Genomic DNA, 56137 nt, shown 5'->3' on the forward strand with positions numbered 1-56137 from the left:
GGCGGACACAATCGAGACAGAAAATGGCCGCCAGCGCCCTACTGGAAAGCCCTACAAGCTATTAAACAAGTAGCAAACAATGACCACCGAACGCACACACGGCCTGCGTGCGCAGTGGCTCGGTTTCACTCGGGACTGAACTCCAGGCCCCGCTCCTCGGCCAGCCATTGCAGCACCGGGTAGGCGCCGGGCAGCACGGGGGTAACCGTCAACGGCATCTGCTGCCAGACCATTTGCTGGCCCTCGCGCATCTCGAACTCGCCCGTCCAGGCCCCCACCTTGCACCAGTGCAGGCGCACCAGGGCATGGGGATAGTCGTGCTCCGTGACCTTCCAGACGCTGGCAGCCCCAATGGTCACGCCCAGCTCTTCGATCAGCTCCCGGCGCAGCGCCTCTTCCACGGTCTCGCCCGCCTCCAGCTTGCCGCCCGGAAACTCCCAGTAGCCCGCATAGGGCTTGCCGGGCGGGCGGGTGGACAGCAGCATCGCGCCATCGCCGCGCAGCAGAATGCCCACGGCCACCTCGGTGTGTTTGCGCGTTGTTTCAGCCACTGTGGCGCCCCGCATAGTCGCGCGCAAACTGGTAGGCCACGCGGCCGCTGCGCGAGCCACGCTCCAGCGCCCAGACCAGCGCTTCGGGCCGGGCCGCCGCAATGGCAGCGGCCGGCACGCCCAGCGACGACAGCCACTGTGCCGTGATGGTCAGGTACTCCTCCTGGCTGAACGGATAGAAGCTCACCCACAGGCCAAAGCGTTCCGACAGGGAGATCTTTTCTTCCACCACCTCACCCGGATGGACCTCGCCATCCTCGGTGTGGGTGTAGCTCAGGTTTTCCTTCATGTACTCCGGCAGCAGGTGGCGCCGGTTGCTGGTGGCGTAGATCAGCACATTGGGCGTGGCAGCGGCCACCGAACCGTCCAGAATGGACTTGAGCGCCTTGTAGCCAGGCTCGCCGTCTTCAAAGCTCAGGTCGTCGCAAAAGACGATGAATTTCTCGGGGCGCGCAGACACCACGTCCACGATGTCGGGCAGATCGGTCAGGTCCGCCTTGTCCACCTCGATCAGGCGCAGGCCCTGCGCCGCGTAGGCGTTCAGGCAGGCCTTGATGAGCGAGGACTTGCCGGTGCCGCGCGCGCCGGTCAACAGCACGTTGTTGGCGGGCAAGCCCCGCACGAATTGCTGCGTGTTGCGCTCGATCTTTTCCTTTTGGGGATCGATTTCCTTGAGGTCGGCCAGTGCCATCGCGGCCACATGGCGCACCGGCTCCAGGGTGCCGTGGCCGCTGCTGCGCTTGCGGTAGCGCCAGGCAATGGAGGCCGACCAATCCGGCGCGCCCAGGGGCTGCGGCAGCACGGATTCGATGCGGGCGATGAGCTGCTCGGCGCGCTCGATCAGGTGTTCGAATTTTTGGTTCATTTTGGCACCTGGCGCACGTCCATCAAGCGCCAGCAGCTATCAAATCAGGAGTTTTCAATCAATCAAGAGCGGTAGTCCGCGTTGATCGTCACGTATTCGTGGCTGAAGTCGCAGGTCCACACCGTGTCCACGGCATTGCCACGGCCCAGCAGCACGCGCACGGTGATCTCGGCCTGTTTCATCACGCGCTGGCCGTCTTCCTCGCGGTAGGCGGGGTTGCGGCCGCCTTGCACGGCCACATGCACGTCGTCCAGGTACAGATCGATGCCGGTCTGGTCCAGGTCGTCGATGCCCGCATAGCCCACGGCTGCCAGGATGCGGCCCAGGTTGGGGTCACTGGCAAAAAAGGCCGTTTTGACCAGGGGTGAATGCGCGATGGCATAGGCCACCTTGCGGCACTCCTCGCCCGTTTTGCCGCCTTCCACCCGCACCGTGATGAACTTGGTGGCGCCTTCGCCGTCGCGCACGATGGCCTGGGCGAGCTTCTGCGACACCGCCAGCATCGCTGCCTTCAGCTGCTGGCCCTCGCTGCTCTCCAGCGAGGTGATGGACGCGTGCGCGGCCTTGTTGGTGGCAACCACCACAAAGGAGTCGTTGGTCGAGGTGTCGCCGTCGATGGTCACGCGGTTGAAGGAGCCATCGGCCAGCTCACGCGCCAGCTGCTGCATCACGGCGGGCGCCACGCAGGCGTCGGTGGCCAGAAAGCCCAGCATGGTGGCCATGTTGGGGCGGATCATGCCCGCGCCCTTGCTGATGCCGGTGATGGACACCGTGGCGCCGCCGATCTGCGCCCGCGCCGAGAAGGCCTTGGGCAGGGTGTCGGTGGTCATGATGCCTTCGGCGGCGCGGGCCCAGTGGCCAGGCTGCGCATCGGCAATCGCAGCAGGCAGGCCGGCCTCGATGCGGTCATGGGGCAGCGGCTCCATGATCACGCCGGTGGAGAACGGCAGAATCTGCTCGGGCGCCACGCCCAGCTGGCGTGCGAGCGCAACGCAGGTGGACCGCGCACGCGCCAGGCCATCGGCGCCCGTGCCCGCATTGGCGTTGCCGGTGTTGATGACCATGGCGCGGATCGGCCGGCCCCCTGCCTGCTGGGCCAGGTGTTCGCGGCTGATCTGCACCGGTGCGGCGCAGAAACGGTTCTGGGTGAACACACCGGCCACGCTGGCGCCTTCGTCCAGCAGGAACACGGTGAGGTCCTTGCGGTGGGCCTTGCGGACACCGGCTTCGGCAACACCAATCCGAACGCCGGCAATCGGGTGCAGATCGGCAGCAACAGGGGCGACTAGATTGACGGGCATGGGGGTCTTTCTCAAAAAACTGGGGCGATTATCCGGAAAACCGTGGCGCGCCAATGAAAACACGGGCCGAAGCCCGTGTTGTGTGCATCAGAAGATCAGGCCAGCTTGCCGTGGCACTGCTTGTACTTCTTGCCACTGCCGCAGGGGCAGGGGTCATTGCGGCCCACGCGGATGCCTTCGGGCAGGGCCTGGCCCACCGTCTGTGCATCGACCGTGGTCTCCACCTCGCCCGTTTCGGTGGGGGCGGTGTAGGTCACGTTGGCAATGCTCTCGGCACGGCTTTCCATGTCCTGCGCGGCCTGGTCCAGCTGGGCCTGCGACTGGATCTGCACGGTCATGAGGATCTTGGTGACCTCGTTCTTGACCTGGTCGATCAGCTGGCGGAACAGCTCGAAGGCTTCGCGCTTGTACTCCTGCTTGGGCTGCTTTTGCGCATAGCCACGCAGGTGGATGCCCTGGCGCAGGTAGTCCAGCGCGGAGAGGTGGTCGCGCCAGTTGGAGTCAAAGTTTTGCAGCAGCACCACACGCTCGAACTGCGTGAAGTTGTCGCGGCCCACCTGCTCCACCTTCGCGTCAAAAGAGGCGTTCACTGCCTGCAGCACCTTGTCCAGGATCTCGTCGTCGGTGACGCTGCTCGCGCCTTGCACTTCCTGCTGCAGCGCCAGGGAGATTTGCCATTCTTCGGCCAGCGCCTTTTCCAGCGCGGGCAGGTCCCACTGCTCTTCCACTGATTCGGCAGGCACGTACTGGCGCACCAGGTCGGTCATGCAGTCCTCGCGCATCGCGGCGATCACATCCGACAGGTCGGAGGCGTCCAGGATGTCGTTGCGCTGCTGGTAGATCACCTTGCGCTGGTCATTGGCCACATCGTCGTACTCCAGCAATTGCTTGCGGATGTCGAAGTTGCGGGCCTCCACCTTGCGCTGGGCCGACTCGATGCTGCGGGTCACGATGCCCGCTTCGATGGCCTCGCCATCGGGCATCTTCAGGCGGTCCATGATGGCCTTGACGCGGTCGCCCGCGAAGATGCGCATCAACGAATCGTCCAGGCTCAGGTAAAAGCGCGAGGAGCCGGGGTCGCCCTGGCGGCCCGAACGGCCACGCAGCTGGTTGTCGATGCGGCGCGACTCATGGCGTTCGGTGGCGATGATGCGCAGGCCGCCCAGGGCCTTGACCTTCTCGTGGTCCACCTTCCACTGCTCGCGCAGTGCAGCCACCTTGGCGGCGCGCTCGGATTCGGACAGGGACTCATCGGTCTCGATGGCCGCCACATCCTTCTCGATGTTGCCGCCCAGCACGATGTCGGTGCCGCGGCCCGCCATGTTGGTGGCGATGGTGATCATGCCGGCACGGCCGGCCTGGGCCACGATGTCCGCTTCGCGGGCGTGCTGCTTGGCGTTCAGCACCTGGTGCGCCAGGCCTTCCTTGTTCAGCAGCTGGTCAATGATTTCGGAGTTCTCGATCGACGTGGTGCCCACCAGCACGGGCTGGCCGCGCTCGTGGCATTCGCGGATGTCCTTGATGGCGGCTTCGTACTTCTCGCGCGTGGTCTTGTACACGCGGTCGAGCTGGTCGTCGCGCTTGCTGGGGCGGTTGGGCGGAATGACGGTGGTTTCCAGGCCGTAGATTTCCTGGAACTCGTAGGCCTCGGTATCGGCCGTGCCGGTCATGCCCGCGAGCTTGTTGTACAGGCGGAAATAGTTCTGGAAGGTGATCGAGGCCAGCGTCTGGTTCTCGGCCTGGATGTTCACGCCTTCCTTGGCTTCCACGGCCTGGTGCAGGCCTTCGCTCCAGCGGCGGCCCGACATCAGGCGGCCGGTGAACTCGTCCACGATGACGATCTCGCCGTTTTGCACCACGTAGTGCTGGTCGCGGTGGTACAGGTGGTTGGCCCGCAGTGCCGCATACAGGTGGTGCATCAGCGTGATGTTGGCCGGGTCGTAGACCGAGGCGCCTTCGGCGATCAGGCCATGGCTGGCCAGCACACGCTCGGCGGTCTCGTGGCCTTGCTCGGTCAGGAACACCTGGTGGCTCTTTTCGTCCACGGTGAAGTCACCGGGCTTGGTCACGCCCTCGCCCGTGCGCGGGTCGGCTTCGCCTTCCTGGCGCACCAGCAGGGGCACCACCTTGTTCATGGCGATATAGGTAGCGGTGTGGTCTTCGGCCTGGCCGCTGATGATCAGGGGCGTGCGCGCCTCGTCAATCAGGATGGAGTCCACCTCGTCCACGATGGCGAAGTTCAGGCCTTGCTGCACGCGGTCGGCGGCCTCATAGACCATGTTGTCGCGCAGGTAGTCAAAACCGTACTCGTTGTTCGTGCCGTAGGTGATGTCGGCGCGGTAGGCCTCCTGCTTTTGCTCGCGCGGCATGTTGGGCAGGTTGATGCCCACCGTGAGGCCCAGGAAGTTGTACAGGCGCCCCATCCACTGCGCATCGCGGTTGGCGAGGTAATCGTTCACCGTCACCACGTGCACGCCCTTGCCCGACAAGGCATTGAGGTACACCGGCAGCGTGGCCGTGAGGGTCTTGCCCTCGCCCGTGCGCATTTCGGAAATCTTGCCGTAATGCAGCGCCATGCCGCCCAGCATCTGCACATCGAAATGGCGCATCTTCATGATGCGCTTGGAGCCTTCGCGGACCACCGCAAAGGCTTCGGGGAGGATGTCGTCCAGCGACGCCCCCTTGGCCACGCGCTCCTTGAACTCCTGCGTCTTGGCCTTGAGCTGCTCGTCCGACAGCTTCTCGTACTCAGGCTCCATCGCATTGATGCGGGACACCGTCTTGCGGTACTGCTTGAGGAGCCGGTCATTGCGGCTGCCGAATATTTTGGTGAGGAAGTTGGTGGCCATGCGAACAGGACCGCTTGCCCGCTGCAATCAGCGCGCCAAGCGACCGAAATCCCTAAGATGAATTGAGTTCAGGTGGGTCCTTTGGCCAGGTTTGCAAGCGTTGCAGCCCCAGGCAATGAACACCGGACCCGCGATTTTACCTGCCCGGTGCGGGTGCAGCCCCCCGCGCGACTGCCACCTGTGCATTGGCGGGCGCCCCCCCCGCGCTCAGGAACTTCTGGGGGTCTTGAAAAACCCCCTGCACCAGCACTTCAAAGTGCAGGTGCGGCCCGGTAGACCGCCCCGTGGTGCCGATCTCGGCGATCTTCTGCCCCCGGCGCACGATGTCCCCTTGCTTCACAAGGGTACGCGAAGCATGCGCATAGCGGGTTACCAACTGGTTGCCATGGTCCACCTCGATCATGTTGCCGTAGGCCGGGTGGTACTCCTGCGTCACCACCACCCCCCCTGCTGCCGCCAGGATGGGCGTCCCCGTATCGGCCTGAAAGTCCAGACCGGTGTGCAAGGCCGACTGGCCGGTGATCGGGTCCAGGCGCCAGCCAAATCCCGACCCCGCAGCCCGCCCGGTCACGGGTGCATGGGTCGGCACCATCTTCTTGCGGATGTGCTGGTCAAACAGCCGGGATTCGAGCACCGTCATCAGGTCCACCCGCTGGTTGGTCAGGCGCTCCAGCTCGTCGAGGGTGGCTTGCAGCTCCTCCATGGACAGGTTGTGCGCACTCACCAGCGCTCCGCCGCGCCCGTCGGTCTTCTGGATGTCCCCCGGCGCCATGCCAGCCAGTCCAAGAACGCGGTCCCCCAAAGATTCCAATTGCACCATGCGGGCCTGCATCTCGCCCACACGGCGCGCCATGGCATCGAGGTTGGCGCGCATGAAGCGGTCGCGCTCCGCAAACTCGTCCTTGACCACCAGCCGCACCAGAGAGCCGACAATGGGCCAGCCTTCGCGCGCGCCCTTTAGGAACACCCAGTGGTACAAAGTCGCCGCCACCAGCATGAGGCACAGCGACACCGCCAGCCCCGCCAAGAACAGACGCGTGCCAGACAGATGGATGGCCCGGCTGCGCGCCAACCGGGCGTCCGTGATAATCAAATGCACTACGAATTCCCCACGCCCGAAGACGCCACACCATGAATCGCCGCCACCACGCTGTCACCGTGCAGCAAGCCAGCGCGGAATCTCCCACGCTGGCCAGGCTCACAGCGCTGACACGCGACTCTCGTGATCGGCTCAAGGCCATTGAGTTGCTGATTCCCGCCACCCTGCGTCCAGCGATCCAGGCGGGCCCCATCGACGGGGACAGCTGGTGCCTGCTGGTCAAGAGCAATGCTGCGGCGGCAAAAATACGCCAGCTGCTGCCTGCGTTGCAGGCGCATTTGCGCAGCCGGGGGTGGGAGGTTAACGCGATTCGCCTGAAAGTTCAAACCTGACGGTCAACGCCAGAACCAGGGAATGCAGAAGAAAGCAAGAAGAATGGATGGTGCCGGTTGTCGGAATCGAACTGACGACCTACCGCTTACAAGGCGGGTGCTCTACCAACTGAGCTAAACCGGCGAAGGCAGCATTTTATCCTGTAAATGCCGCCCCAATTTTGAAACAGCGCTATTTGACGCGCTTGAGCGAAGGCCGCGCCCCGCCCGATGCGGGAGGCGGCCGGGGCGCATCACCGCCGTCTTCCTTGCCCCCCTCTTCGCTTCCTACCAACTGAACCACCCGGTCGTCCGAGGGCGCAGGAACTGCTGCCACAGGTGCGGGCGCCTGTGCCAGCACGGGGGAGACATCGCCACCCGTCAGCATATCCACCGGAGGGGGAAACGCCATGCCCTGGCCATTTTCACGGGCATAGATCGCGATCACCCGGCCCACGGGCACCAGGATCTCACGGGGCTTGCCACCGAAGCGGGCCTTGAACTCGATGAAGTCATTGCCCAGCTGCAGCGCGCTCGTGGCATCAAAGCTGATGTTCAGCACGATCTCGCCGTCCTTCACATACTCACGCGGTACCTGCACGGAATCGTCCACGCGCACCGCGACATAGGGTGTGAACCCGTTGTCGGTGCACCACTCGTACAAGGCACGAATGAGGTAGGGGCGCGTGGAGGTCGATTCCTGTGCGGTCATGTCAATGGATGGCAGCTGCGTGGGTAAAAAAATAAAGGAGGCGGGCCGCAGATTACTTGCGCATGACCTTTTCGGACGGCGTCAGCGCCTCGATGTAGGCCGGGCGCGAGAAGATGCGCTCGGCGTACTTGAGCAGCGGCGCTGCGTTCTTGGAAAGGTCGATGCCGTAGTAGTCCAGGCGCCACAGCAGCGGAGCAATGGCCACGTCCAGCATGGAGAAGTTGTCGCCCAGCATGTACTTGTTCTTGAGGAACACCGGGGCCAGTTGCGTGAGACGGTCGCGGATATGGGCGCGGGCCTTCTCCAGCGCCTTCTCGTTGCCCTTGGTCGCACGCGATTCGAGCGTGTTCACATGCACGAACAGCTCCTTCTCGAAGTTGAGCAGGAACAGGCGCACGCGGGCACGGTCCACCGGGTCGCCAGGCATCAGCTGGGGGTGAGGGAAGCGCTCGTCGATGTACTCGTTGATGATGTTCGATTCGTACAGGATCAGGTCGCGCTCGACCAGGATGGGCACCTGGCCGTACGGGTTCATCACGCTGATGTCTTCGGGCTTGTTGTACAGGTCCACATCGCGGATTTCAAAGTCCATGCCCTTTTCGAACAGGACAAAGCGGCAGCGGTGGGAGAAGGGACAGGTCGTACCCGAGTAAAGCACCATCATGGTGGGAGGCTCCTAAAAATCAAAAGAGTGGGAGCCCAAAGCGCCCACTCTGCAAACAATCCAGCAGCACCCCGAAGGGCGCCTTGTCAAGGATTTGCGGCTCGTGCTGTTACTTCACGTCCTTCCAGAAGGCTGCGTTCAACCTCCAGGCGATGACGGTGAAAACACCGAGGAAGATCAGCACCCACACGCCAACTCGGACGCGGGTATTCTGGGCCGGCTCGCCCATCCACTGCAGGTAGTTCACCAGGTCACCCACGGTCTGGTCGAACTGCAGCGGGGTCATCGTGCCGGGCTTGACCTGCTCCCAACCCTTGAAGACCTGGGTCTTGTGGCCGTGGCTCTCATGCTCTTCGAACACGGGGCGGCGGTCGCCCTGCATCTCCCACAGCACATGGGGCATGCCCACACTCGGGAAAGCCAGGTTGTTCCAGCCGGTGGCCTTGGTGTCGTCGCGGTAGAAGGTACGCAGGAAGGTGTAGAGGTAATCTGCACCCGTGCCGCCGTGGCCGGCGCGCGAACGTGCGATCACGGTCAGGTCGGGCGGGTTGGCGCCGAACCATTCCTTGGCCTGCTTGGGATCGATGGACGCCTTCATGGTCTCACCGACCTTGTCGGTGGTGAACAGCAGGTTGTCCTTGATCTGCTGCTCGGTCAGGCCGATGTCGCGCAGGCGGTTGAAGCGCATGAACGCAGCCGAATGGCAGCTCAGGCAGTAGTTGACGAACACCTTGGCGCCGTTTTGCAGCGAGGCCAGGTCGTTGGTCTTGTTGGGCGCCTTGTCCCAGGCGATGGTGTCACCACCCGAAGCATGGGCCGCACCAGCAGCCAAGCCCACAGCGGCGATCAACGTGAGGATGATTTTCTTCATTGTTGTTGTCTCCAGGCTCAGTGCGCCACAAAGGTCACGCGGTCAGGCACGGGCTTGGTTTCACCAATGCGGCTCCACCAGGGCATCAGCAGGAAGAAGCCGAAGTAGAACAGGGTTCCCACCTGCGACACGCGCTCGCCGATGGGCGACGGAGGCTGCACACCCAGGTAGCCCAGGATCAGGAAGTTGATCACGAAGATGCCGTAGAGGTACTTGTGCCAGTCAGGGCGGTAGCGGATCGACTTGACAGGGCTGAAGTCCAGCCAGGGCAGGAAGAACAGGATGATCACCGCGCCCCCCATCACCACCACACCCCAGAACTTGGCATCGATCGACAGCATCAGCAGCACGACCACCACGGCGGCCCCGGCAATGCCGGCCTTGATAAAGCTGGGCAGCTTCGCCTTGAGCACACCGAAACCAGCACCGGCCAGCACGCACAGGATCAGGGCGTACATCATCTCGCTGGTGATGGCACGCAGCATCGAATAGAACGGCGTGAAGTACCAGACTGGCGCGATGTGTGCAGGCGTCTTGAGCGGATCGGCCGGGATGAAGTTGTTGTATTCGAGGAAGTAGCCACCGAACTCGGGTGCAAAGAACACCACGGCCGTGAACGCCATCAGGAACATGCTCAGGGCAAAAATGTCATGCACCGTGTAGTAAGGATGGAACGGCACGCCATCGAGCGGCTTGCCATTGGCATCCTTGGGCGCCTTGGGGCCCTTGATTTCCACGCCGTCGGGGTTGTTGGAGCCCACGTCGTGCAGCGCCAGCAAGTGCGCCACCACCAGGCCCAGCAGCACCAGCGGCACAGCGATCACGTGGAAGCTGAAGAAGCGGTTCAGCGTGGCGTCGCCCACCACGTAGTCGCCACGGATCAGCAGCGCGAGGTCGGGGCCGATGAACGGGATGGCGGCGAACAAGTTCACGATCACCTGGGCACCCCAGTAGGACATCTGGCCCCAGGGCAGCAGGTAGCCCATGAAGGCCTCGGCCATCAGGCACAGGAAAATCGCGCAGCCGAAGATCCAGACCAACTCGCGCGGCTTGCGGTAGCTGCCGTAGATGAGGCCGCGGAACATGTGCAGGTACACCACCACGAAGAACGCCGAGGCGCCCGTGGAGTGCATGTAGCGGATCAGCCAGCCCCAGGGCACATCGCGCATGATGTACTCGACCGAAGCGAACGCCAGACTGGCGTCGGGCTTGTAGTGCATGACCAGGAAGATGCCGGTCACGATCTGGATCACCAGAACGACCAGCGCGAGCGAGCCGAAGATGTACCAGAAATTGAAGTTCTTCGGAGCGTAGTACTCCGACATGTGCACCTTGTAGGCGTCAAAGGCCGTGGGGAACCGGTTTTCGAACCAGTTCGTGACCTTGGCGCCTGCCGAGGCGTTGGGAGAGATTTCTTTGAATTCGTGGGCCATGTCGTTCTCCGTCAAGCCTTCTTGTCTTCGCCGATCACGAGGCGCGTGTCGGACAGGTACATGTGCGGAGGGACTTCAAGGTTGTCAGGCGCGGGCTTGTTCTTGAACACGCGGCCGGCCATGTCGAAGGTGGAGCCGTGGCAGGGGCACAGGAAGCCGCCCTTCCAGTCGTCGGGCAGCGAAGGCTGGGCACCGGGCTGGAACTTGTCGGACGGAGAGCAACCCAAGTGCGAGCAGATGCCCACACCCACGAAAATTTCCGGCTTGATGGAACGTGCTTCGTTGCGCGCGTACTCGGGGGTCAGCTCGGAGGGCTTGCGCTCCGACTTGGGGTCTGCCAGCTGACCATCGAGCTTGGACAACTCGGCCAGCTGCTCGGGCGTGCGCTTGATGATCCAGACGGGCTTGCCGCGCCACTCCACGGTAACTTTCTCACCCGGCTTGAGGGCAGAAATATCCACCTCGACCGCAGCCCCGGCGGCTTTTGCGCGCTCGGAGGGCTGGAAGGTACTCACGAAAGGGACGGCAGTTGCCACGCCGCCCACCGCACCAGCACAGGCTGACGTGATGATCCACGTCCGCTTGCTGGAGTCGATTGGAGTGTCACTCATGGGGATCCTCGATTGATCATCGCTAGATTGGGGTCAACCGCGAATTGTAGCGGAGTGAAAATGGTTATTTCAAAGCGGTTGTCTGTCTTGACAGCCCATTGTGCTGAGCAATACTCCTGCATCAACATCCATTCACGCAAGGAGCAACCAACATGGGGATGATGCAAGAGTTCAGAGAGTTCGCGGTCAAGGGCAACGTGGTGGACCTCGCCGTGGGCGTGATCATTGGCGGCGCCTTCGGCAAGATTGTGGATTCGGTGGTGTCCGACCTCATCATGCCGGTGGTGGGGCTGGTGTTCGGCAAGCTCGATTTCTCCAACCTGTTCGTGGTGTTGGGCAGCATTCCGCCGGGCACAGGCACCACGCTGGACGCGCTCAAGAAGGCCGGCGTGCCGGTGTTTGCCTATGGCAACTTCCTCACGGTGGCCGTCAATTTTTTCATCCTGGCGTTCATCATCTTCATGATGATCAAGCAGATCAACCGCCTCAAGCGCGAAACCCCGGCCCCAGCCGCGCCTGAAGCCCCGGCCGCGCCGCCGGAAGACATCGTGCTGCTGCGCGAAATCCGGGACAGCCTGAAAAAGTAAACACCCCCTGAGTCGCTTCGCGCCTTCCCCCTCTCTCGCATGGCTACGCCATGCGAGAGAGGGGGACGCCCCCAGCGCGGCGGGGCGGCCCTTGCGCGGGGGCGCTGGCCCAGGGCGCGCCAGTGGCACAGGCTGCGCGCGTCCCGTAACCGGGGTGACATGCAGCAGGAACACCGACCCGCTACGCGGACAGCTGGCGGGCCATGCGCACGGCCTCTACCAGGCTGGATGCGTCGGCAATGCCCTGCCCCGCGATGTCGAACGCCGTGCCATGGTCCGGGCTGGTGCGCACCAGGGGCAGGCCCAGCGTCACATTCACCCCCTTGTCCACGCCCAGGTACTTCACCGGGATCAGCCCCTGGTCGTGGTACATCGCAACCACCGCATCGAACTCGCCCGCGCGCTGCGGCGTGCTGCGTGCGCGCATGAACACCGTGTCGGGCGCGAACGGGCCGTGCACATCGAGCCCCTGCACGCGCGCAGCGGCGATGGCCGGCGCGATCACCTCCAGCTCCTCGCGGCCAAACAGCCCACCTTCGCCCGCATGGGGGTTCAGCCCCGCCACGGCAATCCGCGGCACACGGCCCAGGCTGCGCTGCAACGCGGCATGGGTGATCTGCAGCGTCTGCAGCACGTTGTCCTGGGTGACAGCCTCGATGGCATCGCGCAGCGACACATGGATGCTGACCAGCACGGTGCGCAGCTCATCGTTGGCCAACATCATGCGCACCGGCATCCGGGCCAGCGGCACGCCCTGGTGGGCTGCGGCCTCGGCCTGCAGCAGTTCGGTGTGCCCCGGAAAATCCACACCCGCAGCGGACAACGCCTCCTTGTGCAGGGGCGCCGTGACCAGCGCCGCCACCTCGCCGCGCAAGGCCGTGCGGGCCGCCCAGACCACACAGTCGGCCGCCGCCCGCCCTGCTGCAGCGCTGACCTGGCCCCAGGGCTGGGGCCCGGGGATACCCGGCACCGGCAGCACGGGCACGCAGCGGGGCGGCATGGCCAGCGCCTCATGCGGCGCACCGATCTGCGCCACCGGCAAGCCTCCGATGCCCGGCCGCGCAATGGCCTGGGCCGCGCGCCGCAGGGTCGCCACATCGCCCACCACAAAACAATGGCGCAGCACCTCGGGCGCGTCGCGGAAGGCCTTGGCCACGATTTCGGGGCCGATGCCGGCGGGATCTCCCTGGGTGATGGCGATGGGGTTCATGGTGTTGAAGGCCTTTTTGCTGCTAGGGTGCTATCAGAAAGCCCAAGAAGCTATGAATAAGTGAGCACATCACACCACGCGGCCGCGTACAGCCGCCACGGGATGCAAGGGTGCAACAGGCGGCTACGCCGGGTTGTCGATCTCGATGAACTGGTGGTCCAGCCCCCACTGCGCCGCCACATGGGCGGCCACGGCGGGCGCACCATAACGCTCGGTGGCGTGGTGCCCGGCGGCGATAAAGCTCACGCCCATTTCGCGCGCGAGGTGGGCCTGGGGTTCGGAGATTTCACCGGTGATGAACGCATCGGCACCTGCGGCAATCGCCGACTCGAAATACCCCTGTGCGCCCCCCGTGCACCAGGCCACGCGGCGCACAGGACGTACTGGGCGCGGTGGCGCACTGCCTGCAACCATGGGCTGCACCAGCGTCACGGCACGGCCCAGCGCCTGCGCCACATGGTCAGCCAGGGCCTGGCCGCTGTCAAAAACCGCCGGGGCAGAGAACCCCAGATCCTGCTCGCCAAAACGCGCATCGGCAGCAAAGCCCAGCACGCGGCCCAGCTGCGCGTTGTTGCCCAGCTCGGCATGGGCGTCGAGCGGCAGGTGATAGGCGAACAGGTTGATGTCGTGCGCCAGCAGCAGCTGCAGCCGCTGCTTCATCCAGCCCGTGATGCGGCCATCCTGCCCGCGCCAGAACAGGCCGTGGTGCACAAAGATGGCGTCCGCGCGGGCGGCAATCGCGGCCTCGATCAGGGCGCGGCTGGCGGTCACGCCGCTCACCACGCGCTGGATCTCGGGCCGCCCTTCGACCTGCAGGCCGTTGGGGCCGTAGTCCTTGAAGCGCTCGGGTTGCAGCAGGCCGTCCAGCGCCTGCAAGAGTTGGTGGCGGGAAATGCTCATGCCCCTATTGTCGCGCGCCGTCGGTGTCCCCACATTGGGGGACAATGCCGCCATGGGCCCGCCCACGGCCGCGCCCATGGGAGCTCCTCGGCCTCCCCTCCCCGCCCACCCCCTGTACGTTCATTGGGACGTGAATTTCATGAAACGACTCTGGCTGCTGTTTTCCCAGACCGTGACGGTGCTCGTTGCGGCCTACTTTGTTGTTGCCACCCTCCAGCCCGACTGGCTGGGCCGGGGCACCACACGCTCGGGCGCCGGCATATCGCTGCTGCAAGCACCCGCCACGCCCCCCTCGCAACCGGCGGCGGGCAGCTTCAGCGGCGCCGCACGCAAGGCCGCGCCGGCCGTGGTCAGCATCAACACCAGCAAGGAAGTGCGCCACCCGCGCAGCAACGACCCCTGGTTCCAGTTCTTCTTCGGCGACCAGGGCAGCCAGGCGCAGGCGGGCCTGGGCAGCGGCGTGATCGTGAGCCCCGACGGCTACATCCTCACCAACAACCATGTGGTCGAAGGCGCCGACGAGATCGAGGTCACGCTCACCGACAGCCGCCGCGCCCGTGCGCGCGTGATCGGCACCGACCCCGACACCGACCTGGCCATCCTGAAAATCGAACTCGACAAGCTGCCCGTGATCGTGCTGGGCAACTCCGACGGGCTGGACGTGGGCGACCAGGTGCTGGCCATCGGCAACCCTTTTGGCGTGGGCCAGACCGTGACCAGCGGCATCGTGAGCGCCCTGGGCCGCAGCCAGCTGGGTATCAACACCTTCGAGAACTTCATCCAGACCGATGCGGCCATCAACCCCGGCAACTCGGGCGGCGCGCTGGTGGACGTGAACGGCAACCTCATGGGCATCAACACCGCAATCTACTCGCGCTCGGGCGGCAGCATGGGCATCGGCTTTGCCATTCCGGTGTCCACGGCGCGCATGGTGCTGGACGGCATCGTGAAGGACGGCCAGGTCACGCGCGGGTGGATCGGCGTGGAGCCCAACGAACTCTCACCCGAACTGGCCGAGACCTTCGGCGTGAAGAAGGCCACCGAGGGCGTGATCATCACCGGCGTGCTGCAGGACGGCCCCGCCGCCCAGGCCGGCATGCGCCCGGGCGACGTGATCGTGCGGGTGGACGGCAAGAACGTGGGCAATGTGTCCGAGCTGCTGAGTGCCGTGGCGGCGCTCAAGCCAGGCACCAGCTCGGCCTTCAACGTGCAGCGCGGGGACAAGCAGGTGGAGCTGAGCATCAACCCCGGCGTGCGCCCCCGGCCCCAGCGCAACGTGCGGCGGTAAGCCCCCCGGGCGCGGAGCTGCGACGCCGCGCGCACGCGAATTCGCTCTCAAAAAAATAGCTGCCAGCGCTTGATAAATAAGCACTGGCAGCTATTTTTGCTTGAGGCCCATGCCGCCCGGGCACAAGCCAGGCGGCGGCATCGAGAACCCTCAGGATGCCGAGGCAGACTCGCCCGGCTCTTCGGGCGCTTTGGTGTGCTTGATGAAGATCTGCGCGGCCCAGATGCCCACTTCGTACAGCAGGCACATGGGCACGGCCAGCGACAGCTGCGACACCACATCGGGCGGCGTGACGACGGCAGCCACCACAAACGCCAGCACGATGAAGTAGCCCCGGAACTCGCGCAGCTTTTGCACGCTCACGATGCCCATGCGGGCCAGCACCACCACGGCGATGGGCACCTCAAACGCCATGCCAAAGGCCAGGAACATCGAGAGCACAAAACTCAGGTAGGCCTCGATGTCTGGCGCGGCGGTGATGCTCTTGGGCGCAAAGCTCTGGATGAACGCAAACACCTGGCCAAACACGAGGTAGTAACAGAACGCCACCCCGATGAAGAACAGCAGCGTGCTGGAGATCACCAGCGGCAGCACCAGCTTTTTCTCGTGCGAATACAGGCCCGGCGCCACAAAGGCCCAGACCTGCCACAGCACGAAGGGCAAGGCCAGCAGGAAGGCCGACATCAGCAAAATCTTGAGCGGCACCATGAACGGCGAGATCACCGAGGTGGCGATCAGCGTGGCCCCCTTGGGCAGGTGGGCCACCAGGGGCGCCGCCAGGAAGTCATACAGCGCGCCAGGGCCAGGGAAGAAGAACAGGATCGCGGCGGCAATGGCGATGGCGATGATGGCCTTGACCAGCCGGTCGCGCAGCTCCATCAGGTGCTGCACAAACGGCTGCTCGGTGCCAGCCAGCTCGTCTTCTTTGGTGGGGGTTTCGGACATGGTGGGTTTTCAGGTGCGCACAGGGCGCCCATGCAGCGCCGCGCACAGGGGGCCGCGCGGCGCCATCGTCAATGGAATTTCTGGGGACGGTAGCGGGCCACACGCGCCGCACCCGACTGCGCCTTGGTGCGCACACCACTTTTGGCCTTGTACCACTGGGGCACGGCGCCGCGCTTGAGGCGCCAGTTCTTGCCCGGGTGCTTGTAGGCGGGCACCACGGCCGCCTGCTCCTGCAGGGCGGCGCTGGCCGTGTCGGTGGCTTCAGCCCAGTCTTTCTCGAACTCGCTGGCGCTGGTCTGGATGGAGTTGTGCACGTCGCGGGCCGCGTTCTCCACCGTGTCCTTCATCTTCTTGAGCTCGTCGAGCTCCATGGACCGGTTGACCTCGGCCTTCACGTCGGACACGTAGCGCTGCGCCTTGCCCAGCAAGGTGCCCACCGTGCGGGCCACGCGGGGCAGTTTTTCAGGACCGATGACGATGAGCGCCACAGCGCCGATCAGCGCCATCTTGGACAGGCCAATATCAATCATGGATCAAGCGCCCAGGCGAAACAACGGGCGGCAGATGCCGGTCAGCAGGCACACCGGCTCAGCTTTTTTGCTTGGCTTCGACATCGATGGTGGTCTTGTCGGCCGCCTGGTTGTTGGCGACCTGGCCTGCGGGGGGGGCGGCCGGAGCATCCGCCGCGCCGTCCTTCATGCCGTCCTTGAAGCCCTTGACGGCGCCACCGAGGTCCGAGCCCATGTTCTTGAGCTTCTTGGTGCCGAACACCATGACGACGATCAGCAGCACGATCAGCCAGTGCCAGATGGAAAAAGAGCCCATGAAATATCTCCTAACGAATTGCAATCATTTTAGACGGGGGGCGTGGCAGGCATTCGCGGCAACGGCACGCCGCCGCGCAACTATCTGCCGCGCCCGTCAGCCTGGTTCAGCCTTTGAGCCAGGGGCGGGGGCCACCCATCACATGGATGTGCAGGTGGTGGATTTCCTGCCCGCCTTCAAGCCCCGTGTTTACCACGACGCGAAAGCCCCCCTCGGGGTACGGATTGCAGCCCTGCTCCAGGGCCAGCTTCGGGGCCAGCGCCATCATGCGCCCGAGCACGCCGGCGTGCTCGGCAGTGACCTGGGCCATGGAGGGGATATGCACCTTCGGCACCATCAGGAAGTGCACCGGGGCCCAGGGGTGGATGTCGTGGAAGGCGAAAATTTCTTCGTCTTCATAGACCTTCTTCGAAGGAATCTGGCCTGCGATGATTTTGCAGAAAAGGCAGTTCGGATCGTGCATGGTGGAGGGAGGAAGAGAAAGCAGCGCCTGGGGCTTGCTCATGCATTGTCGGTGATCTTGATCGTGGGCCGCACGCCCACGTCCTTGTGGTGCGCGTGCAGCCATTCCTGTCCGGCCGTGCGGCCCAGCGCGAAGAGTTTGCGCACAAAGGCCAGGTCTGCACGGGTTTTGCTGTCGGCACCGAATGGCGCCAGCACCGAGCCCCCATCGATGCGGTGCATGCGCACGTTTTTGTAGCGGCGCGGGTCGAGCTTGCCTTCGGCCAGCAGGCGGCGCACGAACTCGATGGCACGCAGCTCGGCCAGCAGGCTGGCGTTGAAGGTGACCTCGTTCATGCGCTCCAGGATGTCGGCGGCGGTGCTCGGCACCTCCCGGTGCTCGACCGGGTTGATCTGCACCAGCAGGATGTCCGAGGTGTCGGTCTGGTAGATCAGGGGGTACAGCGCCGGGTTGCCCGAGTAGCCCCCGTCCCAGTACGACTCCCCATCGATCTCCACCGCCTTGAACACCATGGGCAGGCAGGCCGAGGCCATCACGGCGTCCACACTCAGGCGGGGGCCGGAGAAGATCTCGCCCCGGCCGGTGCGCACGTTGGTGGCGCACACGAACACCCGGGGCCCTGTCATGCCCGCCTTGCCGGTGTGGGCCGAGCACAACAGGCCAAAATCCACCTCGCGCTCCAGCAGGCTGCGCAGGGGGTTGAACCCCAAGGGGTTGGTCTGGTAGGGCGAAAACCACTGCGACATGACCCCCACCAGCGGGTTGGCGGCCGACAGCGGGGTGCCCCAGGTGAGGCTGCCCAGCGCCCCCACCCCTTCCCACAGGCGGGTGAGCGACTCGCGCGCCAGCGCGCAGCCGGCCTGGTGGGCGTCCTCGGGGTCTTTGTGGGCCTGCGCCGCCTGGGCAAAGCCATGTGCCAGGGCCACGGCATTCATGGCCCCCGCGCTGGTGCCGCTCACGCCATCCAGATGCCAGCGCCCGTCCTCCAGCAACGCATCGAGCACACCCCAGGTGAGTGCACCGTGCGAACCACCCCCTTGCAGGGCCAGGTTCAGGCGCGGGCGGTCCGTGCCATTCCGTTTATCCATCATGCGTGCCTAGGCACGAAGCCGCAGACAGTGCTGTAGCACGGCAAGGCGAAGCAACAACGGCACGGGTGATGGAGCAATGGAATCAGGCATCCACCGCCTGGCTCTTGTTCATGGCCACCATGCCGCGCACGATGCGGTACAGGAACCAGAGGGAAATCAACGCCCAGGCAATCCAGCCCGGCAGCAGAAACAGCAGCCACAAGGGCGCCGTGACGATGTAGAGCACACCCGCCCAGATCACGGTGCGGATGCGCCACGAGAAGTGGCTGGCCTGCCAGGTGCCCTCGGCATCGCCTTTTTTCACGAGGTCCAGCACCAGGGCAATGATCAGGAGCGCCGCACCCGGTTGCGCCCCCGGGATGATGGCCCCCACGGCCACGATCAGGTGCAGGATGTAGCTGACCCAGCCCACGGCCTTGAGGTCTTCGGCCTTCTGGTCGTTGGTCTGCACATCGACGATATCGCTCATGAAGAACCCTCCTGGGTGGCACGCACAACCGCCTTGCGCAAGGCTTTTTCCTCGATGCCGCTGGTGCCCTCGCGGCGCTCCAGCTCGGCCAGCACGTCGGCGGGCGTGAGGCCGTAGTGGGCCAGCGCCACCATCGAGTGAAACCACAGGTCCGCCACTTCGTACACCAGCTTGGATTTGTCCGCCCCGTGGTCCACGTCCTTCGCCGCCATCACCACCTCGGTGGCTTCTTCGCCGATCTTCTTGAGGAACGCGTCAGGCCCCTTGTGCAGCAGGCGCGAGACATAGCTCTTGTCGGGATCGCCACCGTTGGCCGGCTTGCGGCTTTCAATGACGTCGGCAAGGCGGGCGAGGGAATCGTTGGAGCTCATGGGTCTTATTTGTAGATGGATTCGGGGTCTTTCAAGACCGGATCGACCGGCTGCCAGGCGCCATCCTGGAGCACGCTGAAGAAGCAGCTGTGGCGGCCCGTGTGGCAGGCGATGCCGGGCGCGTGACCAAGCTGGGTGACCTTGAGCAGCACCACGTCGTTGTCGCAATCGAGGCGGATCTCGTGCACGGTCTGCACATGGCCAGACTCCTCGCCCTTGAACCACAGCTTGCCGCGCGAGCGGCTGAAGTACACGGCGCGGCCGAGTTCGGCCGTTTTTTCGAGCGCCTCGCGGTTCATCCAGGCAAACATCAGCACGTCGCCCGTGCCCTGCTCTTGCGCGATCACGGGCACCAGGCCCTGCGCATCCCATTTCACTTCGTTGAGCCAGTTCATGAAAGGGATTGTCGGTGATTTGGAATCCAGGGGGCGGCCCCGTCCCCGGATCTTTTGCATCTTTTGAGTGCCTAGGGCACACCCATCAAGCGCAAGAAGCTATATTTTTAATAGCAACCACTCACAACCGCACAGGAATGCCGCGCTCGGCCATGCGGGCCTTGGCCTGGCCCACGGTGTATTCGCCGTAGTGGAAGATGCTGGCAGCCAGCACCGCGTCGGCGCCGCCCTGCTGCACGCCGTCGGCCAGGTGGTCGAGGTTGCCCACGCCGCCCGAGGCGATCACGGGCACGCTCACCGCGTCGCTCACGGCGCGCGTGAGGGCCAGGTCGAAGCCGGACTTGGTGCCGTCGCGGTCCATGCTGGTCAGCAGGATCTCGCCCGCGCCCCGGCGCGCCATCTCGGTGGCCCAGGCCACGGCGTCCAGGCCCGTGTTCTTGCGCCCGCCATGGCTGTACACGTCCCAGCCCTCACCCACGGGCTGGCCGTGGGCGCCGATGCGCTGGGCGTCTTCGGCCGAGCGGCGCTTGGCGTCGATGGCGACCACGATGCACTGCGCGCCGTACTTGGCCGACACCGCATTGATCACCTCGGGGTTGGCGATGGCGGCCGAATTGAAGCTGGTCTTGTCCGCGCCCGCGTTGAGCAGGCGGCGCACGTCCTCGACGGTGCGCACGCCACCGCCCACAGTGAGGGGAATGAACACCTGGCTGGCCACGGCCTCGATGATGGGCAGGATCAGGTCGCGCCCATCGCTGGTGGCGGTGATGTCCAGAAACGTGAGTTCGTCAGCACCCTGCGCGTTGTAGCGCGCAGCGATCTCGACCGGGTCGCCCGCGTCACGCAGTTCAACAAAGTTGACGCCCTTGACCACGCGGCCTCCGGTGACGTCGAGGCAGGGGATGATGCGTTTGGCAAGCATGTCAGAGGTCCGTCAGATGTCCGATGGGGCGGCGCTGCCGCCCCGGGGTTTGTTACCCATTCAATTCGTCGGCACGCGCCTGGGCAGCAGCGAAGTCCAGGTCGCCCGAGTAGATCGCACGGCCACAGATCACACCCTCAACGCCCTCGCCTTCCACCGCGCACAGCTGCTCGATGTCGGCCATGTTCGACAGGCCGCCCGAGGCGATCACGGGGATGCTCAAAGCCTGGGCCAGCTTCACCGTGGCATCGATGTTGATGCCCGAGAGCATGCCGTCGCGGCCGATGTCGGTGTAGATGATGGATTCGACGCCCCAGTCCTCGAACTTCTTGGCCAGGTCCACCACTTCGTGGCCGGTGAGCTTGCTCCAGCCGTCGGTGGCGACCTTGCCGTCCTTGGCATCCAGGCCCACGATGATGTGGCCGCCAAAGGCGCTGCAGGCGTCCTTCAGGAAGCCGGGGTTCTTCACGGCCGCCGTGCCGATGATCACGTAGCGCAGGCCGCCATCGATGTATTTCTCGATGGTGTCCAGGTCGCGGATGCCGCCACCGAGCTGCACCGGAATATCGGAGCCGACCTCTTTGAGGATGGACTTGATGGCCCCGTAGTTCTTGGGCACGCCCGCGAAGGCGCCATTGAGGTCCACCAGGTGCAGGCGGCGCGCGCCCGCATCCACCCACTTGCGCGCCATGGCGGCGGGGTCTTCGCCAAAGGTGGTGGATTGGTCCATATCGCCTTGTTTGAGGCGTACGCAGTGGCCGTCTTTGAGGTCGATGGCGGGGATGAGCAGCATGGTGGTGGGGGCTCAGGGGATCGGCCAAATCTCGGCGCGGCCCGAACGGGGTGGTTGAGGAGGAAGGGTGGAGAAAAAAGAATCAGGGATTCCAGTGCAGAAAGTTGCGGTACAGGGCCAGGCCATGTTCCGCGCTTTTCTCCGGGTGGAATTGCGTCGCAAAAATATTATCGCGTGCAATGGCCGCAGCGAAAACACCGCCGTAGTCGGCCTGCCCCGCGCAGTGGGCGGGACTGTGCGGCACGGCATAGAAGCTGTGCACAAAGTAGAAGTAGCTGTTGTCGGGCACACCGGCCCACACGGGGTGAACCGCCCCCCCGTGCTCCATCTGGCGCACCTGGTTCCAGCCCATCTGCGGCACCTTGAAGCGGCTGCCATCGGGCTGGGTGCGGCCGGCCAGGTCGAACTTGAGCACGTCGCCGGGGATCAGGGAGAGGCCGGGGGTGTCGCCTTCGGCGCTGTGGTCCAGCAGCATCTGCATGCCCACACACACGCCAAACATCGGCTTGGTGGCAGCGGCTTCGAGCACGGATTCCTGCAGGCCGGATTCGCGCAGCTCGCGCATGCAGTCGGGCATGGCGCCCTGGCCGGGCAGCACGATGCGCGCTGCGGCGCGCACCTCTTCGGGCCGCTGGGTGACCAGCACCGTCCAGCCCGTGCCCTGGGCTGCGGCCTGCACGGCCTGCGACACGGAGCGCAGGTTGCCCATACCGTAGTCCACGACGGCCACGGTTTTTGCTTCACTATTCATAGCTGGTTGCGCACGTTGGATAAGCGCTATAGGCCTAATTGATTTGGAATCCTCAGAGCGAACCCTTGGTGGAGGGAATCACCCCCACCGAGCGCGGATCGCGCTCCAGCGCCGCGCGCAGCGTGCGCCCGAACGCCTTGAAGATGGTCTCGCACTGGTGGTGCGCGTTGACGCCCTTGAGGTTGTCGATGTGCAACGTCACGCCCGCGTGGTTCACGAAACCCTGGAAGAACTCAAACACCAGCTGCGTATCGAGCTGGCCGATGCTGCCGGCCGTGAACTTCACGTCCATGTGCAGGCCCGGGCGGCCCGAGAAGTCGACCACCACGCGCGACAGCGCTTCGTCGAGCGGCACGTAGGCGTGGCCATAGCGGCGGATGCCCTTCTTGTCGCCCACGGCCCGCGCAAAGGCCTGGCCCAGCGTGATGCCCACGTCTTCCACGGTGTGGTGGCCGTCGATGTGCAGGTCGCCCTCGCAGTCGATGTCCAGGTCGATCAGCCCGTGGCGGGCGATCTGGTCGAGCATGTGGTCGAAGAAGCCGATGCCCGTGTGCAGCTTGGCCTGGCCCGTGCCGTCGAGGTTGATGCGCGCGGTGATGCGCGTCTCGGCGGTGTTGCGGCTGACTTCGGCGATGCGGTCGGCCATCGGGTCGGGCGTGGCACCACCAGGGTTGGAAGGGACGAGTGCGGAGGAAGTCATAGGGAGGCTTGGAGTGCGGCCAGCATCTGTGCGTTGTCGGAAGCAGCGCCGACCGTGAGGCGCAGGCAGTTGGCCAGCATGGGGTGCATTGTAGAAACGTTCTTGACGAGCACCTTGCGGTTTTTCATGCCCTCGTAGGCCTTGGCGGAATCCGCCACACGGATGAGGACCATGTTGGCCTCGCTGTCCCAGCATTTTTCGACGCCGGGCATCTGGCGCAGGGCGGCGACGAGGGTGGTGCGCTCGGCGCGCAGCTCGGCGGCCTGGGCGGCAAACACGTCGGCATGCTCCAGCGCAAACAGCGCGGCTTCGCAGTTGAGCACGCTCACGTTGTAGGGCGGGCGCACCTTGTCGATCTCGCTCACAAAGGCGGCCGGGCCGATGAGGTAGCCCAGGCGCACCCCCGCCAGGCCGAACTTGCTGAGCGTGCGCATGAGCAGCACGTGGGCATTGCGTGCCGGCTCGGCGCGCATGCGGTCGATGAAGGTGCGGCTGGCAAAGGGCTGGTAGGCCTCGTCCATCACCACGATGCCGCCCTGCGCGCCTGCGGCGTCGATGATGCGCTGCACCGCGCCCTCGTCCCACAGCGTGGCTGTGGGGTTGTTGGGGTAGGCGATGTAGGTGATGGCGGGGCGGTGCTGCGCGATGGCGGCCAGCATGGCGGGCTCGTCCAGCTCGAAGTCGGGCGTGAGCGGCACGCCCACGAAGTCCAGGCCCTGCAGCTGCGCCGACAGCGGATACATCACAAAGCCCGGCATGGGCGCGAGCATGGTGGCGCGTTGGCCCGTGCCAGGTTGCGCGCAGGCCAGGGCCAGCAGGGTGATGATCTCGTCCGAGCCATTGCCCAGCACGATGCCGTAGCCCTCGGGCATGCCCGCGTATTGGGCCAGCGCCGCCTTCAGGTCCAGCAGCCGGTCGCCGGGATAGCGGTTGAGCGCCACCGCGCCCAGCCGCTGGCCCAGCGCGGCCTGCAGATGCGCGGGCAGGCGGAACGGGTTCTCCATGGCGTCCATCTTGAGCATGCCGGTGGAGGGCTGCACGCCGTACGCGTGCATGGCGCGCACGTCGGGGCGGATGCGGGCCAGGGCTTGGAGAGGAGACGACGCAGGAGTAGTCATTCGGTAGTGTCCAGTTCGTTGGGGGTGACAAGAAAAGGGTTGATGGGCCGCACCGCGTCCATCGGCTCGCCATGCGGCAGCGCCTCGGTCAGCAGGTAGCGGCAGCCCTGCTGGTGGGCAGACGAAAGAATCAGCGCATCCCAGTAGCCCAGGCGGTAGCGGTCCTGCAGATCCCAGGCGCCGTCCACCGTGTACGAGTCGAGGTGCGGCGGCAGCCACACGCGCAGGCGGCGCACCTGGGCGCGCACCTGCTGCAGCACCTGCGGGCCATCGAAGCGCTGGATCGCCTGGTTGTACAGCTCGTTGAGCACCTGCGAGCTGATGCGGCCGCTGCGCGTCTGCCAGCAGAAGCTGATCCACTCGCGCGCCCGCGCTTGGCGCTCGGCATCGCGGTCGTCCACGCTGGCCAGCAGGATTTCGGTGTCAACAAAGATGGGGACGGTGCTCATGCGTTGTCAGCTTGCGGGTCAGCGCAGGAACAAGGTCTCGCGCGGCACATAGGGCCCGCTGGACGCGCCCCACGATTCAAAGCCCAGCGCCTCGCGCATGGCCTGGGCGTAGGCGTCTTCCTGGCGCATCTTTTCGGCCAGCCATTCACCGAGCAGGCGCGACACGCTGCTGCCGCGCTTGGCGGCTTCCACGCGCACCCATTCGGCAACGGCGTCGTCCATGGTCACGGTGACGTTTTTCACGAACGCCATATTACACGAACTTCGTGAACCACGAAGTTCGTGCTGCATTTGCCAGCACCTTCCCTATGCCGCCTGCCGCTGGCTTTGCAGCATGCGCGTGGCCATGTCGCCCACGGTGCGCAGCGCCTCCAGGTGCGCGGCAGACCAGTCGCCCCCCACCCCGATGCGCAAGCAGTTGCGAAAGCGCCCGCTGGTGCTGAACACCGTGCCCGGAGCGATCAGGATTTTTTTCTCCAGGCAGGCCTCGTGCAGTTGCACGGAGTCGAGCGCACGCGGCAGCTCCAGCCACAGCAGCAGGCCGCCGGGCGGATCGCTCACGCGCGTGCCCTGCGGGAAATGCGCGGCGATCACGCGGCGCACCTCATCCATGCGCGCCGCCACGCCCGCGCGCAGCTGGCGCATGGCGGCGGCGTGGCCGGCCTGGGTGATGAGGTCGGCCAGCGCCAGCTCCAGCACGGCCGACTGCCCGCCCGCCTGCAGGTCCTTGATGCCGCGCACCTTGTCGGTCCAGCGCCCAGCCTCCAGCCAGCCCAGGCGCAGCCCGGGCGCCAGCGTCTTGGAAAACGAATCGCACAGCATCACATGGCCCGTGGTGTCGTACGACTTGACGGTGCGGCGCATCTCGTCCACCTCGACCAGGTCGTTGTAGATCGCGTCCTCGATCACCGCCATGCCGTGGCGCGCAGCCATCTGCGCCAGGCGCTTGCGCTCAGGCTGGGGCATGCAGCTGCCCAGCGGGTTGCTGAGCGTGGGCACGATCATCGCGGCCTTGACGGGCTGGGTGTCCAGCGCGAGCTGCAGCGCATCCAGCGACAGGCCGTGGCGCGGGTGCGTGGGGATCTCCAGGGCCTTAAGGTGCAGACCCTGCAGCACCTCCAGAAACGAAAAATGCGTGGGCGACTCCAGCGCCACCACGTCGCCCGGCTGGGTCACGGCGCGCAGACACAGCGCAATGCTGTCCATGCAGCCCCCGGTGATCACGATGTTCTCCGGGTCCAGGCTGCAGCCCAGGCTGACCGCGTACCGCGCAAGCGCCCGGCGTGCGTCTTCGTGCCCGGCCGAGCTGGGATAGGTACACAGCAGGTTGCGGTGGCGCTGGGCCGCACGCACCACGGCGCGGCGCACGCGGTCGGGGTTGAACAGCTCGTGGCCGGGCGTGCCGCTGCTGAAGGAGATCATGTCCTCGGGCTGGTTGCGCCCCAGGATGCGCTGGCCCAGCCAGTCCACCGCCACCTCGCGCGGGCGGCGCATGGGGCGCGGTGTGCTGGGCTCGGGCAGGCTCACGGGCCGTGCCGCGACGAAGAAGCCGGAGCGCGGGCGCGCAGTGATCAGCCGCGCATCCTCCAGCCAGTGGTAGGCCTGCACCACCGTGGTCTGCGCCACCCCCTGCTGGCGCGCCAGCTCGCGCACCGACGGCAGCTTTTCGCCACGCGCCAGCGTGCCGTTGCGGATCAGCTGCGCGAGCTGCTCAGCGATCTGGAGGTAGAGCGGAGGTGCGTCATCGGTAGGCATGGCTGCATTCTGTACTGGCAGCCATAAAAACAGCCAGTACAGAGCGGATGCAGCCCGTACAGTACAGATGGTCAGCACAGCCGATCTGTACTGGATCAGGTTCTGCGTGACTGTCCGTATCGCCGCGCGGGTCCTGGCCGCACAGTGAAGGCATGAACTCGCTGCACACCCCCACCCCACCGTCGCCCGCGCTGCTCAGCCAGCCTGCGGTTCCCCTTACGCTGCAATGGAAGCGCCAGCCGCTGCCGCCGCTGCAAGCCGTCCAGGTGCTGGACTTCCGCGCGGGCGACATCGCCCTGCTCGAAGTCGAACAAGGCCGGGTCTGGGTGACCTGCGATGGTCTGCTGGAAGACTATTTTCTGGAGGCCGGGCAGCGCCTGTCGTTCACCGGGCCCGTGCGGCTGCGGGTGAGCGCCGAAGGCCACCGGCCCGCGCGGCTGAACTGGGCACAACACAGGGCTGTGACAGGCGCCGCTTATCCGACGCCCCCCGCTGCAGCCTCTCAGCCCAAGGCAACGGCACCCACACAAGGTGCCTTGCCCCGGGGCGCGATCAGCGCGGCTTGAGCGGGGTCTTCAGGCGCATTTCGGCCGCCTGCGCATGGGCCTGCAGGCCTTCGCCGTAGGCCAGCTCGGCAGCGATGGTGCCCAGCACCTGGGCACCGGCCTCGCTCACCTCGATGAGGCTGCTGCGCTTTTGGAAGTCGTACACGCCCAGCGGGGACGAGAAGCGGGCCGTGCCGCTGGTGGGCAGCACGTGGTTGGGGCCTGCGCAGTAGTCGCCCAGGCTTTCAGAGGTGTAGGCCCCCAGGAAGATCGCGCCCGCGTGGCGCAGCAGCGGCTCCCAGCGGTGCGGGTCGGTGCTGCTCACTTCCAAATGTTCGGGCGCGATGCGGTTGCTGATCGCGCAGGCTTCTTCCATGTCCTTGGTGAGGATCAGCGCGCCCCGGCCCGTAAGGCTCTTGGCGATGATCTCGGCGCGCGGCATGGTGGGCAGCAGGCGGTCGATCTCGCGCTGCACGGCGGCGATGTAGGCGGCGTCGGGGCACAGCAGGATGCTCTGGGCCAGCTCGTCGTGTTCGGCCTGGCTGAACAGGTCCATCGCCACCCAGTCGGGCGGCGTGCTGCCGTCGGCCAGCACCAGGATTTCGCTCGGGCCCGCGATCATGTCGATGCCCACGGTGCCGAACACGCGCTTCTTGGCGCTGGCCACATAGGCGTTGCCGGGGCCAGTGATCTTGTCCACCTTGGGCACGGTGGCCGTGCCGTAGGCCAGCGCGGCCACGGCCTGGGCGCCGCCGATGGTGAAAGCGCGGGTGACGCCCGCCACGTAGGCGGCGGCCAGCACCAGCTCGTTGCGCTCGCCCTGGGTAGAGGCCGCCTGGTCGCCCGATCCACCCGTCGCCACGCTGCCGCGCACGGGCGTGGGCACAACCATGATGATTTCCTGCACGCCCGCCACATGGGCCGGGATGGCGTTCATCAGCAGGCTGGACGGGTAGGCGGCCTTGCCGCCGGGCACGTAGATGCCCACGCGGTCCAGCGGCGTGACCTTCTGGCCCAGCAGGGTGCCATCCTCGTCGCGGTAGCTCCAGCTCTCGCCCGAGGCCTTCTTCTGCGCCTCATGGTAGCTGCGCACGCGCTTCGCGGCGGCCTGCAGCGCGTCGCGCTGGGCCTGCGGGATGGCGTCGAACGCGGCCTTGAAGTCGGCCTGCGTCAGCTCCAGCGCCGCCATGTCGGGGGCCGAGAGGCCGTCGAAGCGGGCGGTGTATTCCAGCACCGCCGCATCGCCGCGCTTTTGCACGTCGGCCAGGATGTCGGCCACGCGCTGCTCGATGGCCGCGTCGGTGTCGGCAGACCAGTGCAGGCGCTGCTGAAATTTTTGCTCAAAATCGGCATCAGCCGTTGACAGATAAGCGGGAGCAGCTATTGATTTCATAGTCATTCTTCAGTCGGTGGCGTCGTCCGGCTGCGTGTTCTGCAGGTAGAACTCATGCAGCTTGGCCCGCAGCAGGGCTTTGTCGGGCAGTTGCGTCTGGTATTCGGCGATCAGCGCAGGCGATGTGCTGCGGCTCAGGGCGTATTCGACCACTTCGTCGTCTTTGCTCGCGCACAGCAGCACGCCGATGGCGGGGCGCTCGTGGGGCTTCTTGACGTCGCGGTCGAGTGCTTCGAGGTAGAAGTTGAGCTTGCCCAGGTATTCGGGCTCGAAGCGGCCGACCTTCAGTTCGATGGCGACCAGGCTGTTGAGGCTGCGGTGGAAGAACAGCAGGTCGAGCGCAAAGTCGCGTCCGCCGACTTGCAGCGGATATTCGCTGCCGACAAAGCAGAAGTCGCGGCCCAGCTCGATCAGGAAGTCCTTGAGCCTTGCGAGCAGGCTTTGGTGCAGGTCTGCTTCGGCGTGGCCCGAAGGCAAGCCCAGGAATTCGACGACGTAGCTGTCTTTGAAGATGCCAGCCACATCGGGGTGAATTTGTCTCGCCAGTGCTGACACTTTTGTGGGGTGCAGCACCGTGCGCTCGAACAGTGCGGTTTTGAACTGCCGCTCCAGCTCTCGGCTGCTCCACTTCTCCTGCGCCGCCAGACGCAGGTAGAACTCACGTTCTTCGGGGCGCTTGCTCTGGCCCAGGATGATCAGGTGATGCGTCCAGGGCAATTGTGTCAGCAGCGCTGACACAATTTCGCGGGCAGGATAGGCCTCGTAGAAATGACGCATTCTGAACAGGTTGCGGCGGGTGAACCCACGCAGCCCCGGCTGCGTCTGCGCCAGATACCCCGCCAGCTGCGCCACCACCCCGTCCCCCCACTCCGCCGCCGCGATCTTGCGGCTGATGCGCTCGCCGATCTGCCAGTACAGCTCGACCAGCAGGGTGTTGACGGCCTGCACGGCCTGCTGCCGGCTGGCGGCGATCAGGCGCGCGATGTCGGCGAAATCGGGGGGCTGCGGGACGCTCGTCACGGCGCTGGGCGGGGCAACAAGATTCAGTCTTTGGGAATGGCGCCCGCAAACGCATCAATGATGCGGCGCAGCGGCGCCTGCTTGAGCTTGAGCGCAGCCTGGTTCACAACCAGGTAAGAGCTGATGTCCATGATGCGCTCGACCTCGACCAGGTGGTTGGCCTTGAGCGTGTTGCCAGTGGAGACCAGGTCCACGATGGCATCGGCCAGGCCCGTCAGCGGCGCCAGTTCCATGCTGCCGTAGAGCTTGACCATGTCCACGTGCACGCCCTTGCTCGCGAAGAAGTCGCGCGCGATGCCGGTGTATTTGGTGGCCACCTTCAGGCGTGCGCCCTGCTTGACGGCGCGCTCGTAATCGAAGTCATTGCGCACGGCCACGCTCACGCGGCACTTGGCGATCTGCAGGTCCAGCGGCTGGTACAGGCCCTGGCCGCCATGCTCAATGAGGGTGTCCTTGCCGGTCACGCCGATGTCGGCACCGCCGTATTGCACATAGGTGGGCACGTCGGTGGCGCGCACCAGCACCACGCGCACATTGGGCTGGTTGGTGGGCAGGATGAGCTTGCGCGACTTTTCAGGGTCTTCCAGCACCTCGATGCCAGCGGCGGCCAGCAGGGGCAGGGTTTCGTCAAAGATGCGGCCCTTGGAGAGGGCCAGGGTGATCATGTTGCTGCTCATGCTGTTACTCGCTCGATGTCGGCACCAATGCCGCGCAGTTTGGCTTCCATGCAGTCGTAGCCGCGGTCCAGGTGGTAGATGCGGTCCACCACGGTCTCGCCGTCGGCCACCAGGCCGGCGATGACCAGGCTGGCGGAGGCGCGCAGGTCGGTGGCCATCACGGTGGCGCCCGACAGGCGGCCGGATGTGGTGGCGAGGCCTTCGATCACGGCCACCTTGCCATCGACCTGGATCTTGGCGCCCAGGCGCACCAGCTCGTTGACGTGCATGAAGCGGTTTTCAAAAATCGTCTCGGTCACCGTGGCCGTGCCCTGGGCGATGCAGTTGAGCGCCATGAACTGGGCCTGCATGTCGGTGGGGAAGCCGGGGTATTCGGTGGTGCGAAAGCCCTGGGCCTTGAGCGTGGCGCCGCCCGGGCTCTTCACGCGGATGCCACCTTCCACCGCCTGCACATCGGCACCGGCTTCGCGCAGCTTCTCGATCACGGCGTCGAGGTGGTCGGCGCGGCCATGGCGCAGCAGCACATCGCCGCCCGTGGCAGCCACGGCGCACAAAAAGGTGCCCGCCTCGATGCGGTCGGCCACCACGCGGTGGGTGCAGCCGTGCAGCTTGTCCACACCCTGGATGCGGATGCGGCTGGTGCCATGGCCTTCGATCTTCGCGCCCATGGCGATCAGCATCTCGGCCAGGTCCGAGATCTCGGGCTCTTGCGCGGCGTTTTCGAGCACCGTCTCGCCCTCGGCCAGTGCAGCGGCCATGAGGAAGTTCTCGGTGCCCGTCACGGTGACCATGTCGGTGGTGATGCGGGCGCCCTTCAGGCGCGTGGCGCCGGCGGGCAGCTTGGCGATCATGTAGCCGTGTTCGACCACGATCTCGGCGCCCATGGCGGCCAGGCCCTTGATGTGCTGGTCCACCGGGCGCGAGCCGATGGCACAGCCACCGGGCAGCGACACCGTGGCCTCGCCAAAGCGCGCCAGCAGCGGGCCCAGGGCCAGCACCGAGGCGCGCATGGTCTTGACCAGTTCGTAGGGGGCTTCGGGCGTGTTGAGCGCACCGGCGTCGATGCGCACAGTGCCATCGTCGGCGCGCTCTGCGGTCACACCCATGTTGCGGATGAGCTTGAGCATGGTGCTCACATCCTGCAGCTGGGGCACGTTGAGCAGGGTCACGGGCTCGGCCGTGAGCAGCGCCGCGCACAACTCCGGCAAGGCGGCGTTCTTGGCGCCGGACACCAGCACCTCGCCTTGCAAGCTGCGTCCGCCGCGAATCAGGAGTTTGTCCATGTCAGGTAACCAGAATATGAATAAAACAAGCCCTAGCGCCCGTCCATCAAGCGCAAGAAGCTATCAATAAGTGAGTATCAGGCCCACGCCTCAGGGCGCCTGCGCCGCCCACTCGGCGGGGGTGAAGGTCTTCATCGACAGCGCATGCACTTCGTCGGTGTGCATTTTCGCGCCCAGCGTGGCGTACACGCGCTGGTGGCGCTGGATGGCGCGCTTGCCCTCGAACTCGGCCGAAACGATGGTGGCGTACCAGTGGCGGCCATCGCCTTCGAGCGTGATGTGTTCGCAGGCCAGGCCGGCGGCGATGAGGTCTTTGAGTTGGTCAGCGGTCATGTCAATTTCTAATCTTGTAGCCGGTACGCAAGAGGTGCACGGCCAGTGCACTGACGGCCAGCCAGGCGATGCCCACGATGCCCAGGCTGAGCCAGGGCGAGGTGTCGCTCTGGCCAAAGAAGCCGTAGCGGAAGCCGTCGATCATGTAGAAGAACGGGTTGAGGTGGCTCACGGCCTGCCAGAACGGCGGCAGCGACTGGATCGAATAGAACACGCCCGACAGGAAGGTCATGGGCACGATGATGAAGTTCTGGAACGCGGCCATCTGGTCGAACTTGTCGGCCCACAGGCCTGCAATCAGCCCCAGCGTGGCCAGCAGCGCCGCGCCCAGCAAGGCAAACGCCACAATCCACAGCGGCGCCGCAAACTCCGGCCGCGCAAACGCCAGGGTGACGATGAACACCCCCAGGCCCACCACCAGCCCGCGCACCACGGACGAGCCCACGTAGGCCACAAACCAGGCCCAGTGCGACAGCGGCGTGAGCAGCACAAACACCAGGCTGCCCATGATCTTGCTCTGGATCAGGCTCGATGAGCTGTTGGCGAAGGCGTTCTGCAGCACGCTCATCATCACCAGGCCGGGCACCAGGAACGCGGTGTAGCTGATGCGGTCGTAGACCTTGACGTGGTCTTCGAGCACATGGCCGAAGATCAGCAGGTACAGCACAGCGGTGAGCACCGGGGCGGCGACGGTCTGGAAGCTGACCTTCCAGAACCGCAAAACTTCTTTATAAAAAAGCGTCTGCCAGCCCGTCATAGCGCGACCTCGGACAAGGGGATATTAGAAGCCGAGGTACCCGACATCACCTGCAGGAACACGTCTTCCAGGTCGGGCCGCCGAATTTCCATGTCCTGCACATCGACGCCCGCAACGCGCAACGCGGCCAGGTGGTTCTCGATCTCAGCGGCGTCGTGCGCAGGCAATTGCACGATGCGGCCCGTGACCCGCGCCGCAGCGGCCAGCGCGGGCGGCAGCGCCGCATCGGTCTTGAACTGCAGCACGCTGCCCGAGGCGGCCTGCAGCAATTCGCTGGTGCGGTTCAGCGCCACGATCTGGCCGGACTTGAGCATGGCGATGCGGCCGCACAGCGCTTCGGCCTCTTCGAGGTAGTGCGTGGTGAGCAGCACCGTGTGCCCTTCCTTGTTCAGGCGGGCGACGAAGTGCCAGAGGGTCTGGCGCAGCTCCACGTCCACACCGGCCGTGGGTTCGTCGAGCACGATGATGGGCGGCTTGTGCACCAGCGCCTGCGCCACCAGAACGCGGCGCTTCATGCCGCCCGAGAGCTGGCGCATGTTGGCGGTGGCCTTGTCGGCCAGGCCCAGGTTTTCGAGCAGCTCGTCGATCCAGGCCTCGTTGTTCTTCACGCCGAAATAGCCGGACTGGATGCGCAAGGCTTCGCGCACATTGAAGAACGGGTCGAACACCAGCTCCTGCGGCACGATGCCCAGCTTGCGGCGGGCATCGGCGTAGTGGGCCTGCACATCGCTGCCTTGCACCAGCACGCGCCCGCTGGTGGCGCGCGCCAGCCCGGCGAGGATGCTGATGAGGGTGGTTTTGCCGGCGCCATTGGGGCCGAGGAGTCCGAAGAACTCGCCCTCCTCAATATCCAGGTTGACCTGGTTCAGCGCCTGAAAAGGGCCTTTGGGCGTGGCAAAGGTCTTGGAGATGGCTTGGAATGAGACTGCGGGCATGAACCCTTGATTTTACGGCCTCGGCCTGAACCACGTCGCCGTGGGGCCGTGGGGCCGGCTGCTGCACCATGGCCCCCATCGGCGGAGCGCCTGGTCAGGACACGGGCGTGAGCAAGGTGCCCACACCATACAAGCCTGCCATGCCACGCAGCGCCGCAGGCAGGCCCTGCACGGCGAAGGTCTTGCCCACCGACAGCGCCTCGCGCCGGCACTCCAGCAGCACCGCCAGCGCGGAGCTGTCAAACACCGCCATGGCGCTCGCATCCACCACCACACCGCTTTCGCGGTGCACCCGCATCCCCTGGAGCAGCATCTGCAGGCAGGCCGTGGCCTGGCGGTGGGTAAGTTCGGAGGGCAGTACCAGCATGGTGGGTTCGTTCACACCGTCTCAGCCCTTGGCGGTGGCGTTCGCCTTATTGCGCGCGACCAGGGTTTCGATCAGGCCGTCGATGCCCTTGGCGTTGATCTCTTGCGCAAACTGGCCCCGGTAGGTTTCCACCAGCCACACGCCCAGCACGTTCAGGTTGTAGATCTTCCAGCCAGCGCCCTCGCCGGGCGTCTTTTCCAGCCGGTAGTCGAGCTGGATGGGGTCACCCCGGCCCACGATCTCGGTGCGCACCAGCACGTCCTTGTCCTCGGCCGCCGCGCGCAGCGGTTTGACCTGGATGGTCTGCTCGTTGACCTGCGCCAGGGCGCCGGCATAGGTGCGCACCAGCAGGACCTTGAACTCGTCCTGCAGGCGCTTTTGCTGCTCGGGCGTGGCCTGGCGCCAGCCGGGGCCCACGGCCGCAGCCGTCATGCGGCGGAAGTTGACGTTGGGCATGACGGTCTTGTCCACCAGCGCAACGACCTTGGTGAGATCGCCACCCTGGATGGCCTTGTCGGCCTTCACCGTGGTGAGCACGTCGGCAGACAGGCGCTTGATCAGCGCATCGGGCGCCTCGTCGGCCGCCAGGGCCGGCACGGACAGGCCCAGCAACAGCGCCACGCCAGCAGCCAGGCTCAGGGCGCTGCGTCCCAGGGTACGTCGGTTCATCATGTTCTTGACTTTCATCGGTGCGGGCTGGTGCCCGTCAAATCATTGTGGTGGCCCCGGCTGCGCGCCATGCGTCGCAGCCGTTGCGGGTTGCAAGCAAGTGCAACAGGCCGCACGGGCCGGTGGGCAATCAACCGCCCGGCACCACCACGAACTCAGCGAGGTGGCTCTTCCGGCAGCACGCCGTCATTGGAGTTGCCGTCATCCTTGCCGTCCGCGTTGTGCATTTCGCCCGCCTGGCTGCGCACCTGCAGGAACACGTCCCGCGTGAAGCTGTACTTGTCCAACGCCGCACTGTCGAGCACCGAGCCCGCCCGCAGCAGGTTGGAACGCACCTCCACCGCACGCAGCACATACAGCGAGTTGCGGGCCGACACCGGGTCCACGTAGCTCACGGCATTGCCTTTCATGTCCACCGGCAGCGCCACCGTGTCGCGCACGGTGGACGGCCCCAGAATGGGCAGCACCAGGTACGGGCCCGTGCCCACCCCCCAGCGCCCCAGGGTCAGGCCAAAGTCCTGCTTGTAGCGGTCAATGCCCAGCTCGCTCGCGATGTCCAGCACCCCCCCCAGGCCCATGAAGGTGTTCACGTTCACCCGCATGAAGCTGGATGCGGCCGCCTCGCCCCGCAGTTGCAGCACGTTGTTCACAAACGACCAGACATCGCCAATGTTGGCAAAGAAGTTGCTGACCCCGGTGCGCACCGGCGCCGGCGTGACCTCCTTGTAGGCCGTGGCCACCGGCTTGAGCACCATGGAATCCACATGCTCATTGAAGTTGGTCATGCTGCGGTTGTAGGACTCCAAAGGGTCCCGAGGGTCGGGGTTGGCCACCGTGGCACAGCCCGTCAGCAGCGCTGCGCCCAGCAAAAGCCCCGGGCCCAGGCGCCCAGCCAAAGCCCCGCGTGCTGCGTGGGGGGGCGGGGTTGTATCGTGAGAGTTCGTCATTTTTTGCCACCTGTCCCAGCAGGTTTGCCGCCGTCTTCGGCCTTGCTGTAAAGAAATTGTCCGATGAGGTTTTCGAGCACCACGGCCGACTGGGTTGCCGTGACCATGTCGCCCGCTGCCAGGTTCTTTTCGTCCGCTCCCGCCTCGATGCCGATGTACTGCTCACCCAGCAGGCCGCTGGTGAGGATCTTGAGCGAGCTGTCCTTGGGGAAGGCATAGCGGTCTTCCATCGCCAGGGTGACCCGCGCCTGGAAGGTCTTGTCGTCGAAGGTGATGGCCTCCACACGCCCCACCACCACGCCGGCGCTGCGCACCGCCGCCTGGGGCTTGAGGCCGCCGATGTTGTCAAAACGGGCCGTGATGCGGTAGCCCGACTGGAACTTGAGGCTCAACAGGTTGGCCGACTGCAGTGCCAGAAACACCAGCGCCACCGTACCGAGCATCACGAAGAGCCCCACCCAGAGATCGTTTTTGGATCGTTGCATTGTCTTGGATTCCTTCCTGCGCCGGCTTTGCCCGCGTCAGATACTGAACATCAGGGCCGTGAGCACGAAGTCCAGCGCCAACACCGCCAGGGACGCCATGACCACCGTGCGCGTGGTGGCACGCGACACGCCCTCGGGCGTGGGCTTGGCCACATAGCCTTGCAACAGTGCCACAAAGGTCACGGTAAAGCCGAAGACCACGCTTTTGAGCACGCCGTTGCCCAGGTCTTTCCAGACATCGACCCCGCCCTGCATCTGGCTCCAGAAGGCCCCGGGGTCGATGCCGATCATGAGCACGCCCACCACCCAGCCACCGATGACCCCCACCGCGCTGAACACGGCCGCCAGCAGGGGCATGGTGATCACCCCAGCCCAGAAGCGCGGCGCCAGGATGCGCTGCACCGGGTCCACGGCCATCATTTCCATCGCGCTGAGCTGCTCGCCCGCGCGCATCAACCCAATTTCAGCCGTGAGCGAGGTGCCCGCGCGGCCCGCAAACAGCAGCGCCGTGACCACCGGCCCCAGCTCGCGCACCAGGCTCAACGCCACCAGCAGGCCCAACGCCTCCGACGAGCCATAGCGTTGCAGCGTGTAGTAGCCCTGCAGCCCCAGCACAAAGCCCACGAACAGGCCCGACACTGCAATGATGGCCAGCGAGTAGTTGCCCAGAAAATGGATCTGGTCGCGCACCAGCCCGGGCCGCAGAAAGGTCGCCCCGGCCAGCCGCAGCAACCGCACGAACAAGCGCGCGCCCAGTCCGATGTCCGCCAGTTGCTGGCGCACCGCAAAGCCGACATCCGAAGGCCTGTACCAGCTCACGATGTGCGCCCCCCTGCCGGCCCGAAGTCCTCCGCCGGCTCCGGGGAGGGGTAATGGAACGGCACCGGCCCCGCAGGCAAGGCATTCACGAACTGGTGCACCAGCGGATCGCGGCTGGCGCGCACCTCCTCAGGGGTGCCCTGGGCGGCAACCACGCCCTCGCCCAGAATGATCACGTGGTCCGCGAGCCGGAAGGTTTCTTCCAGATCGTGCGAGACGATGATGCTGGTCAGGCCCATGGCGTCGTTGAGCTGGCGGATCAATTGGGCCGCCGTGCCGAGCGAAATCGGGTCCAGGCCCGCAAAGGGCTCGTCGTACATGACCAGCTCCGGGTCCAGCACAATCGCGCGGGCCAGCGCCACGCGGCGGGCCATGCCACCGGAAATCTGGCTCGGCATCAGGTCGCGTGCGCCGCGCAGGCCCACCGCATGCAGCTTCATCAGCACCACGTCGCGGACCAGGGCTTCGGACAGGTCGGTGTGCTCGCGCAGCGGAAACGCCACGTTTTCGAACACGCTGAGGTCGGTGAACAGCGCCCCGAACTGGAACAACATGCCCATGCGCCGGCGCGCCGCGTACAGGGCCGCAACATCCATGCGCCCCACATCCTGGCCATCGAACAGCACCTGGCCGCTCTGGGCTTGCTGCTGCCCGCCAATCAGGCGCAGCACCGTGGTCTTGCCGCCGCCCGACGCCCCCATGAGCGCCGTGACCTTGCCGCGCGGCACCGCCAGGCTCACGTCGCGCAGGATGGCACGGTCACCGTACGAGAAGGTGACGCTGCGCAGTTCGGCGAGGAAGGACGGTTCGGGCATGCAAGGACAAGGGTTGTGGAAATCCGGGGCCCACCCACAAGGCACCCAGCGCGCGCCACAGGGAAGCGCGCCGCGATGGTAGCCGAAGACACAAACATACATTCACGCATGTTTGTAAAAAAGGGCACGAAGCGCGGGGCGCGCGGTGCACCAGAAGTCGAGGCAAGCCCGGATTGACAGGACTCCCGATTGTGCCAACAAAGCGCCAGAGCCGCCGGACCCGTGGTTTTGCCTTGCCAGGCCAGCGCAAGCCCCACAGCACACACCCCAAAAAAAGCGGCGCCCGCAGGCGCCGCTTTTGCTCGAACCCAGCCGCTGGTGATCAGCGGGGCAGGTCCGAGTAGCCCATCAGGAACTCGTCCACCGAGCGCGCAGCCTGGCGGCCTTCGCGGATGGCCCAGACCACCAGCGACTGGCCCCGGCGGATGTCGCCAGCCGCAAACACCTTGGGCACGCTGGTGGCATAGCCGCCGTCGAACTCGGTGCTGGCGCGGGCATTGCCACGGGCATCCTTGTCCACGCCAAAGGCGTCGAGCACGGCGGCCACGGGGCTCACAAAGCCCATGGCCAACAACACCAGGTCGGCCTGGTAGTGCTTTTCGGTGCCAGGGATCTCGACCAGCTTGCCGTCCTTGAACTCCACCTGCACGGTGGTCAGGCTCTTGACCTTGCCCTTTTCACCCGTGAACTCCTTGGTGGAGATCGCGAACTCACGCACACAGCCTTCGTCGTGGCTGGAACTGGTGCGCAGCTTGAGCGGCCAGTAAGGCCAGGTCAGGGGGCGGTTTTCCACCTCGGGAGGCTGGGGCATCACCTCGAACTGGGTCACGCTGGCCGCGCCATGGCGGTTGCTGGTGCCCACACAGTCGCTGCCGGTGTCGCCGCCACCGATCACGATGACATGCTTGCCCGTGGCCAGGATCTGGCCCTTGAGCTTATCGCCTGCATTGACCTTGTTCTGCTGGGGCAGGAACTCCATGGCGAAGTGAATGCCGTCGAGGTCGCGGCCGGGCACTGGCAGGTCGCGCGATTGCTCGGCGCCGCCGGTCAGCAGCACGGCGTCGAACTCCTTGTGGAGCTGCTCGGGCGTGATGGTTTCCTTGGCCCAGTTGGTGACCTTGGAGTCCTTGCCCAGGCCGTCCTTGGCTGCGCCCACGAACACGCTGGTGCGGATGACCACGCCTTCGGCTTCGAGCTGCTTGACGCGGCGGTCGATGTGCGACTTCTCCATCTTGAAGTCAGGAATGCCGTAGCGCAGCAGGCCGCCCACGCGGTCGTTCTTCTCGAACAGCGTGACGCTGTGGCCTGCGCGTGCGAGCTGCTGGGCTGCGGCCATGCCGGCGGGGCCCGAGCCCACCACAGCGACCTTCTTGCCCGTCTGGTGCTTGGCAGGGCGGGGCTTGACCCAGCCTTCGTCCCAGGCGCGGTCGATGATGGCGTGCTCGATGGACTTGATGCCCACGGCGTCGTCATTCACGTTGAGCACGCAGGCCGCCTCGCAGGGGGCGGGGCAGATGCGGCCCGTGAACTCGGGGAAGTTGTTGGTGCTGTGCAGCACCTCGATCGCGCTCTTCCAGTCCTGGTGGTACACCAGATCGTTGAAGTCCGGAATGATGTTGTTGACCGGGCAGCCGTTGTTGCAGAACGGCGTGCCGCAGTCCATGCAGCGCGCGCCTTGCACCTTGGCCTGGGCGCTATCGAGCCCGATGACAAATTCCTTGTAGTGCTTCAAGCGCTCGGGCACGGGCTTGTAGCCCTCTTCGATGCGCTCGTATTCCATGAAGCCGGTAGTTTTTCCCATGACGGTGTCCTTGTTTATGAATGCTGTGCGAAGGTGGACGGCACTGCCTTACTTGGCAGGAGCCGCTTCTTTTTTGGTAGCAGCTACCGCTGGTGTAGCGGACTCCTCCAGCACTTTTCTTTCATAAATTTCAGACAACGCACGCTTGTACTCGGTCGGGAAGACCTTGACGAACTTGCTGCGCGATGCCGCCCAGTTGTCCAGCAGTTCGCGCGCGCGCTTGCTGCCCGTCCAGCGGTTGTGGTCTTCCAGCAGCTTCTTGAGCTGGGCTTCGTCCGTCTGGCCGTTGTGCCAAATGGCGTGCGGCACCGTGGCCTCTTGCTCCGAGGCGGGCAGGATGCGCTCCAGCGTGACCATGGACATGTTGCAGCGGGTGTCGAACTGGCCGTCTTCGTCATAGACGTAGGCGACGCCACCGCTCATGCCCGCCGCGAAGTTGCGGCCGGTCTTGCCCAGCACCAGCACCGTGCCGCCGGTCATGTATTCACAGCCGTGGTCACCCGTGCCTTCGACCACCGCCGTGGCACCCGACAGGCGCACCGCAAAGCGTTCGCCGGCCACGCCACTGAAGAAAGCTTCACCCGTGGTGGCTCCGTACATCACCGTGTTGCCCACGATGGTGTTGCGCACGGAGTCGCCACGGAAGTCGATGCTGGGGCGCACGATGACGCGGCCGCCCGACAGGCCCTTGCCCGTGTAGTCGTTGGCATCGCCGATCAGGTACAGCGTGATGCCGCGGGTGAGGAACGCACCGAACGACTGGCCACCCGTGCCTTCCAGCTGAATGCGGATGGTGTCGTCTGGCAGGCCTTCGGGGTGGGCGCGGGTCACCGCCCCCGAGAGCATGGCGCCCACGGAGCGGTTCACATTGCGGGCCACTTCGATGAACTGCACGCGCTCGCCCTTTTCAATGGCGGGCTGGCTGCGCTCGATGAGCTTGCGGTCCAACGTGTGCTCGATGTTGTGGTCTTGCACATCCACGTGGAAGCGCGGCACGTCGGCAGGCACGTTGGGCTGGGCGAACAGGCGGCTGAAGTCCAGGCCGCGCGCCTTCCAGTGCGAGAGGCCAGCGCGCATATCGAGCAGGTCGGTGCGGCCGATCAGGTCGTCGAACTTCTTGATGCCCAGCTGGGCCATGATCTGGCGCACTTCTTCAGCGATGAAGAAGAAGTAGTTCACCACATGCTCAGGCTTGCCCGAGAACTTCTTGCGCAGCTCAGGGTCTTGCGTGGCCACGCCCACGGGGCAGGTGTTCAGGTGGCACTTGCGCATCATGATGCAGCCCTCGACCACCAGCGGTGCGGTGGCGAAGCCGAATTCATCCGCACCCAGCAGCGCACCGATGGCGACATCGCGGCCGGTTTTCATCTGGCCGTCGGCTTGGACGCGGATGCGCGCACGCAGGCGGTTGAGCACCAGCGTCTGCTGGGTTTCGGCCAGGCCGATTTCCCAGGGGCCACCGCAATGCTTGATGGACGACCAGGGCGAAGCGCCCGTGCCGCCGTCGTGCCCGGCGATCACCACGTGGTCGCTCTTGCACTTGGCCACGCCGGCCGCAATGGTGCCCACGCCCACTTCAGACACCAGCTTGACGCTGATGCCTGCGTGCGGCGCCACGTTCTTCAGATCGTGGATCAGCTGGGCCAAGTCCTCGATGGAGTAAATGTCGTGGTGCGGAGGGGGCGAGATCAAACCCACACCCGGCACGCTGTGGCGCAGCTTGCCGATGTAGTTGGAGACCTTGCCACCGGGCAGCTGGCCGCCTTCGCCAGGCTTGGCGCCCTGGGCCATCTTGATCTGGATCTGGTCTGCCGACGACAGGTATTCGGCCGTGACGCCGAAGCGGCCCGACGCCACCTGCTTGATGCGGCTGCGCAGCGAGTCGCCGTCCAGCAAAGGCAAATCGACTTCTACGTTTTCCCCACCGATCACGCTCTTGAGCGTGTCGCCCTTCTTGATCGGGATGCCCTTGAGTTCGTTGCGATAACGCGCTGCGTCTTCGCCGCCCTCGCCGGTGTTGCTCTTGCCGCCGATGCGGTTCATGGCCACGGCCAGCGTGGCATGCGCCTCGGTGGAGATGGAGCCCAGCGACATGGCGCCGGTGGCAAAGCGCTTGACGATCTCCTTGGCGGGCTCGACTTCGTCGATCGAAATGGCCTTGGCAGGGTCGATCTTGAACTCGAACAGGCCGCGCAGCGTCATGTGGCGCTTGCTCTGGTCGTTGATCAGCTGGGCGTATTCCTTGTACGTGTTCCAGTTGTTGGCGCGCGTGCTGTGCTGCAGCTTGGCAATCGCGTCGGGCGTCCACATGTGGTCTTCGCCCCGGGCGCGCCAAGCGTATTCGCCGCCCGCATCCAGCATGGTTTCGAGCACGGGGTCGTCACCAAACGCGGCCTTGTGCATGCGGATGGCTTCTTCGGCGATTTCGAACACGCCGATGCCTTCCACGCGGCTGGCCGTGCCGGTGAAGTACTTGCCCACGGTTTCCGTGTTCAGGCCAATGGCCTCGAACAGCTGGGCGCCGCAGTAGCTCATGTAGGTACTCACGCCCATCTTGGACATGATCTTGGACAGGCCCTTGCCGATGGCCTTGACGTAGTTGTAGATGGCCTTGTCGGCCGACAGGTCGCCGCCCAGGTCCTTGTGCATCTCGGCCAGGGTTTCCATGGCCAGGTAGGGGTGCACGGCTTCGGCGCCGTAACCCGCCAGCACAGCGAAATGGTGTACTTCGCGGGCGGTTCCCGTCTCGACCACCAGGCCTGCTGTAGTGCGCAGGCCGGCACCCACCAGGTGCTGGTGGATGGCCGACAGGGCCAGCAGCGCGGGGATGGCCACTTGCGTGGCACTCACGGCGCGGTCGCTGATGATCAGGATGTTGGCGCCGCCCTTGATGGCGTCCACCGCCTGTGCGCACAGCGAGGCCAGCTTGGCTTCCACGCCCTCACGGCCCCAGTCCAGCGGGTAGGTGATGTCAATGGTGGCGCTCTTGAACTTGCCCTGCGTGTACTTTTCGATATCGCGCAGCTTGGCCATGTCGGCAAAGTCGAGCACAGGCTGGCTCACTTCAAGCCGCATCGGGGGGTTGACCTGGTTGATGTCCAGCAGATTGGGCTTGGGGCCGATGAAGCTGTTGAGCGACATCACGATGGCCTCGCGGATCGGGTCGATCGGCGGGTTCGTCACCTGCGCAAACAACTGCTTGAAGTAGTTGTACAGCGGCTTGTTCTTGCCCGAGAGCACGGCCAGCGGGCTGTCGTTGCCCATGGAGCCGATGCCTTCTTCGCCGTTCTTGGCCATGGGCGCCATCAGGAACTTGATGTCTTCCTGGGTGTACCCAAAGGCCTGCTGGCGGTCCAGCAAGGGCAGATCAGCAGCCTGGGGCGCAGCAGCTTCGGCACCGGCTTCGATGCTGTCGAGCTTGATGCGCAGGTTCTCGATCCACTGCTTGTAGGGCTTGGTGTTGACGACGTTGGCTTTGAGCTCGTCGTCGTCGATCATGCGGCCTTGTTCCAGATCGATCAGGAACATCTTGCCGGGCTGCAGGCGCCACTTGCGCACGATCTTGTTTTCAGGAATGGGCAGCACGCCCGACTCCGAGCCCATGATGACCAGATCGTCATCGGTGATGCAGTAGCGCGAGGGGCGCAGGCCGTTGCGGTCCAGCGTGGCGCCGATCTGGCGGCCATCGGTGAACACGATGGAGGCCGGGCCGTCCCACGGCTCCAGCATGGCGGCGTGGTATTCATAGAAGGCACGGCGGCGCTCGTCCATGGTGGTGTGCTGCTCCCAGGGCTCAGGGATCATCATCATCACGGCCTGGCTGATGGGGTAGCCCGCCATGGTCAGCAGTTCCAGGCAGTTGTCGAACGTGGCAGTGTCGGACTGGTCGGCAAAGCTGATGGGGTAGAGCTTTTGCAGGTCGGCCGCCAGCACGGGCGAAGCCATCACGCCTTCGCGCGCCTTCATCCAGTTGTAGTTGCCCTTGACGGTGTTGATTTCACCGTTGTGCGCCACATAGCGGTACGGGTGGGCCAGAGGCCACTCGGGGAAGGTGTTGGTGGAAAAGCGCTGGTGCACCAGGCCGATGGCCGAGATGCAGCGCTCGTCGGACAGGTCCTTGTAGTACACGCCCACCTGGTCGGCCAGCAGCAGGCCCTTGTAGACCACGGTGCGGCTGGACATGGACGGAACGTAATATTCTTTGCTGTGCTTGAGCTTGAGCGCCTGGATGTTGGCGCTGGCCGTCTTGCGGATCACATAGAGCTTGCGCTCCAGCGCGTCCTGCACGATCACGTCGTTGCCACGGCCGATGAAGACTTGGCGCAGGATGGGCTCCTTCTTGCGCACGGTGGGCGACATGGGCATGTCCACATTGACCGGCACATCGCGCCAGCCCAGCAGCACCTGGCCTTCGGCCTTGATGGCGCGCTCCATCTCCTGCTCGCAGGCCAGGCGGGAGGCATGCTCCTTGGGCAGGAAGATCATGCCCACGCCGTATTCACCGGCGGCGGGCAGCGTGATGCCCTGCTTGGCCATTTCTTCGCGGTACAGCGCGTCGGGGATCTGGATCAGGATGCCGGCACCGTCGCCCATCAGGGGGTCGGCCCCCACGGCACCACGGTGGTCGATGTTTTCCAGGATCTTCAGGGCCTGCGTCACGATGTCGTGGCGCTTTACACCCTTGATGTGGGCCACGAACCCGAGGCCGCAGGCGTCGTGTTCGTTACCCGATGAATACAAACCGTGTTGTTGCAGATGCTGGATCTCGGCAGCCGTGGTCATGGCGCACTCCTCATATTTTTCGCAGGGAGTGGAAGATTAGTGCATTGCAACATGGTTTGGCAAGCAGATTAATTAGGGTCAGATTCTTATTAATAACCAAGCATCTCAGTTTGATACTTTATTGGGGACATATTAAATTTGATAGCAAAACATCAATACGGCTGAGCCCGGTGACTCATTTTTCTTCTGAGATTTTCACGCGCTTGGGTCGCCCTGCCTGCCCCTGCACCACCCGGCGTGGCGTCTGCTTTTGCAAACCTTCGATGAATTCGGCGTCGCCCAGCGCCCATCCACTCAGGGCCGAAGCCGTGAGCGCCGTCTGCTCCAGCGACCCGATTCCGGCCTGCACCAGCGCCGCATAGGCCGCCTCGCGCGCAAAAGGCGTGTTGCCCAGCGCCCAGTACAGGGCATGGGGCGTGAGCAGGCGATCATTGCGCACACCCCTCCAGTGGGCATGGCTGGACCAGGGATAGTCCGCCGCATTCGCCACCAGCCCTGCCCTGACCGGGTTGAGGTCCAGGTACACCATGCAGGGCAGCAGATACCGCTCCGCTTGCAGCACGGTGGACCGGTAGCGCCCCTCCCACAAGGTGCCGGTGCGCACATGGCGGCGGTTGAAATACTGCACATAGCGCCGCCCCACGGCCTGCATCATCTGGGGCAGCGCATCAGCGGACGAGGGGGTGACCAGCAGATGGAAGTGGTTGTCCATGAGCACATAGGCATGGACAGCCACCCCGTGTTGGAGCGCGTTGTCCGCCAGCAGGCCGAGCATGGTGTCGAAGTCCTCGCCATCCTGAAAAATGGGCTGGCGGTTGTTGCCACGCTGGATCACGTGGTGCAGGTGGCCTGACAGGGTCAGGCGCGGAAGGCGGGCCATGGGCGGTGGTCAATGAAGGCGATGCGCACCATCATAGACCCGTCCCCAATTTTAAAAGTCAGCCTGGCAAGTCGCCGCGCTGCGGAAGCACGGACGCCCCCTCAGCCCGCAGCGCCCTCGGCCACATCGGCAGTGGCCAACCCAAAACGGGGCCCCAAGGCGCTCTCCAGCCCGAACTCGACCAGGATGGCGCGCAGGCGCTCGGCCGCACTGCGTTTTTTTTGCCCGGTGTAACGGGCGATGATGAGTTCGTTCTTCATGCTGTGCTCCCACCCGACCAGTTCGGTCACCGTCACCTGGTAGCCGCTGGCCTCCAGGTACAGGCAGCGCAGCACATTGGTCACCTGACTACCCAGCTCCCGGGTGTGCAACGGATGCCGCCACAGCTCTGCCAGCGGTGTGCGGGCCAACTGCAAGGCCTTGCCCTGGCGCAGGCAGGCCGCCATCTCAGCCTGGCAACAAGGCACCAGCACCATGGCGCGGGCCTTCTTTTGCAGGCCAAAGGCGATGGCATCGTCCGTGGCCGTGTCGCAGGCATGCAAGGCCGTGACCACATCGATCTGCGCCGGCAACTCATCGGCTTCTGACGATTCGGCCACCGACAGGTTGAGGAAGGACATGCGGCCAAAACCCAGCCGCTGTGCGAGCAGGCGGGATTTTTCGACCAACTCGGCCCGGGTCTCGACGCCATAGATATGGCCCTGCCCCAGGGCCTTGAAGTAGAGGTCGTACAGGATGAACCCGAGGTAGGACTTGCCTGCACCGTGGTCGGCCAGGGTCGGCCCGCCGTCCGCCGACAGCTCGGCCAGCAGCGGCTCGATGAAATTGAACAGGTGGTACACCTGCTTGAGCTTGCGGCGCGAATCCTGGTTCAGCCGCCCTTCGCGCGTGAGGATGTGCAGCTCCTTGAGCAGCTCAATCGATTGCCCTGGCCGCAGCTCGGACAGCTCTGCAGCCTGGGCATTGGCCTGGGACTCCTTCTTGCGGGCGGCCCCGCCGGGTCCGTGCGGCGCGGGGGATGGTTTCTTCTGCGTCATCGCGCACGCCCTCCATCGGCCGGCGCCGTCCCGGGCCTTGGCGCTTGCGGCCCCACGTCCAGCGCCTGCCAGCCCGCCATCCCCAAGCCCTCCAGCACCTCCATGTTCCGCTCAAAGATGGCCTCCGCCTCAGGGAACACTTCCACGGCCCGGTCGATGCTGTCTTCGCGCAGCAAATGCAGCGTGGGATAGGGAGCGCGGTTGGTGCAATTGGTCACGTCGTCCACCTCGGTGCCAGCAAACTGGAATTGCGGGTGGAAGCTGGCAATTTGCAAGACGCCATCCAGCGCCAGGGTGTCCAGCAAATTCTCGGCTTCGCCCAGAAAATCGTTGAAATCCAGGAAGTCCTGCAAGCAATGGGGCACCACCAACAAAGTAGTGTCCCGCACCTCGGCGGGTGTGCTCTGCAGGGCCAGAAGCTCCTCACGCAACCGTTCCAGCACTGCGGCGGGGTTGTCAGTCAGCGCCACGGCGTAGTGGACCTGCCCTTTCACATGCACGCCCTTGGCGAATGGACACAGATTCAGCCCGATCACGGCCTTTTCCAGCCAGCGCACGGTGTCGTGAATGAACGGGGCTGCGGGATCAAGCGCGCCCATCGGAGTGATGGAAGGATTGGAAGTCATAGGCGCGCTCAGAGGCTGTTTGAAAAGTCGGGACGAGGCGAACCATGGCCGAATGAGCGGAGAGGCAAGGAACAAACCGCAGCCGGGTTAGTGGCCCGGCGAGGATTTGCAACGCCGCAAAGCCGTATACCAGGCGGGACCACGCCCGCCCGGACTTTTCAAACAGCCCCTTACAGACACAGTAAAGGGGGCCCGATTTTACCGGGGGCCTGACCGCAGCCGGTGCAGCATTACGGGCATTCACCCCATGAAGACCGACAGGTGCGCGGCAGGAAACGCGCAGCATGCTGCCGATAGCATCGACTACGCCTATTGCACGAGTCAGTGCGTAATTGGGATGGGACGCCCTCTTTGCCCAGCAGTCCTCACCCACCCAGCAGGCGGCGCCCCGTCAACCGCTCATGCTCGCGCGCGGCAAAGCGGTCCGTCATCCCGGCAATGAAATCGGCCACCGCCCGCGCCCGCACCGAGGCATCCCCTGCCAACGCCTGCTGTGCAAATGCCGCTTTCATCTCTTGCGGCGCGGCCATATAGGCGGCAAACAGGTCCCGCACGATGTGCTGGGCCAGCCCGGTGGTCTCCATCACCTGGGGATGCCGGTACAGGTGCCGGAACAGGAACTGCTTGAGCACTTTGGAGCGCTGGCGCATGCCGTCGCTGAACAGGACCAGCGGAGGGCACTGGCGAACATCGCTGGCGCTGGTTGGCGCATGCTCGCGCAAAGCCAGCCGGGTGGCATCAATCACGTCATACACCTGCGCACTCAGCATGCGCCGGATCGCCTCGAACAACAGGCGCCTTTGTAGGGATGGCTGCGCAAGATCCGGGTGCTCAGCCTGCGCTGCAGCCCGGTACTGGTCGAACAGGGGAACATCGCGCAATTGCGCCAAGGTGATCAAGCCAGACCGCACACCATCGTCAACATCGTGCGCGTTGTAGGCAATCTCGTCGGCCAGGTTGCACAACTGCGCCTCCAGCCCCGGCTGCTCCCGGCGCAAGAATCGCCCACCCACGCCGCCCGGCTCGGCCGCCTCCAGCTGCTCGGCATGCTGGCGCGAACAATGCTTGAGGATGCCCTCCCGCGTCTCAAAAGTGAGGTTGAGGCCGTCGTACTGGGGATACCGCTCTTCCAACTGGTCCACCACTCGCAGGCTTTGCAGGTTGTGCTCAAAGCCTCCAAACCCGGCCATGCAGCCATGCAGTGCGTCCTGCCCCGCGTGCCCGAACGGCGTGTGGCCCAGGTCGTGGGCCAGCGAAATCGCCTCGACCAGATCCTCGTTGATCTGCAAAGACCGCGCGATGGACCGCCCCAACTGTGCCACTTCCAGCGAGTGGGTCAGCCGGGTGCGGAACAAATCCCCCTCGTGGTTGAGGAACACCTGCGTCTTGTAAACCAGGCGGCGAAACGCGGTGGAATGGACAATCCGATCACGGTCCCGCTGGTACTCGGTGCGCGTCGGCGCAGGGGCCTCCGGATAACGCCGCCCTCGCGTGCGGGCCGGATCCGAAGCACAGGGCAGCAAGTCAGCGCTTTGAGTCAAGGCAGCCGTCCGTGCCAGTGCAGTGGACACCACTAGCTATCATTTCGATAACAAACAGTCGCCTCACTCGCAGCATGCGTCGATGACTTCGCGAACCAACGCATCCGGCGCCCCGCGCACCACCGCCTTGCCTGGCCCATCAATCAGTACAAAGCGGATCTCCCCCGCCTCGGACTTCTTGTCGATGCGCATCAACTCCAGGTAGCGACCGGCGTTGTCCTGCGTATCCAGAATGGGGCCCTTGGTAGGAAGACCCGCCCGCCGAATCAGCGTGGTGAGCCGCTGAACAAAGGCTTCGTCCACCATCCCCAAGCGCCGCGACAACTCCGCCGCCATCACCATGCCTGCGGCGACCCCCTCGCCATGCAGCCAGACCCCATAACCCATGCCCGCCTCGATGGCATGGCCAAAGGTATGGCCGAAATTGAGGATGGCACGCAGGCCTGATTCTTTCTCATCTTGCCCGACGACAGCGGCCTTGATCTCACAACTGCTGCGAACCGCGTGGGCCAAGGCAGTGCCGTCGTGGGCCATAAGGTCACCAACATGGCGCTCCAGCCAATCAAGGAAATCCATATCAGCAATCGGACCGTACTTGATGACTTCTGCCAATCCAGCGCTGAACTCACGCGCTGGTAGCGTGCTCAGCACATCCAGATCGCACACAACCCGCTGGGGCTGATAAAAGGCGCCAACCATGTTCTTGCCCAAGGGATGATTGATCCCGGTCTTTCCTCCCACGGAAGAATCGACTTGGGCGAGCAGCGTAGTGGGCACCTGCACAAAGGGAATACCGCGCATGTAACTGGCCGCAGCGAAGCCCGTCATGTCACCCACCACACCGCCACCCAATGCGAACAAAACCGTTTTTCGATCACACCCCTGCTCGAGCAGAACATCAAAAATCAATTGAAGAGTCTGCCAGTTTTTATGCTCCTCGCCATCCGGCAGGCGCACTTCGTGAATTTGCGCATACCGTCCCGCCAGTGCCGCCCGCAGAGAAGCTGCATAGAGGGGGGCGACCGTGGTGTTGCTCACAATCAGCGCAGCGCTACCGGGGGGCAAACCATCGTAGGTGGAGGCGTTGGCCAGCAGGCCTCCGCCAATGGCGATGCGATAGCTACGCTCGCCCAGATCAAGGGAAACTTCTTGGGCCATCGGGGATTTGAATGTTCTAAGTACCGGTAAGTGGCTGATGCACGACTCGGGGGCATTTTGCCCGTTTTATCAAACGTGCCCACATCGTGAACAAGACAGCAGAAGCTCGATACCTACCCAAGGGATCTCCAATCACCGTCCACATCATGCCCCACAGCCAAAAAAATCCCCGGACAAGCCGGGGATGAGGTCAAAAAATCCAACTAAACGGTATCACTGTGCACGTACTCCTTGGACTGCGTGAACAGCGATCCCATCCCATCAAGGGCATGCGAGCGCTGGAGTACTGCCACTCACAACAGTGATGCTCAACGTGCGAGTTACCGACGCCGCACCCTTCGTCGCAGTCACCAAGAACTTTCGAGATCCGCAGTCCGCCACCGCTGGCTTACCGTTGAGAACGCCTGCCGAGTCTGTCGTGCCGCTCGCCAGCCATGCAGGCAAGCTGGCAAAACTCCAGGTCACGCCACTTACGGAGGAGACAAAGGAGTAAGTAAAGTTAGCGCCAGCAGGGGCAGAGCCAATCGAGCACACGGCATTTGAATTGCAATCGCCAATGGCAAAGTCTTCTGGCAAACCTCCCACAAGCTTGAACTTGACAGCACCTGTTGCGGAGACCTTGTTTTTGTCCGTCGCCGTCACGGTCGCCACGTAATCACGCTCTTGCGCATCCTTACTGGCCTTGCCACTAAGCACGCCCGTGCTGGCATCCACCGCCAGCCCCGCAGGCAATCCACTGGCAGACCACGTAAAGGGAGGCAATCCACCCTTCGCTGTCAACAGTGCAGTGAAAGGAACCTCTTTGGTCACAGTGCCCAAGTCCACGTCGGTGAACGTAGGAAGTACCGTGACCGCTTCAAGCACAGAGATGGGAACAATAGCGGTAATCGGATCTGTAATCCCATTGCTCACGTTGTTGTCAAAACGGTCCGTTGCCAGCTCCAGAAAAATCGATCCCGTTTCGGTACCGCTGAGCAAAGAAAACGTTGCAACCCCGCCAACAGAAGGTAACTGCAGCACACTGCCACTCTGGGCACCTGCCACCAAACGGGCACCTTGGGCTGCGTCCGTGCCCGAAAGAATGCGAACTTGCACATTGGCCCCCGACGCACTGGTCGTAGGCTGGTTTGTGTCATCCATCACAAACGCCTGGATTGCCATCTGAGTCAGGAGCTGGTTGGTATTATTCTTGGTCCCCAGATATCCCGGTGTCTGCGCCTCTAAACGGACACTGGCCGGCTTACCGGTAACGCCACCGACTGAAATTTCCACGCTGGCGGATTTTTGCTGCTTGTCACGAGGATCCGTGACAGAGCAGGTGATACGCGCAGTCCCAGCCTGATTGGCCGAATGGAAATGGAAAGAATTTCCACCAGAATTCGAACCCAATGTAATGCTTCGATAGGCATTAGGGACTTTTATCTTCCCTCCTTTCCCATCGTCGACCTCTGTTTCGTGCTCTGCCTTGCCATCCAGATAGTAAAGCGCGCCAGAATCCAAACCACCGGCAAGATTGCAGCCAAATATGGCATCCCCCCCCGGTATGGGCAGACTGCCTTTGCGAGCGTCCACATACAAAGTTGTGGTGTAGGGCCGATAAGTTCCCATACCAGGCTGCGAACCCGCAACATTCAAAGGCAACTGGGTTTTTTCCGATCGAAGCGTAATGGTGTAAACCTCTTGGGTCTCACCCGCACTACCACCACCGCCGCCACAGGCAGACAATACGCTCAAGAGGGCAAGAGGCAGAAATTTGAATTTTTTTAACATTAATTATCCTCAGCTAAATTTAAATCACCGCATTGCAGTGCGATCACTAATAATCTTGGGGCTAATAAAAATTAGCATTTCCCGCTTTGTGGACTCTTTTGTTCGACTTTTGAACAGGTTACCGACCACTGGAACATCTCCAATGAAAGGTATCTTATTTTCTTGATTGGTTTCTTCCATTTCAAAAATCCCACCAATCACAACGGTTCCGCCATTTTCAATCAATATTTGTGTTCTGACATGCTTGGTATCAATGGCAACGCCTTGCGTTGTGGTTTCACCTCGACTGTCTTTGTTGACATCCAAGTCAAGAATAATATTACCCTCTGGTGTAATCTGCGGCGTTACCTCAAGTTTCAAGACCGCCTTCTTGAATGCCAAGCTCGTAGCCCCATTAGGCGCAGTCACAGCATATGGATACTCTGTACCTTGCTCAATGAGAGCTTTCGTTTGATCAGCCGTAATGATTCTGGGACTGGAAACAATACGCCCTTTCCCGTCAGCCTCCATCGCTGACAATTCCAACGTCAGAAACCGGTTGGCTGCCGAGTTAAATATCGAAAGCGCAAAACTTCCTACAGAACTAACACTGGACACGCTGGCAGGAAGGTTGACAAAATTACCACTGGTGCTCGTAGTTCCACCGGCACCACTGGAAGCCACCGCATTGGCGTAAGAGGTGCCAAATGCAACACGATTACTGCCACCGATGCCGTAACCACCATCCCCCCCCCGATTCGCACGCAAATCAGTCCCCCCCAATCGGACCCCGAGCGAGCGACCAAAAGAATCTCGAGCCTCCACAATCCGGGCTTCAATCAACACCTGCCGCACTGCCACATCCAGACTCGCCAACAACAACCGCACCTCCTCAAGCTTACTAGGGGTATCTGTTACGAAAAGCTGATTGGTACGTGGCTCAGAAATGGCACTCCCACGCTCAGAGAGAAAACGTATTGTTGCACTTGATCCGCCCCCCCCTGAACCAGAAGTCAGCTGCGTAACAATATCTGCGGCTTTGGCATAGTTGAGCTGAAAAGCCTGTGTTTTAAGCGGCTCTAGCTTCTGGATCGCCTGCGCCGCTTCAAAATCTTTCTTGGTTCGCGCATCTATTTCATCCTTGGGCGCAATCCATAACACCGAGCCCGTCTTGCGCATGCCGAGACCCTTGGCATCCATAATTATCTGAAGCGCTTGGTCCCAAGGTACATCCTTGAGACGCAATGTCAAAGCACCAGTCACAGTATCAGACGTCACAATATTGAAGTTTGTGAAGTCAGCGATCACCTGCAAAAGCGATCTCACCTCAATATTTTGGAAATTCAGTGAAAGCTTTTCTCCAGAATATCCAGGTCCCTGCGTCAGTTTGCTCAAATCCACTTTCTTTTGGCGGACCTCAACAACAAATTGGCTATCACTTTGGTAGGCACTGTGCTCCCACTCACCCGCAGACTCAATGAGCATGCGAACACGCTCACCCGTCTGCGTGGTGGTAACCGTTTGCACCGGCGTTCCAAAATCCGTCACATCCAGGCGACGACGCAAGCCCTCAGGCAGAGACGAGCGCATGAACTCCACCACAATCCCTTTGGGTTGTTGCTGAAGGTCCACCCCGACCTGGTTATTGGCCAAATTGACAACAATTCGCCCCGACCCATCGGCCCCACGGCGAAAGTCGACATCCTTCAAAGGCAGCGTTTCACTGTTATTGCCATCAGAGAAGCTAACAACGGAAGAGCTACCCGAAGGAGGCGCAGACAACCCCGCCACCGGATCCAACGACAAGACCAATGTCTTCCCTTGAATATCCGTACGATAGGACGTTGCCGACTTCAAATTCAGCACGACACGTGATCGCTCTCCCGCCTGAACAATGTTAACGGATTTCAAATTTCCAAGATTGACCTCATACGCCGATTTACCCGTAGAGTTAGCAACCCCTTGAAAATCCAGAGCAATTCGCGCGGGCGACTGCGTCGAGAACCCAGTGGGAGTATTGGTTAAGGGATCCGTGAAATCAATTCTTACAATCTCGATCCCACCCTGCATGCTGGCCGCAACCGAATTGATCCCCCCCTGCGCCGCTGCGCCCAAAGAGAGGAGTGCAATAGAAACGCCAACAACGGCACTACGGCAGCAATTTACAAACAAGCCACTATTATGTTTCATTTTTTCCCCTCTTGCAGATCAAGCGACGCTGAGCGCTCTATCCAATCCCCTGTTGCATCCTGCGCTATCTCACGCAACTGAATGGAAGTTTCAGTTATTCGAACAATTTTTCCATAGTTCTGCCCCAAGTAATTGCCCATTTTCACCTGATAAATCAAGTTATCAACCTTCAATAATGCAATAGGGACACCCGACTTATTCAAGCTTCCGACCATTGCCATGCTATCCAGAGGGAATGCCTCCAAGGGCTCTTTGCGGCGCGACATTTCAGGAGCTATCAGCGCCGCATTGGATGCTACTTGGGCGGAATCTCTGCGCAGAGCCTGCGTCAACTTAATTTGATTAAAAGGCTCGATTGCAGCATCCTGCGAATAAGATTCAGGGATGAATTTCTTCGGCTCCGACAGGGGGGTAACACTCGGTTTCGTATTGGCCCTTTGATCTGCCATCCAAAGACGCAACTCATCTTCGCCCGACGGAACACATCCAGCCAAAATAAAAGCACACAGCAAACCAATGGGCCGATAATGCAGCTTAGTCATTTAGCCCCTCCTGCCTTCTTTTGGGCCTGAATTTCCTCTGGGTCCAAATACCTGAAAGTACGCGCAGTGGCATCCATAATCAACACATCGCGTGCGCCAGGGGTGATAGAAACATTATTCAGCGTTACGATACGAGAGAGATGCGCAATATCGGATGCAAAAGCACCAATATCATGATAACGCCCCGTTACGCGAATAGAGATAGGCAACTCCGCGTAATAGTCTTTGGCAACAACCTGCCCGGGCCTGAACAACTCAAACTGCAAGCTCCGCCCCAACCCCGACTGATTAATATCAGAGAGAAGTGCCGCCATTTCTGCCTTGCTTGGCAGCTGCTTCTCCAACTGAATAACATACTGCTGTATTTGCTCCCGCTGCTTTTTCAGAGCATCCAGGCTCACTGCCTTCACCAGCTTTTTCTGATAATCCGTTCGTAACGCGACTTCCTTATTGCGCTCACCATCCAGCTCTACCTCATAGTCTTGCAAAAAAGCAAACCACGAGACGACAGCAACGGCCGCTGCAATAAAAATGCACAACAGCACTTTCGGAAGAATCGGCCAAAGGGATGGATCCTTCGTATCCAGATTCTTGAATTGCCGCTGAACCACTTCCATCTGTTCAGCAAAGCCAATTGTTTTTTCTTTTTTGCTTGCCATCTCACTTCCCTCCGGCCGATGCGGCAGCACTTGCGGCAGCCATCGTCTTCTGGGCCTCACTCGCCCGGACCAGCTGAAATTTGAGGTTGAAAGAAGCCACTCTCCGTTGGTCACGCTGGCTCAAAGAAACCGTGCTGGCAGTAATTTCACTCAACTCTGGCTTATCCAGCCAAGGCGTGTTGCTGGCAAGGTTACGCAGCAATTCGGATATCCGCTCGTTCGATTGCGCCATGCCCTGCATCGCGATGGTTTGACCCGATTGCCTGATTGCAGTGATATACACGCCATCCGGCAGCTGCTTTACCAATTCTGTCAACAGATGAACGGGCAGGTTGCGATCCGACTGAAGATCCTCCACCGCTTTCTGGCGTGCCCGCAACGCGGCGATCTCATCCTCGATGGAGGCAATTTCTTTGATTTGCCCTTCCAGAACCTTGATTTCCCGCTGAAGAAAGCTGTTTTTTGCTTGCTGATCCGTGATCATCATCTGGAACCACCAATAGATGGCGCCAGCGATCACCAATCCGAGAAGCAGCGACGCAAACATGGTGGCCTGAAACGCCTCTTTGCGGCGTTTCCGGGCCTCCTCGCGGTGGGGCAATAAGTTGATCAGAATCACTGCAAGAACCTCCGCATGGCCAGACCGCAAGAGGTCAAGTACGACGGCGCCTCACGCACCATTTTTTTCAACCGGACGGAACTTCCTATTTCCATCCCATCAAATGGATTGACCGCGCTGCAAGCAAAGCCTGTCTGCTGGGTCACCGCCTCGGTAAGACCGGGCAAAGGTGCCGACCCACCCGCAAGCATGATGTGGTCCACGCGGTTGTGCGGCGTGCTGGTGAAAAAGAACTGCAGGGCCCGGCCAATTTCCTGGGCCATGCTATCGACAAATGGACGGAGAACCGCCGACTGGTAGTCCTCAGGCAAATCACCGTTTCGCTTCTTGCCTTCAGCCTCTTCCACAGAAAAACCATATTGACGCACGATCAGCTGGGTCAGTTGGGCACCGCCAAACGCCTGGTCGCGGTCATACAGAACTTCTTCATTGCGGATGACCTGCATGCTGGTGGTCAGCGCACCGACCTCAAACAAGGCCACCATCGCGTCAACACCTTTGTTGGGGAGGGCCTCAATCAAACGCCCAGCGGCAAGGCGCGAGGCATGCGACTCAATATCGACGACCACAGGCTTCAAACCCGCCGCTTCGGCCAAACCCTGTCGGTCCTGCACCTTTTCACGCCGCGAAGCGGCGATGAGCACGTCTACATCGCCGGGGGCATTTTTGCTGGGTCCGATCACGCAGAAATCCAGGCTCACTTCGTCGAGCGAGAACGGGATGTACTGATTGGCCTCGGACTCGACCTGAACTTCAAGCTCCTGCTCCGTCATTCCGCCGGGCAGCGTGATCTTCTTGGTGATGACGGCGGACGGCGGCAGTGCCAAAGCAACGTTCTTGGTCCTCGTCCCGCTCTTCTTGACGAGCCGGCGCAGAGCATCCGCGACCTCATCAAACTTTTCGATGTTGCCGTCAGTGATCCAGCCGCGTTCCAGCGGCTCGATGGCACAACGCTCCAGAACCAGGCTGCCCGCTTTATCACGCCCCAACTCCACCAGCTTGACACTGGAGGAACTGATGTCGATTCCCAGCAGCGGAGCAGACTGGCGACTGAACAAAGACCCCATTGAGATCAAGATTGGTCCCCTGTAACTTGCCAAAATGAGGCAACAAAACTTAACACTTCACATGAATGCTATCAGTAAGATAGTTCTCCGGCAAAGATTTTTCCCGCTGTAACGCCTGCGGAGCGTTGCCAAAAGCAGACGA

Annotated in this window: 58 protein-coding genes and 1 tRNA gene; 4 read left to right on the forward strand and 55 right to left on the reverse strand. The window is 63.4% G+C overall.

Going from position 1 to position 56137, the window contains the following annotated elements; genetic code table 11:
- Positions 1-125: 125 nt before the first annotated feature.
- The 5 genes from DBV10_RS02570 to DBV10_RS02590 all read right to left on the reverse strand — a co-directional run bounded on the left by DBV10_RS02570 (position 126) and on the right by DBV10_RS02590 (position 6665).
- On the reverse strand, positions 126-566 hold the full coding sequence (locus tag DBV10_RS02570) for an NUDIX domain-containing protein (protein WP_124510319.1): 441 nt from the start codon (positions 564-566) through the stop codon (positions 126-128).
- The gene (locus DBV10_RS02575) at positions 544-1416 is read right to left on the reverse strand and encodes an ATP-binding protein (protein ID WP_124510321.1); all 873 of its coding nucleotides are present in this window, start codon (positions 1414-1416) and stop codon (positions 544-546) included. Before DBV10_RS02575 ends, DBV10_RS02570 begins: the two co-directional genes overlap by 23 nt.
- 62 nt (positions 1417-1478) lie before the next feature.
- A complete protein-coding gene (gene argJ / locus DBV10_RS02580; protein WP_124510323.1) occupies positions 1479-2717 on the reverse strand; it encodes a bifunctional glutamate N-acetyltransferase/amino-acid acetyltransferase ArgJ in 1239 nt (412 codons plus the stop codon).
- Positions 2718-2812: 95 nt separating this feature from the next.
- Complete coding sequence (secA, locus tag DBV10_RS02585; RefSeq protein WP_124510325.1) at positions 2813-5566, reverse strand: preprotein translocase subunit SecA; 2754 nt, start codon at positions 5564-5566, stop codon at positions 2813-2815.
- A gap of 136 nt (positions 5567-5702) precedes the next feature.
- Positions 5703-6665: a M23 family metallopeptidase gene (locus DBV10_RS02590; RefSeq protein ID WP_124510327.1), complete on the reverse strand. Its 963-nt coding sequence runs from the start codon at positions 6663-6665 to the stop codon at positions 5703-5705.
- Positions 6666-6697: 32 nt separating this feature from the next.
- Here DBV10_RS02590 and DBV10_RS02595 point away from each other — a divergent pair, with 32 nt between their 5' ends.
- Positions 6698-6997, forward strand: coding sequence for a hypothetical protein (locus DBV10_RS02595; RefSeq protein WP_124510330.1), 300 nt, complete (start codon positions 6698-6700; stop codon positions 6995-6997).
- 48 nt (positions 6998-7045) lie between these two features.
- Here the strand turns inward: DBV10_RS02595 and DBV10_RS02600 are convergent.
- From DBV10_RS02600 to petA, 6 genes are all read right to left on the reverse strand, one after another.
- A tRNA-Thr gene (locus DBV10_RS02600) sits at positions 7046-7121 on the reverse strand.
- 48 nt (positions 7122-7169) lie between these two features.
- Complete coding sequence (locus DBV10_RS02605; RefSeq protein ID WP_124510332.1) at positions 7170-7688, reverse strand: ClpXP protease specificity-enhancing factor; 519 nt, start codon at positions 7686-7688, stop codon at positions 7170-7172.
- A gap of 52 nt (positions 7689-7740) precedes the next feature.
- Positions 7741-8352 carry a glutathione S-transferase N-terminal domain-containing protein gene (locus DBV10_RS02610; protein ID WP_005794209.1) on the reverse strand — a complete coding sequence of 204 codons (612 nt, stop codon included), beginning with the start codon at positions 8350-8352 and terminating at the stop codon, positions 7741-7743.
- A 109-nt stretch (positions 8353-8461) separates the two neighbouring features.
- The gene (locus DBV10_RS02615; protein ID WP_124510334.1) at positions 8462-9223 is read right to left on the reverse strand and encodes a cytochrome c1; all 762 of its coding nucleotides are present in this window, start codon (positions 9221-9223) and stop codon (positions 8462-8464) included.
- Positions 9224-9240: 17 nt separating this feature from the next.
- The gene (locus tag DBV10_RS02620) at positions 9241-10656 is read right to left on the reverse strand and encodes a cytochrome bc complex cytochrome b subunit (protein WP_124510336.1); all 1416 of its coding nucleotides are present in this window, start codon (positions 10654-10656) and stop codon (positions 9241-9243) included.
- Between the two features lie 11 nt (positions 10657-10667).
- Positions 10668-11267, reverse strand: coding sequence for a ubiquinol-cytochrome c reductase iron-sulfur subunit (petA, locus tag DBV10_RS02625; RefSeq protein ID WP_124510338.1), 600 nt, complete (start codon positions 11265-11267; stop codon positions 10668-10670).
- A 152-nt stretch (positions 11268-11419) separates the two neighbouring features.
- Here petA and mscL point away from each other — a divergent pair, with 152 nt between their 5' ends.
- Positions 11420-11854: a large conductance mechanosensitive channel protein MscL gene (gene mscL / locus DBV10_RS02630; RefSeq protein WP_124510340.1), complete on the forward strand. Its 435-nt coding sequence runs from the start codon at positions 11420-11422 to the stop codon at positions 11852-11854.
- A gap of 181 nt (positions 11855-12035) precedes the next feature.
- Here the strand turns inward: mscL and pdxA are convergent, their stop codons facing one another.
- On the reverse strand, positions 12036-13064 hold the full coding sequence (pdxA, locus tag DBV10_RS02635) for a 4-hydroxythreonine-4-phosphate dehydrogenase PdxA (RefSeq protein WP_124510342.1): 1029 nt from the start codon (positions 13062-13064) through the stop codon (positions 12036-12038).
- A gap of 123 nt (positions 13065-13187) precedes the next feature.
- Positions 13188-13964, reverse strand: coding sequence for a Nif3-like dinuclear metal center hexameric protein (locus tag DBV10_RS02640; protein ID WP_124510344.1), 777 nt, complete (start codon positions 13962-13964; stop codon positions 13188-13190).
- A gap of 139 nt (positions 13965-14103) precedes the next feature.
- Between DBV10_RS02640 and DBV10_RS02645 the strand changes: the two genes are divergently transcribed.
- Positions 14104-15252 carry a trypsin-like peptidase domain-containing protein gene (locus DBV10_RS02645; RefSeq protein WP_124510346.1) on the forward strand — a complete coding sequence of 383 codons (1149 nt, stop codon included), beginning with the start codon at positions 14104-14106 and terminating at the stop codon, positions 15250-15252.
- Between the two features lie 150 nt (positions 15253-15402).
- Here the strand turns inward: DBV10_RS02645 and tatC are convergent, their stop codons facing one another.
- The 16 genes from tatC to DBV10_RS02725 form a co-directional block, all read right to left on the reverse strand.
- The gene (gene tatC, locus DBV10_RS02650) at positions 15403-16197 is read right to left on the reverse strand and encodes a twin-arginine translocase subunit TatC (RefSeq protein ID WP_124510348.1); all 795 of its coding nucleotides are present in this window, start codon (positions 16195-16197) and stop codon (positions 15403-15405) included.
- Between the two features lie 68 nt (positions 16198-16265).
- Positions 16266-16727, reverse strand: a complete 462-nt coding sequence (tatB, locus tag DBV10_RS02655; RefSeq protein WP_124510351.1) for a Sec-independent protein translocase protein TatB — start codon at positions 16725-16727, stop codon at positions 16266-16268.
- Positions 16728-16785: 58 nt separating this feature from the next.
- A complete protein-coding gene (gene tatA / locus DBV10_RS02660; protein WP_124510353.1) occupies positions 16786-17022 on the reverse strand; it encodes a Sec-independent protein translocase subunit TatA in 237 nt (78 codons plus the stop codon).
- Positions 17023-17128: 106 nt separating this feature from the next.
- Positions 17129-17485: a histidine triad nucleotide-binding protein gene (locus tag DBV10_RS02665; protein WP_124510488.1), complete on the reverse strand. Its 357-nt coding sequence runs from the start codon at positions 17483-17485 to the stop codon at positions 17129-17131.
- A 38-nt stretch (positions 17486-17523) separates the two neighbouring features.
- Positions 17524-18573, reverse strand: a complete 1050-nt coding sequence (locus tag DBV10_RS02670; RefSeq protein WP_124510355.1) for a patatin-like phospholipase family protein — start codon at positions 18571-18573, stop codon at positions 17524-17526.
- An 85-nt stretch (positions 18574-18658) separates the two neighbouring features.
- Positions 18659-19045, reverse strand: a complete 387-nt coding sequence (locus tag DBV10_RS02675; RefSeq protein ID WP_124510357.1) for a hypothetical protein — start codon at positions 19043-19045, stop codon at positions 18659-18661.
- Positions 19042-19416: a phosphoribosyl-ATP diphosphatase gene (locus DBV10_RS02680; protein ID WP_124510359.1), complete on the reverse strand. Its 375-nt coding sequence runs from the start codon at positions 19414-19416 to the stop codon at positions 19042-19044. Before DBV10_RS02680 ends, DBV10_RS02675 begins: the two co-directional genes overlap by 4 nt.
- A 5-nt stretch (positions 19417-19421) precedes the next feature.
- Positions 19422-19820, reverse strand: a complete 399-nt coding sequence (gene hisI, locus DBV10_RS02685; RefSeq protein ID WP_199740023.1) for a phosphoribosyl-AMP cyclohydrolase — start codon at positions 19818-19820, stop codon at positions 19422-19424.
- Between the two features lie 112 nt (positions 19821-19932).
- Positions 19933-20733, reverse strand: a complete 801-nt coding sequence (hisF, locus tag DBV10_RS02690) for an imidazole glycerol phosphate synthase subunit HisF (protein WP_124510363.1) — start codon at positions 20731-20733, stop codon at positions 19933-19935.
- Between the two features lie 52 nt (positions 20734-20785).
- On the reverse strand, positions 20786-21526 hold the full coding sequence (gene hisA / locus DBV10_RS02695) for a 1-(5-phosphoribosyl)-5-[(5-phosphoribosylamino)methylideneamino]imidazole-4-carboxamide isomerase (RefSeq protein ID WP_124510365.1): 741 nt from the start codon (positions 21524-21526) through the stop codon (positions 20786-20788).
- A gap of 82 nt (positions 21527-21608) precedes the next feature.
- Complete coding sequence (gene hisH, locus DBV10_RS02700; protein ID WP_124510367.1) at positions 21609-22277, reverse strand: imidazole glycerol phosphate synthase subunit HisH; 669 nt, start codon at positions 22275-22277, stop codon at positions 21609-21611.
- A 52-nt stretch (positions 22278-22329) separates the two neighbouring features.
- Complete coding sequence (gene hisB / locus DBV10_RS02705; protein WP_124510369.1) at positions 22330-22977, reverse strand: imidazoleglycerol-phosphate dehydratase HisB; 648 nt, start codon at positions 22975-22977, stop codon at positions 22330-22332.
- A complete protein-coding gene (gene hisC / locus DBV10_RS02710) occupies positions 22974-24095 on the reverse strand; it encodes a histidinol-phosphate transaminase (protein ID WP_124510371.1) in 1122 nt (373 codons plus the stop codon). Before hisC ends, hisB begins: the two co-directional genes overlap by 4 nt.
- Positions 24092-24544 (reverse strand): PIN domain-containing protein, encoded by a 453-nt coding sequence (locus DBV10_RS02715; protein WP_124510373.1) that lies wholly within the window; start codon positions 24542-24544, stop codon positions 24092-24094. Before DBV10_RS02715 ends, hisC begins: the two co-directional genes overlap by 4 nt.
- A gap of 18 nt (positions 24545-24562) precedes the next feature.
- Positions 24563-24787 (reverse strand): hypothetical protein, encoded by a 225-nt coding sequence (locus DBV10_RS02720; protein ID WP_063459809.1) that lies wholly within the window; start codon positions 24785-24787, stop codon positions 24563-24565.
- 63 nt (positions 24788-24850) lie between these two features.
- A complete protein-coding gene (locus DBV10_RS02725) occupies positions 24851-26299 on the reverse strand; it encodes a PLP-dependent aminotransferase family protein (protein ID WP_124510375.1) in 1449 nt (482 codons plus the stop codon).
- A 152-nt stretch (positions 26300-26451) separates the two neighbouring features.
- Between DBV10_RS02725 and DBV10_RS02730 the strand changes: the two genes are divergently transcribed.
- A complete protein-coding gene (locus DBV10_RS02730; protein WP_124510377.1) occupies positions 26452-26865 on the forward strand; it encodes a DUF2917 domain-containing protein in 414 nt (137 codons plus the stop codon).
- Here the strand turns inward: DBV10_RS02730 and hisD are convergent.
- The 26 genes from hisD to DBV10_RS02860 form a co-directional block, all read right to left on the reverse strand.
- Positions 26852-28237 (reverse strand): histidinol dehydrogenase, encoded by a 1386-nt coding sequence (hisD, locus tag DBV10_RS02735; RefSeq protein WP_124510379.1) that lies wholly within the window; start codon positions 28235-28237, stop codon positions 26852-26854. The two genes, DBV10_RS02730 and hisD, sit on opposite strands and share 14 nt — an antisense overlap.
- A 9-nt stretch (positions 28238-28246) precedes the next feature.
- On the reverse strand, positions 28247-29257 hold the full coding sequence (locus tag DBV10_RS02740; RefSeq protein ID WP_124510381.1) for a YhcG family protein: 1011 nt from the start codon (positions 29255-29257) through the stop codon (positions 28247-28249).
- Positions 29258-29280: 23 nt separating this feature from the next.
- A complete protein-coding gene (hisG, locus tag DBV10_RS02745; protein WP_233589780.1) occupies positions 29281-29934 on the reverse strand; it encodes an ATP phosphoribosyltransferase in 654 nt (217 codons plus the stop codon).
- A complete protein-coding gene (gene murA / locus DBV10_RS02750) occupies positions 29931-31217 on the reverse strand; it encodes a UDP-N-acetylglucosamine 1-carboxyvinyltransferase (RefSeq protein ID WP_124510383.1) in 1287 nt (428 codons plus the stop codon). The genes hisG and murA overlap by 4 nt, the downstream gene beginning before the upstream one ends.
- A 90-nt stretch (positions 31218-31307) precedes the next feature.
- Entirely contained in the window at positions 31308-31550 is a 243-nt protein-coding gene (locus tag DBV10_RS02755) for a BolA family protein (RefSeq protein ID WP_124510385.1), read from the reverse strand.
- Position 31551: 1 nt separating this feature from the next.
- Positions 31552-32307 (reverse strand): ABC transporter permease, encoded by a 756-nt coding sequence (locus DBV10_RS02760; protein ID WP_124510387.1) that lies wholly within the window; start codon positions 32305-32307, stop codon positions 31552-31554.
- Positions 32304-33242 carry an ABC transporter ATP-binding protein gene (locus DBV10_RS02765; RefSeq protein WP_124510389.1) on the reverse strand — a complete coding sequence of 313 codons (939 nt, stop codon included), beginning with the start codon at positions 33240-33242 and terminating at the stop codon, positions 32304-32306. The genes DBV10_RS02760 and DBV10_RS02765 overlap by 4 nt, the downstream gene beginning before the upstream one ends.
- 94 nt (positions 33243-33336) lie before the next feature.
- Positions 33337-33609, reverse strand: coding sequence for an STAS domain-containing protein (locus DBV10_RS02770; protein WP_124510492.1), 273 nt, complete (start codon positions 33607-33609; stop codon positions 33337-33339).
- 21 nt (positions 33610-33630) lie between these two features.
- Positions 33631-34281 (reverse strand): phospholipid-binding protein MlaC, encoded by a 651-nt coding sequence (locus DBV10_RS02775; protein ID WP_124510494.1) that lies wholly within the window; start codon positions 34279-34281, stop codon positions 33631-33633.
- A gap of 152 nt (positions 34282-34433) precedes the next feature.
- Positions 34434-35225, reverse strand: a complete 792-nt coding sequence (locus DBV10_RS02780; RefSeq protein WP_233589781.1) for a VacJ family lipoprotein — start codon at positions 35223-35225, stop codon at positions 34434-34436.
- Positions 35222-35710, reverse strand: a complete 489-nt coding sequence (gene mlaD / locus DBV10_RS02785) for an outer membrane lipid asymmetry maintenance protein MlaD (RefSeq protein ID WP_124510391.1) — start codon at positions 35708-35710, stop codon at positions 35222-35224. Before mlaD ends, DBV10_RS02780 begins: the two co-directional genes overlap by 4 nt.
- 36 nt (positions 35711-35746) lie before the next feature.
- Positions 35747-36529, reverse strand: a complete 783-nt coding sequence (mlaE, locus tag DBV10_RS02790; RefSeq protein WP_124510393.1) for a lipid asymmetry maintenance ABC transporter permease subunit MlaE — start codon at positions 36527-36529, stop codon at positions 35747-35749.
- Complete coding sequence (locus DBV10_RS02795; RefSeq protein WP_124510396.1) at positions 36526-37344, reverse strand: ABC transporter ATP-binding protein; 819 nt, start codon at positions 37342-37344, stop codon at positions 36526-36528. Before DBV10_RS02795 ends, mlaE begins: the two co-directional genes overlap by 4 nt.
- A gap of 322 nt (positions 37345-37666) precedes the next feature.
- Entirely contained in the window at positions 37667-39145 is a 1479-nt protein-coding gene (locus DBV10_RS02800; RefSeq protein ID WP_124510398.1) for a glutamate synthase subunit beta, read from the reverse strand.
- Positions 39146-39193: 48 nt separating this feature from the next.
- Positions 39194-43927, reverse strand: coding sequence for a glutamate synthase-related protein (locus DBV10_RS02805; protein WP_124510400.1), 4734 nt, complete (start codon positions 43925-43927; stop codon positions 39194-39196).
- Between the two features lie 175 nt (positions 43928-44102).
- The gene (locus DBV10_RS02810; protein ID WP_124510402.1) at positions 44103-44807 is read right to left on the reverse strand and encodes a transposase; all 705 of its coding nucleotides are present in this window, start codon (positions 44805-44807) and stop codon (positions 44103-44105) included.
- A 101-nt stretch (positions 44808-44908) separates the two neighbouring features.
- On the reverse strand, positions 44909-45844 hold the full coding sequence (locus DBV10_RS02815) for an SAM-dependent methyltransferase (RefSeq protein WP_124510404.1): 936 nt from the start codon (positions 45842-45844) through the stop codon (positions 44909-44911).
- On the reverse strand, positions 45841-46443 hold the full coding sequence (locus DBV10_RS02820) for a DUF1415 domain-containing protein (protein WP_124510498.1): 603 nt from the start codon (positions 46441-46443) through the stop codon (positions 45841-45843). The genes DBV10_RS02815 and DBV10_RS02820 overlap by 4 nt, the downstream gene beginning before the upstream one ends.
- A 392-nt stretch (positions 46444-46835) precedes the next feature.
- On the reverse strand, positions 46836-48011 hold the full coding sequence (locus DBV10_RS02825; protein WP_370451087.1) for a deoxyguanosinetriphosphate triphosphohydrolase: 1176 nt from the start codon (positions 48009-48011) through the stop codon (positions 46836-46838).
- 63 nt (positions 48012-48074) lie between these two features.
- On the reverse strand, positions 48075-49169 hold the full coding sequence (gene aroB, locus DBV10_RS02830; protein WP_124510406.1) for a 3-dehydroquinate synthase: 1095 nt from the start codon (positions 49167-49169) through the stop codon (positions 48075-48077).
- 261 nt (positions 49170-49430) lie between these two features.
- Positions 49431-50939 (reverse strand): Ig domain-containing protein, encoded by a 1509-nt coding sequence (locus DBV10_RS02835; protein WP_124510408.1) that lies wholly within the window; start codon positions 50937-50939, stop codon positions 49431-49433.
- 24 nt (positions 50940-50963) lie between these two features.
- Positions 50964-53108 (reverse strand): type IV pilus secretin PilQ, encoded by a 2145-nt coding sequence (gene pilQ, locus DBV10_RS02840; RefSeq protein WP_124510410.1) that lies wholly within the window; start codon positions 53106-53108, stop codon positions 50964-50966.
- A complete protein-coding gene (locus DBV10_RS02845) occupies positions 53105-53650 on the reverse strand; it encodes a pilus assembly protein PilP (protein WP_124510412.1) in 546 nt (181 codons plus the stop codon). The genes pilQ and DBV10_RS02845 overlap by 4 nt, the downstream gene beginning before the upstream one ends.
- A complete protein-coding gene (locus DBV10_RS02850; protein WP_124510414.1) occupies positions 53647-54309 on the reverse strand; it encodes a type 4a pilus biogenesis protein PilO in 663 nt (220 codons plus the stop codon). The genes DBV10_RS02845 and DBV10_RS02850 overlap by 4 nt, the downstream gene beginning before the upstream one ends.
- A gap of 1 nt (position 54310) precedes the next feature.
- Positions 54311-54928, reverse strand: coding sequence for a PilN domain-containing protein (locus DBV10_RS02855; protein ID WP_124510416.1), 618 nt, complete (start codon positions 54926-54928; stop codon positions 54311-54313).
- Positions 54925-56004, reverse strand: a complete 1080-nt coding sequence (locus DBV10_RS02860; protein WP_124510417.1) for a pilus assembly protein PilM — start codon at positions 56002-56004, stop codon at positions 54925-54927. Before DBV10_RS02860 ends, DBV10_RS02855 begins: the two co-directional genes overlap by 4 nt.
- Positions 56005-56137: the final 133 nt, after the last annotated feature.

Origin of the sequence: Acidovorax sp. FJL06 (assembly GCF_003852545.1) — a bacterium.
In the GTDB taxonomy this organism is placed as follows: Bacteria; Pseudomonadota; Gammaproteobacteria; order Burkholderiales; family Burkholderiaceae_C; genus Acidovorax.

Bases quoted from the DNA above. Each gene is read 5' to 3' on its own strand.
- DBV10_RS02570 (WP_124510319.1), bottom strand. From the start codon at position 566: ATGCGGGGCGCCACAGTGGCTGAAACAACGCGCAAACACACCGAGGTG.
- DBV10_RS02575 (WP_124510321.1), bottom strand. From the start codon at position 1,416: ATGAACCAAAAATTCGAACACCTGATCGAGCGCGCCGAGCAGCTCATC.
- argJ (WP_124510323.1), bottom strand. From the start codon at position 2,717: ATGCCCGTCAATCTAGTCGCCCCTGTTGCTGCCGATCTGCACCCGATT.
- secA (WP_124510325.1), bottom strand. From the start codon at position 5,566: ATGGCCACCAACTTCCTCACCAAAATATTCGGCAGCCGCAATGACCGG.
- DBV10_RS02595 (WP_124510330.1), top strand. From the start codon at position 6,698: ATGAATCGCCGCCACCACGCTGTCACCGTGCAGCAAGCCAGCGCGGAA.
- DBV10_RS02605 (WP_124510332.1), bottom strand. From the start codon at position 7,688: ATGACCGCACAGGAATCGACCTCCACGCGCCCCTACCTCATTCGTGCC.
- DBV10_RS02610 (WP_005794209.1), bottom strand. From the start codon at position 8,352: ATGATGGTGCTTTACTCGGGTACGACCTGTCCCTTCTCCCACCGCTGC.
- DBV10_RS02615 (WP_124510334.1), bottom strand. From the start codon at position 9,223: ATGAAGAAAATCATCCTCACGTTGATCGCCGCTGTGGGCTTGGCTGCT.
- DBV10_RS02620 (WP_124510336.1), bottom strand. From the start codon at position 10,656: ATGGCCCACGAATTCAAAGAAATCTCTCCCAACGCCTCGGCAGGCGCC.
- petA (WP_124510338.1), bottom strand. From the start codon at position 11,267: ATGAGTGACACTCCAATCGACTCCAGCAAGCGGACGTGGATCATCACG.
- mscL (WP_124510340.1), top strand. From the start codon at position 11,420: ATGGGGATGATGCAAGAGTTCAGAGAGTTCGCGGTCAAGGGCAACGTG.
- pdxA (WP_124510342.1), bottom strand. From the start codon at position 13,064: ATGAACCCCATCGCCATCACCCAGGGAGATCCCGCCGGCATCGGCCCC.
- DBV10_RS02640 (WP_124510344.1), bottom strand. From the start codon at position 13,964: ATGAGCATTTCCCGCCACCAACTCTTGCAGGCGCTGGACGGCCTGCTG.
- DBV10_RS02645 (WP_124510346.1), top strand. From the start codon at position 14,104: ATGAAACGACTCTGGCTGCTGTTTTCCCAGACCGTGACGGTGCTCGTT.
- tatC (WP_124510348.1), bottom strand. From the start codon at position 16,197: ATGTCCGAAACCCCCACCAAAGAAGACGAGCTGGCTGGCACCGAGCAG.
- tatB (WP_124510351.1), bottom strand. From the start codon at position 16,727: ATGATTGATATTGGCCTGTCCAAGATGGCGCTGATCGGCGCTGTGGCG.
- tatA (WP_124510353.1), bottom strand. From the start codon at position 17,022: ATGGGCTCTTTTTCCATCTGGCACTGGCTGATCGTGCTGCTGATCGTC.
- DBV10_RS02665 (WP_124510488.1), bottom strand. From the start codon at position 17,485: ATGCACGATCCGAACTGCCTTTTCTGCAAAATCATCGCAGGCCAGATT.
- DBV10_RS02670 (WP_124510355.1), bottom strand. From the start codon at position 18,573: ATGGATAAACGGAATGGCACGGACCGCCCGCGCCTGAACCTGGCCCTG.
- DBV10_RS02675 (WP_124510357.1), bottom strand. From the start codon at position 19,045: ATGAGCGATATCGTCGATGTGCAGACCAACGACCAGAAGGCCGAAGAC.
- DBV10_RS02680 (WP_124510359.1), bottom strand. From the start codon at position 19,416: ATGAGCTCCAACGATTCCCTCGCCCGCCTTGCCGACGTCATTGAAAGC.
- hisF (WP_124510363.1), bottom strand. From the start codon at position 20,733: ATGCTTGCCAAACGCATCATCCCCTGCCTCGACGTCACCGGAGGCCGC.
- hisA (WP_124510365.1), bottom strand. From the start codon at position 21,526: ATGCTGCTCATCCCCGCCATCGACCTCAAAGACGGCCACTGCGTACGC.
- hisH (WP_124510367.1), bottom strand. From the start codon at position 22,277: ATGAATAGTGAAGCAAAAACCGTGGCCGTCGTGGACTACGGTATGGGC.
- hisB (WP_124510369.1), bottom strand. From the start codon at position 22,977: ATGACTTCCTCCGCACTCGTCCCTTCCAACCCTGGTGGTGCCACGCCC.
- hisC (WP_124510371.1), bottom strand. From the start codon at position 24,095: ATGACTACTCCTGCGTCGTCTCCTCTCCAAGCCCTGGCCCGCATCCGC.
- DBV10_RS02715 (WP_124510373.1), bottom strand. From the start codon at position 24,544: ATGAGCACCGTCCCCATCTTTGTTGACACCGAAATCCTGCTGGCCAGC.
- DBV10_RS02725 (WP_124510375.1), bottom strand. From the start codon at position 26,299: ATGCCTACCGATGACGCACCTCCGCTCTACCTCCAGATCGCTGAGCAG.
- DBV10_RS02730 (WP_124510377.1), top strand. From the start codon at position 26,452: ATGAACTCGCTGCACACCCCCACCCCACCGTCGCCCGCGCTGCTCAGC.
- hisD (WP_124510379.1), bottom strand. From the start codon at position 28,237: ATGAAATCAATAGCTGCTCCCGCTTATCTGTCAACGGCTGATGCCGAT.
- hisG (WP_233589780.1), bottom strand. From the start codon at position 29,934: ATGAGCAGCAACATGATCACCCTGGCCCTCTCCAAGGGCCGCATCTTT.
- murA (WP_124510383.1), bottom strand. From the start codon at position 31,217: ATGGACAAACTCCTGATTCGCGGCGGACGCAGCTTGCAAGGCGAGGTG.
- DBV10_RS02755 (WP_124510385.1), bottom strand. From the start codon at position 31,550: ATGACCGCTGACCAACTCAAAGACCTCATCGCCGCCGGCCTGGCCTGC.
- DBV10_RS02760 (WP_124510387.1), bottom strand. From the start codon at position 32,307: ATGACGGGCTGGCAGACGCTTTTTTATAAAGAAGTTTTGCGGTTCTGG.
- DBV10_RS02765 (WP_124510389.1), bottom strand. From the start codon at position 33,242: ATGCCCGCAGTCTCATTCCAAGCCATCTCCAAGACCTTTGCCACGCCC.
- DBV10_RS02770 (WP_124510492.1), bottom strand. From the start codon at position 33,609: ATGCTGGTACTGCCCTCCGAACTTACCCACCGCCAGGCCACGGCCTGC.
- DBV10_RS02775 (WP_124510494.1), bottom strand. From the start codon at position 34,281: ATGATGAACCGACGTACCCTGGGACGCAGCGCCCTGAGCCTGGCTGCT.
- DBV10_RS02780 (WP_233589781.1), bottom strand. From the start codon at position 35,225: ATGACGAACTCTCACGATACAACCCCGCCCCCCCACGCAGCACGCGGG.
- mlaD (WP_124510391.1), bottom strand. From the start codon at position 35,710: ATGCAACGATCCAAAAACGATCTCTGGGTGGGGCTCTTCGTGATGCTC.
- DBV10_RS02795 (WP_124510396.1), bottom strand. From the start codon at position 37,344: ATGCCCGAACCGTCCTTCCTCGCCGAACTGCGCAGCGTCACCTTCTCG.
- DBV10_RS02800 (WP_124510398.1), bottom strand. From the start codon at position 39,145: ATGGGAAAAACTACCGGCTTCATGGAATACGAGCGCATCGAAGAGGGC.
- DBV10_RS02805 (WP_124510400.1), bottom strand. From the start codon at position 43,927: ATGACCACGGCTGCCGAGATCCAGCATCTGCAACAACACGGTTTGTAT.
- DBV10_RS02810 (WP_124510402.1), bottom strand. From the start codon at position 44,807: ATGGCCCGCCTTCCGCGCCTGACCCTGTCAGGCCACCTGCACCACGTG.
- DBV10_RS02815 (WP_124510404.1), bottom strand. From the start codon at position 45,844: ATGACGCAGAAGAAACCATCCCCCGCGCCGCACGGACCCGGCGGGGCC.
- DBV10_RS02820 (WP_124510498.1), bottom strand. From the start codon at position 46,443: ATGGGCGCGCTTGATCCCGCAGCCCCGTTCATTCACGACACCGTGCGC.
- aroB (WP_124510406.1), bottom strand. From the start codon at position 49,169: ATGGCCCAAGAAGTTTCCCTTGATCTGGGCGAGCGTAGCTATCGCATC.
- DBV10_RS02835 (WP_124510408.1), bottom strand. From the start codon at position 50,939: ATGTTAAAAAAATTCAAATTTCTGCCTCTTGCCCTCTTGAGCGTATTG.
- pilQ (WP_124510410.1), bottom strand. From the start codon at position 53,108: ATGAAACATAATAGTGGCTTGTTTGTAAATTGCTGCCGTAGTGCCGTT.
- DBV10_RS02845 (WP_124510412.1), bottom strand. From the start codon at position 53,650: ATGACTAAGCTGCATTATCGGCCCATTGGTTTGCTGTGTGCTTTTATT.
- DBV10_RS02850 (WP_124510414.1), bottom strand. From the start codon at position 54,309: ATGGCAAGCAAAAAAGAAAAAACAATTGGCTTTGCTGAACAGATGGAA.